General features: G+C 47.6%; 50 protein-coding genes and 2 pseudogenes (1 of these 52 running past the window's edge). 19 read left to right on the top strand and 33 right to left on the bottom strand.

The window, feature by feature from the left end:
- A protein-coding gene (locus Q0R17_RS06215; RefSeq protein WP_293933055.1) for a B12-binding domain-containing radical SAM protein crosses the window boundary here: on the top strand, positions 1–865 show its 3' portion. Its footprint begins 614 nt before the window's first position; 865 of the gene's 1,479 nt are visible here — the last part of the coding sequence; its start codon lies off the left edge, out of view; its stop codon occupies positions 863–865.
- 155 nt (positions 866–1,020) lie between these two features.
- Here Q0R17_RS06215 and pepN read toward each other — a convergent pair whose 3' ends face one another.
- Positions 1,021–3,639: an aminopeptidase N gene (gene pepN, locus Q0R17_RS06210; RefSeq protein WP_293933053.1), complete on the bottom strand. Its 2,619-nt coding sequence runs from the start codon at positions 3,637–3,639 to the stop codon at positions 1,021–1,023.
- A gap of 487 nt (positions 3,640–4,126) precedes the next feature.
- Here pepN and Q0R17_RS06205 point away from each other — a divergent pair, with 487 nt between their 5' ends.
- From Q0R17_RS06205 to rnk, 3 genes are all read left to right on the top strand, one after another.
- Positions 4,127–5,788 carry a nitrite/sulfite reductase gene (locus Q0R17_RS06205; RefSeq protein ID WP_293933051.1) on the top strand — a complete coding sequence of 554 codons (1,662 nt, stop codon included), beginning with the start codon at positions 4,127–4,129 and terminating at the stop codon, positions 5,786–5,788.
- A complete protein-coding gene (locus tag Q0R17_RS06200; protein ID WP_293933049.1) occupies positions 5,788–6,288 on the top strand; it encodes a DUF934 domain-containing protein in 501 nt (166 codons plus the stop codon). The genes Q0R17_RS06205 and Q0R17_RS06200 overlap by 1 nt, the downstream gene beginning before the upstream one ends.
- Positions 6,289–6,425: 137 nt before the next feature.
- Complete coding sequence (gene rnk / locus Q0R17_RS06195) at positions 6,426–6,812, top strand: nucleoside diphosphate kinase regulator (RefSeq protein WP_293933047.1); 387 nt, start codon at positions 6,426–6,428, stop codon at positions 6,810–6,812.
- A 63-nt stretch (positions 6,813–6,875) separates the two neighbouring features.
- Here rnk and Q0R17_RS06190 read toward each other — a convergent pair whose 3' ends face one another.
- From Q0R17_RS06190 to Q0R17_RS06125, 14 genes are all read right to left on the bottom strand, one after another.
- A complete protein-coding gene (locus Q0R17_RS06190; RefSeq protein ID WP_293933045.1) occupies positions 6,876–8,078 on the bottom strand; it encodes an EAL and HDOD domain-containing protein in 1,203 nt (400 codons plus the stop codon).
- 97 nt (positions 8,079–8,175) lie between these two features.
- On the bottom strand, positions 8,176–9,021 hold the full coding sequence (locus Q0R17_RS06185; protein ID WP_293933043.1) for a uracil-DNA glycosylase family protein: 846 nt from the start codon (positions 9,019–9,021) through the stop codon (positions 8,176–8,178).
- Positions 9,021–9,473 (bottom strand): ribosomal protein S18-alanine N-acetyltransferase, encoded by a 453-nt coding sequence (rimI, locus tag Q0R17_RS06180; protein ID WP_293933042.1) that lies wholly within the window; start codon positions 9,471–9,473, stop codon positions 9,021–9,023. Before rimI ends, Q0R17_RS06185 begins: the two co-directional genes overlap by 1 nt.
- A complete protein-coding gene (gene tsaB, locus Q0R17_RS06175) occupies positions 9,470–10,150 on the bottom strand; it encodes a tRNA (adenosine(37)-N6)-threonylcarbamoyltransferase complex dimerization subunit type 1 TsaB (RefSeq protein ID WP_293933041.1) in 681 nt (226 codons plus the stop codon). The genes rimI and tsaB overlap by 4 nt, the downstream gene beginning before the upstream one ends.
- 246 nt (positions 10,151–10,396) lie before the next feature.
- The gene (locus Q0R17_RS06170; protein ID WP_293933039.1) at positions 10,397–10,609 is read right to left on the bottom strand and encodes a hypothetical protein; all 213 of its coding nucleotides are present in this window, start codon (positions 10,607–10,609) and stop codon (positions 10,397–10,399) included.
- Between the two features lie 360 nt (positions 10,610–10,969).
- Positions 10,970–11,797, bottom strand: coding sequence for an ABC transporter ATP-binding protein (locus Q0R17_RS06165; protein ID WP_293933037.1), 828 nt, complete (start codon positions 11,795–11,797; stop codon positions 10,970–10,972).
- A 15-nt stretch (positions 11,798–11,812) separates the two neighbouring features.
- Entirely contained in the window at positions 11,813–12,847 is a 1,035-nt protein-coding gene (locus Q0R17_RS06160; RefSeq protein WP_293933035.1) for an iron chelate uptake ABC transporter family permease subunit, read from the bottom strand.
- Positions 12,844–13,857: an iron ABC transporter permease gene (locus Q0R17_RS06155; RefSeq protein ID WP_293933034.1), complete on the bottom strand. Its 1,014-nt coding sequence runs from the start codon at positions 13,855–13,857 to the stop codon at positions 12,844–12,846. The genes Q0R17_RS06160 and Q0R17_RS06155 overlap by 4 nt, the downstream gene beginning before the upstream one ends.
- Before the next feature lie 324 nt (positions 13,858–14,181).
- Positions 14,182–15,159: an ABC transporter substrate-binding protein gene (locus tag Q0R17_RS06150; protein WP_293933032.1), complete on the bottom strand. Its 978-nt coding sequence runs from the start codon at positions 15,157–15,159 to the stop codon at positions 14,182–14,184.
- Positions 15,160–15,218: 59 nt separating this feature from the next.
- The gene (locus tag Q0R17_RS06145; RefSeq protein WP_293933030.1) at positions 15,219–16,037 is read right to left on the bottom strand and encodes a siderophore-interacting protein; all 819 of its coding nucleotides are present in this window, start codon (positions 16,035–16,037) and stop codon (positions 15,219–15,221) included.
- Positions 16,038–16,222: 185 nt separating this feature from the next.
- Entirely contained in the window at positions 16,223–17,344 is a 1,122-nt protein-coding gene (locus tag Q0R17_RS06140) for an ABC transporter ATP-binding protein (protein WP_293933029.1), read from the bottom strand.
- Positions 17,341–17,991 (bottom strand): ABC transporter permease, encoded by a 651-nt coding sequence (locus Q0R17_RS06135; protein ID WP_293933026.1) that lies wholly within the window; start codon positions 17,989–17,991, stop codon positions 17,341–17,343. Before Q0R17_RS06135 ends, Q0R17_RS06140 begins: the two co-directional genes overlap by 4 nt.
- 1 nt (position 17,992) lies before the next feature.
- Positions 17,993–18,871 carry a glycine betaine ABC transporter substrate-binding protein gene (locus Q0R17_RS06130; protein WP_293933024.1) on the bottom strand — a complete coding sequence of 293 codons (879 nt, stop codon included), beginning with the start codon at positions 18,869–18,871 and terminating at the stop codon, positions 17,993–17,995.
- 12 nt (positions 18,872–18,883) lie between these two features.
- Positions 18,884–19,585: an ABC transporter permease gene (locus Q0R17_RS06125; protein ID WP_293933021.1), complete on the bottom strand. Its 702-nt coding sequence runs from the start codon at positions 19,583–19,585 to the stop codon at positions 18,884–18,886.
- A gap of 806 nt (positions 19,586–20,391) precedes the next feature.
- On the opposite strand from Q0R17_RS06125, the gene Q0R17_RS06120 reads away from it, so the two are divergent.
- Both Q0R17_RS06120 and Q0R17_RS06115 read left to right on the top strand, forming a co-directional pair.
- On the top strand, positions 20,392–21,357 hold the full coding sequence (locus Q0R17_RS06120; protein ID WP_293933020.1) for an NAD(P)H-quinone oxidoreductase: 966 nt from the start codon (positions 20,392–20,394) through the stop codon (positions 21,355–21,357).
- Positions 21,358–21,573: 216 nt separating this feature from the next.
- On the top strand, positions 21,574–22,071 hold the full coding sequence (locus Q0R17_RS06115; protein ID WP_293933019.1) for an FxDxF family PEP-CTERM protein: 498 nt from the start codon (positions 21,574–21,576) through the stop codon (positions 22,069–22,071).
- 95 nt (positions 22,072–22,166) lie between these two features.
- On the opposite strand, the gene Q0R17_RS06110 is transcribed toward Q0R17_RS06115, so the two are convergent.
- Positions 22,167–22,769 (bottom strand): glutathione S-transferase family protein, encoded by a 603-nt coding sequence (locus tag Q0R17_RS06110; protein ID WP_293933017.1) that lies wholly within the window; start codon positions 22,767–22,769, stop codon positions 22,167–22,169.
- Between the two features lie 237 nt (positions 22,770–23,006).
- Between Q0R17_RS06110 and Q0R17_RS06105 the strand changes: the two genes are divergently transcribed.
- From Q0R17_RS06105 to Q0R17_RS06095, 3 genes are all read left to right on the top strand, one after another.
- Positions 23,007–23,234, top strand: a complete 228-nt coding sequence (locus tag Q0R17_RS06105) for a hypothetical protein (RefSeq protein ID WP_293933015.1) — start codon at positions 23,007–23,009, stop codon at positions 23,232–23,234.
- A gap of 159 nt (positions 23,235–23,393) precedes the next feature.
- Positions 23,394–23,813, top strand: coding sequence for a DUF411 domain-containing protein (locus Q0R17_RS06100; protein WP_293933013.1), 420 nt, complete (start codon positions 23,394–23,396; stop codon positions 23,811–23,813).
- Positions 23,814–23,824: 11 nt separating this feature from the next.
- Entirely contained in the window at positions 23,825–25,312 is a 1,488-nt protein-coding gene (locus Q0R17_RS06095; protein WP_293933012.1) for a multicopper oxidase family protein, read from the top strand.
- Between the two features lie 74 nt (positions 25,313–25,386).
- Here Q0R17_RS06095 and Q0R17_RS06090 read toward each other — a convergent pair whose 3' ends face one another.
- The 7 genes from Q0R17_RS06090 to Q0R17_RS06060 form a co-directional block, all read right to left on the bottom strand.
- On the bottom strand, positions 25,387–28,104 hold the full coding sequence (locus Q0R17_RS06090) for a response regulator (protein WP_293933010.1): 2,718 nt from the start codon (positions 28,102–28,104) through the stop codon (positions 25,387–25,389).
- A complete protein-coding gene (cheB, locus tag Q0R17_RS06085) occupies positions 28,101–29,153 on the bottom strand; it encodes a chemotaxis-specific protein-glutamate methyltransferase CheB (protein WP_293933008.1) in 1,053 nt (350 codons plus the stop codon). Before cheB ends, Q0R17_RS06090 begins: the two co-directional genes overlap by 4 nt.
- Before the next feature lies 1 nt (position 29,154).
- Positions 29,155–31,455, bottom strand: coding sequence for a hybrid sensor histidine kinase/response regulator (locus tag Q0R17_RS06080; protein WP_293933006.1), 2,301 nt, complete (start codon positions 31,453–31,455; stop codon positions 29,155–29,157).
- A gap of 174 nt (positions 31,456–31,629) precedes the next feature.
- A complete protein-coding gene (locus Q0R17_RS06075; RefSeq protein WP_293933004.1) occupies positions 31,630–33,081 on the bottom strand; it encodes a methyl-accepting chemotaxis protein in 1,452 nt (483 codons plus the stop codon).
- 9 nt (positions 33,082–33,090) lie between these two features.
- Entirely contained in the window at positions 33,091–34,080 is a 990-nt protein-coding gene (locus Q0R17_RS06070) for a chemotaxis protein CheW (protein WP_293933003.1), read from the bottom strand.
- A gap of 12 nt (positions 34,081–34,092) precedes the next feature.
- Entirely contained in the window at positions 34,093–35,427 is a 1,335-nt protein-coding gene (locus tag Q0R17_RS06065) for a CheR family methyltransferase (RefSeq protein WP_293933001.1), read from the bottom strand.
- Between the two features lie 491 nt (positions 35,428–35,918).
- Positions 35,919–36,875, bottom strand: coding sequence for a DUF4349 domain-containing protein (locus Q0R17_RS06060; RefSeq protein ID WP_293932999.1), 957 nt, complete (start codon positions 36,873–36,875; stop codon positions 35,919–35,921).
- Positions 36,876–37,140: 265 nt separating this feature from the next.
- On the opposite strand from Q0R17_RS06060, the gene Q0R17_RS06055 reads away from it, so the two are divergent.
- From Q0R17_RS06055 to Q0R17_RS06030, 6 genes are all read left to right on the top strand, one after another.
- Entirely contained in the window at positions 37,141–38,916 is a 1,776-nt protein-coding gene (locus tag Q0R17_RS06055; RefSeq protein WP_293932997.1) for a VWA domain-containing protein, read from the top strand.
- A gap of 376 nt (positions 38,917–39,292) precedes the next feature.
- A complete protein-coding gene (locus Q0R17_RS06050) occupies positions 39,293–39,853 on the top strand; it encodes a sigma-70 family RNA polymerase sigma factor (protein WP_293932995.1) in 561 nt (186 codons plus the stop codon).
- A complete protein-coding gene (locus Q0R17_RS06045; protein WP_293932994.1) occupies positions 39,846–40,733 on the top strand; it encodes a hypothetical protein in 888 nt (295 codons plus the stop codon). Before Q0R17_RS06050 ends, Q0R17_RS06045 begins: the two co-directional genes overlap by 8 nt.
- A gap of 153 nt (positions 40,734–40,886) precedes the next feature.
- Entirely contained in the window at positions 40,887–41,531 is a 645-nt protein-coding gene (locus Q0R17_RS06040) for a hypothetical protein (protein WP_293932993.1), read from the top strand.
- A 159-nt stretch (positions 41,532–41,690) separates the two neighbouring features.
- The gene (locus Q0R17_RS06035) at positions 41,691–42,824 is read left to right on the top strand and encodes a winged helix-turn-helix domain-containing protein (protein ID WP_293932992.1); all 1,134 of its coding nucleotides are present in this window, start codon (positions 41,691–41,693) and stop codon (positions 42,822–42,824) included.
- A gap of 313 nt (positions 42,825–43,137) precedes the next feature.
- Positions 43,138–43,935: a sugar phosphate isomerase/epimerase gene (locus tag Q0R17_RS06030; protein WP_293932991.1), complete on the top strand. Its 798-nt coding sequence runs from the start codon at positions 43,138–43,140 to the stop codon at positions 43,933–43,935.
- Between the two features lie 756 nt (positions 43,936–44,691).
- Here the strand turns inward: Q0R17_RS06030 and Q0R17_RS06025 are convergent.
- The 9 genes and pseudogenes from Q0R17_RS06025 to glmS form a co-directional block, all read right to left on the bottom strand.
- Positions 44,692–45,114 (bottom strand): annotated as a pseudogene (locus Q0R17_RS06025) (GyrI-like domain-containing protein).
- Complete coding sequence (locus tag Q0R17_RS06020) at positions 45,045–45,515, bottom strand: helix-turn-helix domain-containing protein (RefSeq protein ID WP_293932989.1); 471 nt, start codon at positions 45,513–45,515, stop codon at positions 45,045–45,047. The pseudogene Q0R17_RS06025 and the gene Q0R17_RS06020 overlap by 70 nt, the downstream one beginning before the upstream one ends.
- 199 nt (positions 45,516–45,714) lie before the next feature.
- Positions 45,715–46,155 carry a hypothetical protein gene (locus Q0R17_RS06015; protein ID WP_293932987.1) on the bottom strand — a complete coding sequence of 147 codons (441 nt, stop codon included), beginning with the start codon at positions 46,153–46,155 and terminating at the stop codon, positions 45,715–45,717.
- A gap of 517 nt (positions 46,156–46,672) precedes the next feature.
- Positions 46,673–47,350, bottom strand: coding sequence for a type 1 glutamine amidotransferase domain-containing protein (locus tag Q0R17_RS06010; RefSeq protein ID WP_293932986.1), 678 nt, complete (start codon positions 47,348–47,350; stop codon positions 46,673–46,675).
- Between the two features lie 438 nt (positions 47,351–47,788).
- The gene (locus tag Q0R17_RS06005; protein WP_293932984.1) at positions 47,789–48,253 is read right to left on the bottom strand and encodes a GyrI-like domain-containing protein; all 465 of its coding nucleotides are present in this window, start codon (positions 48,251–48,253) and stop codon (positions 47,789–47,791) included.
- A gap of 129 nt (positions 48,254–48,382) precedes the next feature.
- A complete protein-coding gene (locus Q0R17_RS06000) occupies positions 48,383–48,823 on the bottom strand; it encodes a nuclear transport factor 2 family protein (protein ID WP_293932982.1) in 441 nt (146 codons plus the stop codon).
- On the bottom strand, positions 48,816–49,322 hold the full coding sequence (locus Q0R17_RS05995; protein WP_293932981.1) for a GNAT family N-acetyltransferase: 507 nt from the start codon (positions 49,320–49,322) through the stop codon (positions 48,816–48,818). The genes Q0R17_RS06000 and Q0R17_RS05995 overlap by 8 nt, the downstream gene beginning before the upstream one ends.
- Before the next feature lie 72 nt (positions 49,323–49,394).
- Positions 49,395–49,616: pseudogene (locus tag Q0R17_RS05990) on the bottom strand (transposase); the annotation flags it as partial.
- A 237-nt stretch (positions 49,617–49,853) separates the two neighbouring features.
- Positions 49,854–51,671 carry a glutamine--fructose-6-phosphate transaminase (isomerizing) gene (gene glmS, locus Q0R17_RS05985; protein WP_293932979.1) on the bottom strand — a complete coding sequence of 606 codons (1,818 nt, stop codon included), beginning with the start codon at positions 51,669–51,671 and terminating at the stop codon, positions 49,854–49,856.
- A 240-nt stretch (positions 51,672–51,911) separates the two neighbouring features.
- Here glmS and Q0R17_RS05980 point away from each other — a divergent pair, with 240 nt between their 5' ends.
- Positions 51,912–52,382, top strand: a complete 471-nt coding sequence (locus Q0R17_RS05980; protein ID WP_293932977.1) for an Lrp/AsnC family transcriptional regulator — start codon at positions 51,912–51,914, stop codon at positions 52,380–52,382.
- A gap of 89 nt (positions 52,383–52,471) precedes the next feature.
- Here the strand turns inward: Q0R17_RS05980 and Q0R17_RS05975 are convergent, their stop codons facing one another.
- Positions 52,472–53,230, bottom strand: a complete 759-nt coding sequence (locus Q0R17_RS05975) for a M48 family metallopeptidase (RefSeq protein WP_293932976.1) — start codon at positions 53,228–53,230, stop codon at positions 52,472–52,474.
- A gap of 1,436 nt (positions 53,231–54,666) precedes the next feature.
- On the opposite strand from Q0R17_RS05975, the gene fliW reads away from it, so the two are divergent.
- From fliW to tilS, 3 genes are all read left to right on the top strand, one after another.
- Positions 54,667–55,083 (top strand): flagellar assembly protein FliW, encoded by a 417-nt coding sequence (fliW, locus tag Q0R17_RS05970; protein WP_293932974.1) that lies wholly within the window; start codon positions 54,667–54,669, stop codon positions 55,081–55,083.
- Between the two features lie 139 nt (positions 55,084–55,222).
- A complete protein-coding gene (locus Q0R17_RS05965; RefSeq protein ID WP_293932972.1) occupies positions 55,223–56,191 on the top strand; it encodes an acetyl-CoA carboxylase carboxyltransferase subunit alpha in 969 nt (322 codons plus the stop codon).
- Entirely contained in the window at positions 56,160–57,500 is a 1,341-nt protein-coding gene (gene tilS / locus Q0R17_RS05960) for a tRNA lysidine(34) synthetase TilS (RefSeq protein WP_293932970.1), read from the top strand. Before Q0R17_RS05965 ends, tilS begins: the two co-directional genes overlap by 32 nt.
- Positions 57,501–57,671 lie beyond the last annotated feature (171 nt).

Raw genomic sequence — 57,671 nt, 5'->3', positions numbered from 1 at the left:
CGGTGCACGTTTGTTTAAATTTGTGGATCGCACGTTTAATCTGAATATCAAATCCAGTTTAAAGATTATGCAGTTCTTTCTGGATAAAATTGCGGCTCACCCCAATGACCCTGTATTTGCTCACTTTGAAGTAGTGCCCGATCATCTGCCAGAAGCCTTAAAAGCGGGCATTAGCCAGTTTCCGGCTGGCGCTTTGCAGTTTGAAATTGGTATTCAAAGCTTTAATCCAGAAGTGCAGAGCTTGGTCAGCCGTAAGCAAAACAACCAGAAAGCCGCTGAGAATATTTCTTGGCTGACGGCACATTCGCATGCCCATTTACACGTTGATTTAATTGCCGGTTTGCCTGGTGAAGATATGGCGAGCTTTGGCCGTGGTTTTGATCAGCTCTATGCTTTGCGTCCGCATGAAATTCAGTTTGGTATTTTAAAGCGCCTGCGCGGCACGCCGATTATTCGCCATACCCGTGATTTTGGCATGGTGTACGATCCTTACCCGCCTTACACCATTTTGGCCAATGATCTGATTGATTTTGCCAATATGCAGCGTTTGGTGCGCTTTTCACGCTACTGGGATTTAGTTGCTAATTCTGGCCGCTTTGCCAACACCCTGCCTGTGCTGCTGGGCGATGCACCATTTGAGCGTTTTATGGCGTTTAGCGATTGGCTATACGCTCATACCGACGCCACCCACCGTATTGCTCTAGATAGATTAGCTAAAATGGTTGGGGAGTGGCTAGTGGAGCAGGGCTTGTCCGAGCTTGCTGCTGCTGAGTTGATTGCTTCTGATTATGCAGGTAAGCAGAAAAAATCCAAGTCAGTGGGCACGGTAGCGCCACAACGGCAGGCTGTGCATTTGCATGCTTAGGATTTGGCTAGGAATAATTTTCTTAGCCTAGGGAGAGCAAAGCGCTGTACCTTAGGCCCCTAAAATGCTTAATTAAATGCTGGGCATTACAATAAACAGATAAAAAAACCTCCGTCCATTGCTGGGCCGGAGGTTTTTTTATGCAGTACGCTCGCTTAGCTGAGCGATTTATTCACAATCTCTGCCAGATCGCTGGATAAATCATCTTGCTGGGCAATGCGTTGCAACTCGGCCTGCATCATTTGCTGGCGTTGTGGCTCCATTTTTTTCCAGCGGTTAAAGCTGGATGCCAAGCGAGCTGCAACTTGCGGGTTGATTTTGTCTAGCTCGATAATCCGGTCTGCGGCAAAAGCATAACCATAGCCATCGGCAGCGTGGAAGTGCTGAGCGTTTTGCAGGCAGAAACCCATAATCAGTGCGCGTACTTTATTTGGGTTTTTGATTGAAAACGCGGGGTGATCCATCAGCGCTTGCACGCGGCTTAGCGCGCCTGGGCGGCGGCTGGTGGATTGCAGGGCAAACCATTTATCCATCACCAGCGCGTCGTCATGCCATTGCACGGCAAAGTCGGCCAGCTGCGCTTCACCACCATCGCGGTTAACCAACGCTTTGAGTGCGGCTAGGCGATCAGTCATATTGTCTGACAAACGATATTGCTTGCTGAGCATTTCGCTGACTAAAGGCTCATCCAGCTCGGCTAAGTAATCGAGACAGACGTTTTTCAGGCTGCGTTTGCTGGCGTTCTCATAATGGTAAATTGCGCCATCATTTAGCTTTTGGTAAATAGCCAGCAGCTCTGGGCGCAATTCGCGGGCGATTTGTGCTTTAACACTGCGATGCACAAAGTGTAGATGGCAGGGGTCTACTTGATCGATCAGCTCAATCAAGTAATTTTCGCGCGGTAGCTCTAGCATCAGCGCGATAAGGGCAGCGTCAATTTTTTCGCTAGTTAGTTTACGCAGGGCATTGATAAAGCTGGCTGGTGCCAAAGGCTTTTCATCGCCAGCGGCGTAAAGCGCTATCAAGAGCCGCGTGGCAAAGGTGTTGGCCGCTTCCCAGCGATTAAAGGCATCGCTGTCGTTGGCCATCAGAAACACCAGCTCTTCATCGGTGTAGGCGTAGCTGATCTTCACAGGCGCAGAGAAATCACGCAGCAAGGATGGCGTAGGCGCCGCCGTAACATTAATAAAGCTGAAGCTCTGCTCAGCTTGTGTTAGCTCTAAGACGCGGGTTGTGCCTTGTGCAGCGGCTTCGCCAGCGAGTTGCAGCGGCAGATCTTTGCCTTGCTTATTCAGCAAGCCAACCGCCAGTGGAATATGGAAAGGGCGTTTTTCAGCTTGGCCTGGTGTCGCTGGGCAGCTTTGTTTTACATTTAAAGTATAGGTTTGCGCGGCTGCATCGTAATGGCTGCTGATAGCCAGAGCTGGTGTGCCCGCTTGCTTATACCATTCTTCAAATTGTGTGAAATCTACGCCATTGGCATCTGCCATCGCGGCGCGGAAATCATCGCAGGTGACGGCTTGGCCATCGTGGCGCTTAAAGTACAAATCCATGCCCTTACGGAAACCTTCGCGCCCGAGCAGGGTGGCATACATGCGCACCACTTCCGAGCCTTTCTCGTAAATGGTCATGGTGTAGAAGTTGTTAATTTCTGAGTAAGCTTCAGGGCGAACCGAGTGTGCCTGTGGGCCTGCATCTTCGGCAAACTGCATTTCGCGCAGTGCTTTTACATTGTTGATACGCTCAACCGAGCGGCTACCAATATCGCTAGAGAATTCTTGATCGCGATAAACCGTTAGCCCTTCTTTTAAGCTGAGCTGGAACCAATCGCGGCAGGTCACACGGTTACCCGTCCAGTTATGGAAGTATTCGTGCGCAACCACGGCATCAATGCCGTCAAAATCAACGTCTGTGGCGGTTTCTGGCTTGGCCAACACGTATTTAGTGTTGAAAATATTCAAGCCCTTGTTTTCCATCGCGCCCATATTAAAGTCGCTGGTAGCTACGATCATATAAGTGTCTAAATCGTATTCCAGACCAAAGCGCTCTTCATCCCAACGCATGGCTTTTTTAATCGCCGCCATGGCGTGATGGCATTTATCTAGATTGCCCGGCTCTACAAAAATTTCTAAAGCCACACGGCGGCCGCTAGGCGTGGTGTGCTGATCAGCCAGCATGACAAATTTACCGGCGACTAGCGCAAATAAATAGGCGGGCTTTTTAAATGGATCAACCCATTTTACCCAATGGCGATTCTTCTCTAACTGGCCGCTGTCTACGCGATTACCGTTAGAGAGCAAAATAGGGTAGCGCGTCTTATCGGCAATGATGGTGGTGGTAAATTTAGCCATCACATCTGGGCGATCTAAGTAATAGGTAATCTTACGGAAGCCTTCGGCCTCGCATTGGCTTACAAAATTACCACTGGATACATACAAGCCATTGAGGCTGGTATTACTCAGCGGATTAATAATGGTGACGATTTCTAAAATAGCTTCGTCTGGCATGGTAGCGATCACAAGGCCGGTGGCCGATACGCTATAGGCATCGGTTTTGAGCAGTGCGCCGTCTAGCTTGATCGATTCAAGCGATAGCTCTTCACCGACTAGAGACAGTGGTAGGCCTGCAGCAGCTTCGGGGTTACGCTTCAGTACCAGTCTAGATTGGACCCGTGTTTGGCTTTCTTCAAGCTCAAAAGTGAGATCAACGCGGTCGATTAAAAAGGCCGGTGCGGTGTAGTCGAGGCGATTAATTTGGGTGCTTTGGAGTGTCATGCTGAGGATTCAAAGTTCGGTTGAAATGCGAGGATACCCCTCGTGCAAGAGCCGTGTAAATAAATCACGATGGGCAGGGTGAGGTGGGCCAAAAATAAACAGCAGGATAGGGGAATAAGCCTAGGGTATCGGCCGTTAAATAGCTTGTTTATTAAGGCATAATTTTTATTTGCCTGCGGGGCAAGATTCACTAAATTTAATGCACTGAAGGTGTTGCTTTTGCGTATAGCGATAGCGTTAATCTAAAAGCAAGATTAAAAGCAGCAAGGCCGCGCTTTATATACACATTGCGGCCTAACCTTATTCATAAATAGTCATTTAGTTTACAAAGTGCCACTGGTATAGTCGGAACAATAAATTGGCTTACTCGTCAGGCTGAGCAAGTACAGGGGTAGAAATCTCTGCAAGTGGCGAGATTATCTACCCTTTTTGTTGCCTGTTTATTGGCAGCGACGGATAGCACTATCCCTTTTTCTGGATGATTCAGATGTATATCTACGACGACTACGATCAACGCATCGTAGACCAGCGTGTGGTTCAGTACCGTGATCAAACTCGTCGCTATTTAGCGGGAGAGTTGAGTGAGGAAGAATTCCGCCCGCTGCGTCTGCAAAATGGCCTGTATATCCAACGTCATGCCCCTATGCTGCGTGTGGCGATTCCCTACGGGCATCTGACTAGTACCCAATTACGGAAGCTAGCAGAAATTGCGCGTAAATACGATAAAGATTACGCACACTTTACTACCCGCCAAAATTTGCAATATAACTGGCCTAAATTAGAAGACATCCCCGATATTTTGGCTGAATTGGCTACGGTGCAAATGCACGCCATTCAAACATCGGGCAACTGTATTCGTAATACCACCACCGATCAGTTTGCTGGTGTGGCGCATGATGAGCTGCTTGACCCCCGCCCGTGGTGCGAGATTATTCGCCAGTGGTCTACTTTCCATCCTGAATTTGCCCATTTGCCACGTAAATTTAAAATTGCCGTCAATGGGGCTGTAGAAGATCGCGCTGCGATTTGGGTGCACGATATTGGCCTGAATGTGGTGCAAAATGCTGCGGGTGAATTAGGCTTTAAAGTGATTGTGGGTGGTGGCCTGGGCAGAACGCCCATTATTGGCAGCGTAATTTGTGAGTTTTTACCCTGTATTCATTTGCTGACTTATTTAGAAGCGATATTGCGCGTTTATAATCGCTATGGCCGCCGCGATAATAAATATAAGGCGCGGATTAAGATTTTGGTTAAGGCGCTTACGCCAGAAGTATTTGCCAGCAAAGTAGCCACAGAATGGGCCTTTTTAAAAGACGGGCCACAGACTTTAACTCCAGCCGAAATGACGCGGATGCAGGGCTTTTTTACCACGCCTGATTATGTTTCTTTTGCTGGTGACGATCTTGACTTTATTCAGCAGCAATTAGATAACAAAGCCTTTAGCCGTTGGGTAGAGCGCAATGTATTTAAGCATAAGCAAGCGGGTTATGCTGCCGTTACTTTAAGCCTTAAAAAGCACGGCGCAGCCCCTGGAGACGCATCGAGTGAGCAATTAGCTGCCGTAGCCGATTTAGCCGATCGCTATGCTTTGGGTGAATTGCGCGTTTCTCATGAGCAAAATTTAATTTTATCGGATGTCAAACAATCTGATTTATTTGCACTATGGGAAAAAGCCAAGGAAATTGGTTTTGCTACGCCAAATATCGGCTTGATGACGGATGTGATTTGCTGCCCAGGTGGTGATTTCTGCTCTTTAGCCAATGCTAAATCTATTCCTATTGCAATTGCCATTCAAGAGCGCTTTGATAATCTTGATTACCTTTATGACTTAGGTGAAATTGATTTAAATATGTCTGGCTGTATGAATGCCTGCGGCCATCACCATATTGGCAATATCGGTATTTTAGGGGTGGATAAAAATGGCTCTGAGTGGTATCAGGTTTCCTTAGGTGGTCGACAAGGTAATGGTGCTACTTTAGCCAAAGTGGTGGGGCCTTCATTTGCTCAAGAACAAATGCCTGACGTGATTGAAAAGATCATGGATGTATTTGTAGAAAACCGCTTGGGTGAAGAGCGTTTTATTGATGTATTTGATCGCATTGGTATGCTGCCCTTTAAGACTCGTGTTTATGCGAAGGAGGCGGCATAATGGCGCGTATTATTAAAGATCACGCGATTATTGATTGCGAAGCAGAGCTGCTTAGAAATGCAGAAGACGGTAGCTTTGCGGTATTGCCAAGCAGTGGTTTAATTATTGTTCCTTTGGCTCAGTATCTTGCGCAAAAATTAGAGTTACAAACGCGTGGTGAGTTTGGCGTGTGGTTTGCTCCAGATGATGAGCCAGAAAGCCTAGGCAATGAAGCGGCTAGCCTTGCTTTGATTGCGGTTGAATTCCCTGCATTTACAGATGGCCGTGGTTTTTCTATTGGGCGCTTATTACGCGAGCGTTATGGCTTTACGGGCGAATTACGTGCTTTTGGCGATGTATTTAAAGACACGATTGTTTATTTAAAGCGCTGTGGATTTAACGCTTTTGTGGTAAATAGCGATAAAAACATTGAGGACGCTTTATTAGGCCTAGATGCTTTAGCTGAGTCTTATCAAACCGGCACGGATCAGCCCGTGCCTTTATTTAGACGTCGCAACTAAGAGCTTAAATAAATTGCTTACTTATAAATCCCCGCCGAAAAGTGGGGATTTATGCATTAAGGGGAACTAGTTTTTATTTTCCAAGTCTTATTCTTTATTGAATTAATTTCTGCATGGCAGATAGGTTTGGAGATCTAATGATGAGTGCATTGCCCCCGATTACCGTGTCGACTTTAGATTGCGATCGTCTTTATGCTTTGTTGGATAAACTACCAGCGGATGCTTTTCCTGATGCAGCGGCATTAGAGGCGGAATTAGGCCGTGCCACCGTGCTAGAGCAAGCCGATATGCCAGATAATGTGGTGACGATGCATTCTACGGCGCGTTTTTTAATGACGCCGAGCAATAAAGAGTTTGAGCTGACTTTATGTTTTCCTCACGAAATTGATGGCTCAACAGGCAAGGTTTCCGTTACCGCGCCAGTGGGCAGTGCCCTCTTGGGTTTATCCGTAGGGCAGAGTATTGATTGGCCTGCACCAGGTGGTCATGAGGTTAAAGTAAAAATATTAAGCGTCAGCCAATAATTGATGGCGTAAAAAAACACCGGCATAGTGGATATGGGCGGTGTTTTTTTTATTTAAATTTAATCAGCCTAGTTCATTCGCCCAGCTCATTGCGGCTAAGAGCGCTTCAAAATCACAGGGTGGATTCGCATTGCTAATTGGGTTGCTGTCCTCTGCCAATAAAGCTTGGCTAAGAAGAAGACCCAGTGCGTTTTTTTTGCCCATTAGCGCATCTTTTACATCATCGGCTAAATTGAGCGGCTCTAATAATTCTTGCAATGGCGCATTAAAAAAAACATCGATTAAAGAAAACATCCCTACCATAAATGCTTGATCGGCCAAACTGTGGTCATGGGGCTTTTGCTTTAAAGACAGTAGCTCCATAAATTTGCCACGAATTGCGGCTGTTTGCACTAGTGGATTACTGCCTATGGCTTTGCCCGATTGTTGTACATAGGCGAGTAAATGAATCCATCTCCCCATTTGGCGGCGCCCTAATACCGTAATGGCGGCAGCAATACTGTCTATTTTTTTGGGGGAGCTAGATCCTACTGAATTAACTAGCTTAAGTAAATTAATGGTTAAGTCGGGAGAGTGCTTGAAAGCCATCTCAATATCGCTATTGCCGGCGTTGCTATTAATTAACCCTAGTAAACGTAATAAGGCCATTTGAGAAGGCTGTGGTTTGCTGCCAGATAAAATGGTTGGCTTGGCAAAGTAATAGCCTTGGAAAAGATCAAAGCCTAATTTCATACATAAAAGATGTTGATCTGGATTGTCGACTTTTTCTGCCAAAATTTGTAAAGGATAGGCACGTAGCTCGTTAATCAGCACATTCATTTGTGCTTTTGCCATCCCTAGCACTTCTAGCTTTACAAAACTGATCTGCGGCAATAGGGCGCGCTGAGCATCATTTAAATGAATTACATCGTCGAGAGCCAGTTTAAAGCCCTTCTTTTTAAGGGCAATGCAGCGCTCAACAATTAAGGGGGTAATCTCGACTGTTTCTAATATTTCTAATACAACTTGCTGCGGGGGGAGTAACTCTAGAACATCTGATAATAGTAAATCAGCACTCACATTAATAAAGCCGAGTTTATCGCCCAGTACGCTGCTGGTGCCTAGGGTACTAAATGCATGCTGAATTACATCAAGGGTGGCTAAAAAATCGTCAGGAACAATGGCTTCATTGCGCTGACTATTGTTTCTAAAGAGTAATTCGTAAGCAACCAACTCTTGTTGGCGGTTTAAAATGGGTTGTCGCCCCAAGTGATATGAATTTTGCATGGCGGTCTAAATAGTGATGGTTGATTCAGTCTAGACCTTAATTTTTAAGGCTGGCGAATTCCATTTTATTTTGTTGTGGTGCGACAAGATAATCGGTTTAGTGACGGCTATTTTTTAGTGCGGCCTTTAATCGTAATATGTCATGCCAGGCACGTGATTTGTCGGGTAAGTTACGTAGAAGGTAGCTTGGGTTGTAGCTGACTACTAGCGGAATCTGCTTGTATTGCTGTAGCTTTTCACGTAATACGCTGACTGGCTCATCTGATTCAAGTAGCGTTTTCATGGCAAAGCGCCCAGTCAGTAGCAGCGTTTTGGGTTGAATAAGCTCGATTTGGCGCTTTAAAAAGGGTGCGCATTGTAATACTTCGGCAGCTTGTGGGTTGCGTTTGTTGGGGGGGCGGCATTTTAGAATATTGGTTTTATATACCTGCTCATCTTCACCAATCGTGGCCAGCATATTGTTGAGCAGCTTGCCTGCATCGCCCAAAAATGGCGTTTGTTGGGTTTCTTCATCTGCGTCAGGTGCTTCACCAATCACCATAATATTAGCTTGCATTGGGCCGCTGCCAAATACCGTTTGCCCGCCGGTTTTTTGCCTTGCCTCGCAAAGCGGGCAAGCGGTACAAGTGCTAACGGCGGCATTGAGTTCTTGCCAATTCATGCGGGCAATGCGTAGTGAACGCTCGTCCTCAATGGGGTCATTGGCAGGCAAGGTTTGGGCTGGTGGCGGGGTGAATTTAGCGGGGCTAACCAGCGGGGCAAGGGCTTGATGGGCCGCTACCGCCACGGGTGAAAAGCCTTGTGGCCGAGGCGCAGGTGAATTTGATGCTACGGCAACATGCGCAGGCTCAACAGGCTTGGCTTGTAGTTCGGCCAAGATCTCCTTACGTACCCATACAGGGCTTAAGCCTAATTCATCTAGTATCAGCGCCCGACGATTCATCAATGCGTATCCATCATCATGGCAAAAATCAAAGCATCTTCACGGCCAGAGCCGCTGGCCGCGGGGTAATAAGCGGGGCGAATACCGGTTTCTGCAAAACCGGCATTTTCATAAAAATCCCGCGCGCGGTGGTTGGATTGTCGCACTTCTAGAAATAAACTGTGTGCACCCGCGCCATGTAGTTTTTTGACAAGGGCGTTAAAGATATTTTGTCCGAGCCCTTGGCCTTGCAAAGCGGGCCTAACGGCAATCAAAAGTAGCTCGGCCTCATCGGCCATTTTCATGGCAACGGTAAAGGCGGCGAGCCCGTTTTCATCCTCTATACCTAGGCAAATATCGGCTTTTAGCGAGTGTTGCCAATGGCTATCTACCCAAGGATGCGAATTGGTAGCTGCGTCTAGCTGCATCAGCGCTTGGATGTCACGCTCATCTAATTGGCGTACTTGTTTCATTTGTTTATCCGCTCATGGGTTTTGAGCGCGACTTTGTTGCGTAAATACACCAGTTCCGCTTCATGCGCGGCCAAGCCTTTGCCCGCTATAAAATCAGGCAGGGCTAAGGCTAGGATGTCTTTGGCAAGGGGAAAACGCGTGGCATCGATGCTGCTGATGCGTGTTCCTAGGCTGTTTTTAAGTGCATCGCCATACATCGCAAAGCCGCTACCTGCTGCCAGCCAGTTATCCCCACTCGGTACGGGGATGGCGTCTGGATCGCTTAAACAAGGGGCGATTACCTCTGACCACACGCCATCTTGTTTGCGATAGGCCGCGCAGTAGACTTGATTCATCCGCGCATCAAGGCAGGCATAGACTTGATTTGCATCGCAGCCAGCCGCAAGGGCGGCTAGGGTTGAAACGCCTAACACCGGAATGCCACGTGCAAAGGCTAAGCCTTGGGTGATACCCGCGGCAATGCGTAAGCCAGTGAATGAGCCAGGGCCATTGCCAAAGGCGATGCCTTGAATATCTTCCATTGTAAGTTGGCACTCTTCAAGCAGCGCAGCTAAGCAAGGAAGAATCATCTCGGCATGTTTTTGCCCCGCAGGCCAGTTACGGGTAACGATGCCTTGCTGGGTGCTAATGGCTAGGGAGAGATGTTCGGTAGAGGTGTCGAGCGCTAGATAGGGCATGGGTAGGCAGAAAAACAATTAAGGTGAGATTCTACCATGCGCATGTGATTAGATATTGCAGATAAACAAAAGCCCACGCAGCGGTGGGCTTTTTTACGATTAGGAAGTCTATAAAAATCTATTTTTCGCCATAATATTGCGTTGTGTATTAAAAAATATGTAGCGTCGATTTTTTAACACGCGCCTTGTCTTATTGTGGAAAGATAGACTTTTTGGTATTCCCATTAGATGGTGCTATTCAAATAATTAATGAAATTGCACTTGGATCTGTTGTTTGGCTAAAGCTGCGGCGCTATTTAAAACGCTGTGCAATTTATTGTCGTTAGCTTGTGGGGCAGCTTGCCAGTCTGTAACTGGTTTTTTTTGCTTGCCGTGACAAACGACGATTTGATACCAACCTTCCATACCGGTGTGACGGGTGGACGGACGAGCTTCTACGATAAAATCAAATTGTGCCATGATGGCTCCTAGTAATTGGCCATTCAAAGTTGAATGGCTAAGCACCAAAAGAAGAGCACCTGGTTCGGGGAGAACTTGCAGAAAAGCTGAGTAGGCTTGCTGGATAGTACTGCTACAAACACATTGCGAATCAAAAATATTCGCTTTACAAGGTTATGCTCAATCAAATTAGTGAATGGATTGTTGCTGTATTTTCTAATCCTGTCAACACTTTGTTTGGTTTTTTGTTAAAAACGTGCAAATTTGTCATTTTTTAGGCTGGTTTATGCTCTAGTTTGCTGTTTTTAAAGAATTTGTTACATTTTAGTTACTTTGGATTGATTGCTAAAGCGGCTGAATCACCCGCCTTAGCTTGTTTTTTTAGTGCGTACTCTGTTCTGAAACTTTCTTTTTGCTTGCATTGGCTGGTGGGCTGGCACGTGCCGTTGGCACAATGACGGGACTGCCATCGCTGGGCGCTTGCAAAATATCAGCGTGTACACCGTAAAGTGTGTGCACCAGCTCGGTGCTGACGATCTCGCGCGGTGGGCCATTGGCAATAATTTTGCCGTTTTTCATCGCAACTAACACATCAGCGTAGCGGGCTGCGGCGATTAAATCATGCAGCACCATGACCACCGTTACCCCTGTTTGGGTGAGCGCTTTTACCAGTGATAGCACTTCTACTTGGTGGCCCAAATCCAACATGCTAATCGGCTCATCCAGCAGTACCAGCGGTGCTTCTTGCGCTAAAATCATGGCTAGCCAGCAGCGCTGACGTTGTCCACCAGATAAATACTCTAGGCGGCGCTGGGCTAGATCATGGATGTCGGTACTTAGTAGGGCGGCGTTAACTACTTCTTCATCACGAGCTGACCACTGGCGTAATAAGCCTTGATGAGGGTGACGGCCATAGCGTACTAAATCAGTCACGCTGATGCCCTCAGGGGCAATGGGGCTTTGTGGTAGCAGGGCAATGGCGTGTGCCGCTTTGCGTGGGGAGAGTTGCCAAACATTTTGCCCATCCACCAAAATTTGGCCGCTTTGTGGTTTTTGTAAGCGGGCAATACTGCGTAGTAATGTGGATTTTCCGCAGCCATTAGGTCCAACAATCACCGCCAGCTGGCCTGCGGCTACGCTTAAACTTACACCATCTACGGCTACGTGCTGCTCATAGCTCACCTGAATATTTTCAACCATCAGACGCATTTTAAATTCTCTTTTTTATTGTTTTGACAACAAAACCCATAGTAAAAACGGCCCACCCAAGATGCTGGTAATCACCCCTACTGGCACTTCAGCGTGGCTACTGGTGATGCGTCCTAGTGTATCGGCACAGATAATCACGATTGCGCCGATCAGGGCGGATCTAAAAATAGGAATATGGGCGGGATCGGCAAAGCGGCTGGCGATGATGGGCGAGGCCAAGGCAATAAAGCCAATAGGGCCGCCAATGGTGACACCCAAACCCGCTAGGCCAATGGTGAGCAGCATAATAAAGAGCTGTGTTTTGCTCACATTCAAGCCAAGGCTGGCGGCTAAGCCTTCTTCAAAGCGTAATAGGGCAAGGCGGCGGCTGAGCAAGAGTGCGGTAGGCAAAAGCAGCGTTAGGCCCAAAGCTGCTGGCAGCGATGCGCTATAACCTCTGCCAACTAGGCTACCAAGGCTCCATGTATATAGCGTGCTGGCGTGCTGTAAGCTAACGGTAGACATAAGCAGCTCAATCACTGAGCGCAGCATCACGGCAATGGCAAGGCCAATTACCAATACGCGGTAACCTTGGCGGCCCCATCGGCCAGCTAGCATAAAAATCAGCAGCGCACAGCCTGCCGCTCCGATTAGGGCAAGCCACCAGCTGCCTAAGATATTGCCAACAATCAGCCCTAGAATAATCGCCAGCGTTGCACCATTGTTAATGCCTAATAAATCAGGGGAAGCTAAGCGATTACGCGCCATGGTTTGGATTAAGCAGCCTGCTGTGCCAAGGGCGGTTCCGGTAATCAAGCCAGCAAAAATACGCGGTAAGCGGATTTCTTGTACCAGCAAGAGTGTGCTATGACTGCCTTGGCCCAAAATAGCGGGCAGGGCCGCATTCAGCGGAATAAAAGTAGAGCCAAGTGCCAAAGAGGCGATCACGGCGAGTAGCAAAATTAAGCTGATGACGATGGTGCTAAAAATGGCGCTGTGCGATAGCAGCAAGGAAAAACCTTGGTAGCGAACCACCGTGCTGTCGTGATGGGTTTGAGGCGTATTGATCATATTGTGCTGACTTTGCTAGAGCGCACTAGCAAGATTAAAAATGGTGCGCCGATAAAAGCTAAGATCACCCCAACAGGGGAGTCAAAGGGGCGAATTACTAAGCGTGCCAAGATGTCGGCGCTGAGTAAGACCAAAGCACCAATCAGCGCTGCAAGTAAGATTTGGCTAGCAATACGTGGCCCTACAATATTGCGTGCCGCATAGGGGGCAACAATGCCTAAAAACACCAGCGGTCCCGCTAAGGCAACGGCTACGCCGCTCATCAGTGTTACCGTAAGGGCGATAATGCTGCGGGTTAAGGTGGGATTGTGGCCTAGCGCACGGGCGCTATCATCGCCAAGTAAGAGTGCGGATAAGGGCCTTGCCATAATTAAAGCCAGCAGCAGCGCAAAGACACTGATCGGCAGTAATTGCAGAGTCATGCTAAGGCTCACTCCAGAGAGTGAGCCTAATATCCAGAAGCGGTATTGATCGAAAGACGAAATATTGCTCAGCAATAAATACGAGCTTAAGCCTTGAAAGGTAGCGCTGATGGCCACGCCCGCCAGTACCAGCTTTAGTGCACTGGCACGGCTGGCCACCAACAGCACTAAGCCATTGCCGAAGAGCGCCCCGCCAAAAGCCCAGAGCAAATAGGCGTAGCCGTCTTGCGCATTGGCAAAGCTAATCCCAATGACCACGCCCAGTGCGGCCCCAGCATTCACGCCAAGTAAGCCACTTTCTGCCAGTGGATTGCGGGTTGCGGTTTGCAATAGTACCCCTGCACTGCCTAAACAGGCCCCCACCATAATGGCGGCTAAGGTGCGTGGTGCGCGCAAGCTTTGAATCACCATGCTTAATTGTTCATTAGCACGGGCTTGGCTATCGCCAGCTAAATAGGCCAAGCTTTCTTTCATGCCTAAATGGCCTGAACCAATCAGTAAAGATAAAAAAGCAAGGCAAAGTAGTAAAGCCGTTAATAAGAGCATCCAGCGCAGTAGCTGCGCAAGAGTGGGGGCAGAAACCAACACAAAAAACTTCCTTCTGATGTTACGTACACTAAAACCCAAGTCTTGAATCACAGAGAACACAGAGGGCACGAAGTTTCACAGAGAAAAGTGAGTATTAAATTCAGCCGTTTTCTTGGTGTTTTTATTCTCTTTAAACCCAAATGTTGGGTTAGGACTCACGGCTGAGCAGGCCTCTGATTAAATTGTCATCCCCGAATGTTTTGATCGGTAGTCCAGCGTAAATACTGGATTCCCGTCTGCGCGGGAGTGGCGAAATTGAATAAATCAGCGTTTCCTTAGCGAATGCCTATGGCCTTTGATGGCTTGAGGGGATTGCTCAAGTGGCTAAAGCTTGGCAAGAGATGCTTTGGGGCTAAGCAAAGATTTTTCTACGTCGTTCAAAATAGCCAGCGCAGCAAGCGGGCCACCCGCGCTGGTCCATAAGGAGCCGTCAATTACCACAACATGGTTTTGTTTAACCGCATTGAGCTGAGCAAATGCAGGGGAATTTTTAACCGTTTTGAGCATATTAGCGGCTTCGCCTTCAGGAGAAAGCGTGCCTAAAAATAACCAATCGGCATCAATCTGATCCAAGGCTTCAAGGCTTAATGGGTGAGAGTGCGCTACACCAGCTTGCATTTGGCTTTTGGGCCGGGCGAGTTGTAAATCGCGGATCACTAAGCTCGCAAAAGCATCCTTGAACATATAGCCAGGGCCTTTAGGATTCCAGCGCACAATGCTAACCGTTTCATTTTGATGGGCGGCTAGCTTGCCTTGAAGTTGATCCGCTCGCTCTTGGTATTGCTTTAAAAAGGCCTTGGCTTCCGCATCGCGGTTTAAATAGCTGGCAAATTGGCTAAAGGCAGCTTTCCATTCGGTGCCATTTTTAATTGAAACCACGGTTGGGGCGATTTTTTGCAGCTGGTTTAGAATTTGTTCATCATTAATGGTGCTGGTGATGATGAGATCTGGCTGGGCCGCAATCACTTTATCCATGGTGGGCTGGGCAAATGCACCTACGCTGGGTACCTTGGCAGCAAGGGTTTGCAAATAATTGGGTGCTGTTTGTTGGCCTCGACCATTGCTAGTGCCTACGGGCTCAATGCCAAGGGCGAGCAGCGCGTCTAAATCAAACTCTCCTAAAGCAATAATTCTTTGTGGCTTAAGCGGCAGGCTTACTTTGCGCCCCATTGCATCGGTAACGGTGTGCATAGCTACTGGGGCCACGGCTTGGCTCTCTACCGCTTGTTTTGGGCTGAAGCTGAATGCAGCCAAGATAGCCAGTACTAATCCAGTGCCAGCCAAAAGATATTTTTTATTCATAGTGAGGTCATCGCTTGTTAATAGTGGGCCAATGCTGCGCTTGCAAATAAGGGAGGGGCTTAAGCGGGGGTAAGCACTTCATCCATGGTGCGATGGCGCTCTTCGTGATAGGCCTCTTCGCTGTGTAGGTTTTTCCAGTAGGGCACGGCATAGCAATGACTGACGGCTAGTTTTTTTTCTAGACGTAGGTAATTACGGATGGATACCACGGCATTTGCTTCGCCTGCCACGGTGGCGGACACAATTTGCTCTGGCCAAGGCAAAGCTAAAACGGCTTGGGGAAGTCGCAAGCTAGGTGTGGGGCTGATTAACCAAGTCAACTTGATGCCTGCCGGATGCTGCAGCATTTGCTGGTCTTGTTCAGATGGAATTTCGATAAAGGCATGGCCAATAGCGCTGTTTGGCAGCATTTCTAGCACTGCAGCAATTAGCGGCAGGGCGGATAAATCACCTGCCAGTAAAAAATACTCGGCATCTGGATTAAAGAGTGCAGGGCCACCAGGGCCACCAAGGCCTACTTCATCGCCAATCTGTGCGTGCTTGGCCCAAAAAGAGGCGGGGCCATATTCATCATGAATCACAAAATCAACGGTGAGCTCTTTACGTTCTTCATTAAATTGCCGAATACTATAGGTGCGTACTAAAGGCCTATCTTGCGCCGCTGGCCAGATCAAACCTTTAGGCCCTGCCGTAGGTAGCGTGAGTGCTTGCCCTTGCTGTGGTAACAGCAGCTTGATATGTGCCCCATTGCTGCCACTAGGAAAGTGTTCTAATTCTGGGCCGCCCAAGGTGAGGCGTTGCAGATGAGGGGTCAGTTGCACACTGTTTAGGACTTGCAATCTACGTGGGGTTTTTTTAGGTGTGGCTTCTTGGCTCATGAGGGCAAACTTCTTTAGGCATTCACAATGCCTCTACCTTATCATGAATGATAATGCTTACCAATTGTATTTATTTCAAAAAACCCCCCAGTGCCGTAAGGATTAAGCGACGGCTTGGGGGTTTTGTGGTTAGCAGCCTATCGGGCTTTGGCCGTTGTAACGTAAGCCTAGCAGGCCGCTATAGGCTAGGCGATTGCTGGGCTGCTGAGGTGGCGGGCGATATCGTCTTGCGAGATTTCACCTTGATAGCTATTTTCGTCGTCCACAATCGGCATCCAAACTAGATTGTGTTCATAGAGCTTAGATAAGATCACACGTAAATTATCGCTGGCTTGTGCCGTTGCTTCAAAAGCATGCACCTTATCCGCACATACTCCTTCTGCATTACGCGCCTCTTTACGCGTCACATAACCTAATGGCTTACCAGCCTCGTCCACAATGGTCAGAAAACGCTGATCATTATCATCCATCAAATTAAATGCTTCTTTCAGCTCGGTGCTTGGTTTGGCTGTAATGGTGGTTTGCCCATCACACACTTGGCCAGCGTTAATCAGCAGCAGGCGTTTTAAAGTGCGATCCTGCCCTACAAAGGAGCCAACAAATTCATCCTTAGGGGCTGCCAGCAGCTGATCTGGGCTGGTGTGTTGCACAATTTTACCCTGCCTAAAGATGGCGATGCTGTCACCCAATTTGATGGCTTCATCGATATCGTGGCTAACCATCAGCACGGTTTTATTGAGTTTACGCTGCATCAGCAGAAATTCGTTTTGGATGGATTCACGGTTAATTGGATCGACCGCGCCAAAAGGCTCGTCCATTAATAAGACCGGTGCATCGGCGGCTAAGGCACGAATCACCCCAATACGCTGCTGCTGTCCGCCAGACATTTCGCGCGGATAGCGGCTTAAAAAGCGCTTAGGATCGAGTGCCACCATATCCATGAGTTCACGCGCACGCTCACGGCTTTTCTTTTTATCCCAGCCTAAAAGACGCGGCACGATGCAGATGTTTTCTTCGATGGTCATATTTGGAAACAGACCAATCTGCTGAATAACATAACCAATTTGGCGGCGCAGCGCGACCACGTCCATCTCTTGGGTATCTTGCCCATTAATGAGGATACGTCCAGAAGTAGGCGTAATCAGGCGGTTAACCATTTTTAGCGTGGTGGTTTTGCCGCAGCCTGACGGCCCGAGCAGCACGCAAATTTTGCCTTCTTCTACATGCAGGTTCACATCATTGACCGCTTGCATGCTCTGGCCATTTTTTTGGGTGAAAGTCTTGCTGAGGTTTTCGAGCTTAATCATGAGCGGATACCTTTAGGTGTGAGGTAGTGCTGGATGCAGTTAAGGATGAGATCCATCACAATGGCGAGTAGGCTGATCATCACTGCGCCGACGATAAGTTGGCGGATGTCACTCTGACTAATTCCATGCAAAATCAACAGGCCAAGGCCGCCTGCGCCGATGGTGCTGGCAATTGCCATCACCCCAATATTCATCACCACGGCGGTGCGAATTCCGCCAAAAATCAGTGGCACGGCCAGCGGTAGCTCTACCCAGCACAGGCGCTGAAAAAAGCTCATGCCTAGGCCTTTGCATGATTCGCGAATACCTGGATCGATCTGCTGCAAGGCGGTATGGGTATTGCGGATAATGGGCAGTAGTGAATATAAAAACACCGCCGAAATAGCCGGAACATAGCCAATCCCCTGATTAATCAGTGAGAAAAGCGGGATCATCAGACCAAATAGTGCAATGGATGGGGTGGTTAAAATCACGGTAGCAAGGCCCAGCACCCAAGGGGCGAGCGCGGGCAGCCGCACAATCAACACACCAATGGGCACACCCATCACGATGGCAAGGCCAACGGCGATCGAGACCAGCATCATGTGTTCGCGAGTAAGCCCTAGAATAAAGCTGCTGTTTTCCCAAGCGTAATGAAAGATTTCCATATTATTTTCCTTTGATCAGGCCCTGATCCATCAGGAACTGGCTTGCTACGTCGTCAACACGCTGGTGTTCAATATCAACTTTTGCGTTCAAGGTGATGATGGTTTCGTTATTGAGCAGGGCAGAAAGCGTATTCATTGCTTCTTCAAGGCCGGGGTGGGCGTCTAGCACGCTTTTTTCAACGACAGGTGTGGCGGCGTAGCTGGGGAAAAAATGCAGATCGTCTGCCACAACCAGCAGATCAAACCCTTTTACTCGGCCATCTGTTGAGTAAACCAGCCCTACTTCTGTAAAGCCATCACGAATGGCGTTGTAAACAAGACCGGAATTCATTTGCTTCATTTGCGGGCGGTCTAATTTAAGTTGGTATTTTTCCTGCATTGGCTTTAAGCCATCAGGGCGGCCAGCAAACTCAATATCTAGCCCCAGTTTCCATTCTTTATGCTGATTAAACGCTTGAACCATCTCCGACATATTGGTGATGCCTAGCTCTTCTGCACGTTTACGCTGCATCGCAAAAGCGTAGGTATTGTTTAAAGCGGCTGGTTTTAGCCAGATCAAGCCATTTTTAACGTCCAGCTCTTTTACCTTGGCATAGCTTTGCTCTGGGTTCACTTCGCTAAGCTTGTGATACACAATCAGCGCGGTACCGGTGTAATCCCAAACCATATCCAGCTGCTTATTCACCAGTGCGCCACGCATAATGATGCTGGGCAGATCGGTGGTGGTGGTGACTTCAAAGCCCTTTTCAGCAAGGTAGAGGCGAGTCATTGCAGAGAGTAAATGCTGCTCGGTAAAGTCTTTGCTACCTAAGCGAATCGGTGCTGCGCTGGCAAAATTAGCCGCCAGAATAAGGCCGATGCTGATGATAAGTTGTTTCATGGCAGTTTCCTTTTAGTTTGCAGCTCGTTTGGCAAAGACGCGTCCAAGGCCCGCAATGGCTTGATCAAGCGCCAAGGCCACAATGGCGGTTGCCCCTGCGCCAACCAGAAGCTGGGTCTGATTATTTAAGAAGATGCCGGGGAAAATCAGCTCGCCATAACTACTGGCTCCAATCAAGAAGGTGAGTGGCACAGTACCCACATTGATCACCATTGCCATACGTACTCCAACCAAAATAACGGGGGCGGCATTAGGTAGCTCAACAAAATACAGGCTTTGTCTTGGCGTCATACCTAGGCCACGGGCGGCTTCCAGTAAGGCAGGTGATACGCTACATAGGCCGGTATAAGTGTTACGAACAATGGGCAGCAGCGAGGCTAAGAAAAGGGCGATAACGGCGGGCTGATCGCCAATGCCAACCAGCACCATGGCCAGTGCCAGTACGGCAAGTGGGGGCAGGGTATTGCCAACGTTAAAGATTTGCAGAAGTGGCTCGGCAAAGCGCTTGGCCCAGCTGCGGCTGAGGATGACCCCCGCAGGTAGCCCAACAATCAGAGCAAGAAACATCGAATAAGCAACTAAGCGCAGATGCTGCTGCCCTAGGTAAATTAGATCGCTCTGGTAAGTTTTTAGCCAAGCTGGATGCGATTGAATGATAGCGAAGATTGCCGCCAAAAAGACGACGAATCCACCACGTTTTAGGTACACAGACATGTGCATACTCCTTCTTGTAGAGCGGTCAAAACCGCTCGCAATGATGAGAGTGACAACTTAAGAATTGAGGGTTGCCTTACTTAGGCTGGTTTTGCTGCATGTATGCAGTAAAACTTAACGCGCCCTAACGATTAAAAAATCGCATATGGAGATTGCACTGGCTGAGGACGTAATGATGTTTTACGACCCATTTCGATAAAAATCAGTGGCTAAGCGCCGCGATATCGTCAGTGCAAATCGAAAGGCTTTAGGCCTTGATCACCGCTGTATGCAGAGTGATTTTTTTAGAAGAGGACAGTTTTTAGCATGTGCTTACACTGGGCAGCAATGTAAATGAAGCAACTTGTAACTATTGGCGAAGCTTTTTTTGTGCCGTTTGGGGATGAAAAATCAATCTAGCTGATAATGTTTCTGCTCTGTAATTTGCTTTTTACAGCGGTGTCTACAAACAAAATGTAGGGGCAAGCACTGGCTTGCTGCGCCCTAGCTGAACAGGGCGCAGCATATTGGTCTACATGCAATAAGTAGATAGGCAAAAATTTTCTTGCATCGTTGTCTTGCCTTGTCGTACTAACTGTACTGCCTGCGGCTTCGACGCCTTGCCATAAAACTTTTGCACAAGTACTTAGATGGCTTGGTTTGAGTAAGAGACATAATCAGGAAAACTGTTGCCAGCAAAGCGCTTTAAACCTGATGGAGTAAGTTTTTTGACAGCAAATATAGGGCTTTTTTCTTTGGCTTGTGTAATGCATTGTGACAGTATGAGCTGATTCAATATTTTGTTTACATCATTTAGGTGGCTATCTATGCGTGCAGTGATCCAGACCAAATCATTACTTTCTTTAGGCCAAGCTGAGCAGCCCCAAGTGCAGGCTGGGCAGTTATTGATTCAAGTTTATGCTGCGGGGATTAATCGGGCAGATTTAGCCCAAGCTGCAGGGCGTTATCCGCCCCCAGCAGGTGATTCACCTATCTTGGGCTTAGAAGTAGCGGGTGTGGTGAGTGCTGTGGGTGAGGGCGTTGATGGTTTTGCCCTAGGCGACCAGGTATTTGGCTTAGTGGGCGGGGGCGCTTATGCAGAATATTGCCTTTTAGAAACCAGTCTTGCCATGAAAATACCTGCAGGGCTGTCTTTTACTGATGTAGCCAGCCTGCCTGAAGCATGGATGACCGCATGGTTTAATTTGGTCAAAATTGGTGGCCTAAAAGCAGGCCAGCGGGTGCTGATTCATGCAGGGGCCAGCGGCGTAGGGGCGGCAGGCATTCAGTTGGCTAAGCATTTGGGCGCTTGGGTTGCCACCACGGCAGGTGGTGCTTTGAAAGGCGAATTCTGCCGCCAGCTTGGGGCTGATCTAGTGGTGGATTACCAACGGGATGATTTTGCTGTCATTGTTAAAGAAGCCGGTGGTGTGGATTTGATTTTGGATGGGGTAGGCGGTGATTATCTCGCTAAAAACCAAGCTTGCTTAAATATGGATGGGCAGATTGTGTTGATTGGCTTGCTACGTGGCATGAGCGCTGAAGCAAATCTTGGCTTGCTGCTGATGAAGCGCCAGCGTATTACCGGCTCCACTCTTAGGGCACAGCCTTTGACCATAAAGGCGGAGTTAGCAGCGGCGCTGCGTGAAAAATTACTGCCTTTAATCGCCATTGGCGATTTAAAAATAACGATTGATTGTATTTTTGATTGGGAAAAGGTAGCCGAAGCCCATCAATATATTACAGAAAGTCGTAATTTAGGAAAGGTAGTATTGGGTATTATTAATTATTAATTAAAGAGTTAATTAGTTATCTAATTATCTAGTATTTAAACAATAATTATTTACTTAAATACGATAAAATTTACTAAATAAGGGATGCCTGTTTGTTTTGTAGAGTTTGATTAACTAATATATTGATTGTTCGCTTGTGCTTTGTTGTAAATGGTTGTGTGAGCAGAAGTGAAATATTGTTTGTCACTTTATAAACACTTCTAGGGGTATTGATAAATGAATATATTAAAAACACTTATGGCAGGGGCCATGTTTATGGCGTGCACAGCAGCTTTTTCTGCACCTGCTACTGATGTCACTTTTGAAGAAGGTGTTGCAACGGGTGGTTTTAAAGTAACAAAAGCAAGTAACTTTGATTTTTCTATTAATTTTGGGCCTGTATTAAATCAAGGTTATTTGACTTGGTCTGTTGTGCAAAATGCATACAGTGTAGCCCATAAACCAACAGCGCTTGCGTCTGTGAGTATATGGTTAGACGGTGTAAAGCTTGATTCATTCACCAATCAAAAAAACTATGAAAATAGCCTGACTTTGGCGAATCTAACTGGCACGCATTTTCTACAGTTTAAGACCAGTACAAAAAATGGTTATATTGGTGCTGGCTCTTTTAGTATTGTGCCAGCCGTGCCTGTTCCAGAGCCAGAAACGTATGCCTTAATGGGCTTAGGTTTATTGGGATTGCTTGCTACTCGCCGCCACAAGTTAGTTAAATAATTTGCGGTTTGGCGTATTGCCACAAAGCAGTATTAAAAAGGCCATCATTTAATTAAATGATGGCCTTTATGCATTATCCACACCGCTGTTTATTATTAAATGCCTTGCATTGCAATATTAGGGCTCTGCCAGTGTGGGAGTTGGCGTATTGCGCTAAGCCAGCGCTTAATATTGGGCCAGTCTGTTTCTACAATACTGATTTGATCAAGCCAAAATAAATAGGCCGAGCAGCTAATATCTGCAATGCTTGGCCCTGATGCCAGTAAAAAATCTCTGCCAGCTAGTTTGTCTTCTAGCGTTGCCAGATCGGCCAGTAGCCGTGCATGTAAATAGGTCATAACCTCGGGGGCTTGGGGTGACCAGTGTAGGGCAAAGCGGTAGTTGGGCACGCTAAAGCCGATGCGGTTGGCCTCCCAAGCTAGCCATTCCAGCGCCGCTTGTTGCTCTTTGCCCCCCGTGAACTGGCCACTTTGCTGGGCAAAGTAACTTAGAATCGCATTGGATTGGCAGAGCACCTTACCTTGATGCACTAAAACAGGCACTTCGCCAAAGGGGCTGGCCGCAATAAACGCGGCGGGCCGTTGCTGCCGAGCTAGGCTGAGATCAATCCATTGATAGCGATGCGGGGTAGCCGTAAGCAAAAGGAATGAGCGGATTTTAAAAGAATGGCCAGATTCGGTACTGCCATAGAGAAGCATACAAGCATTGCCTAAATGATTGAGGGAGCGATATTGGCTATCTTACATTCAAAATATCAGTGATTAAGTAATTGTAAAACCACTTTTAAGTTGTGTGTAATTTTTCAAATGCCCCGTTTTTGCTTGCAGTGCTACAATCAAGAGATGAAAAAAGTGTGGCTTTTCTTATTGCTAGTGTCAGTACTGTCGTTGAATGCGGCAGGCTGGCTTGCGTCTGCCGCTAGCACGCCTTGCCACATGGCTGAGTCTCATGAAACGTGTCAGATGGACTCTGCCATGCTGGATATGGCAGACTGCTTGCAAACATGTATTAGCCATTATCCAGCCTTGTCGAATGCGGTTTCTACGGCTGCTTTTACGCTTACCCAGCCAGCTTTCAGCGCTGCGCCCGTCTATTTTTTGCCTGACCCTCCTCTTGAATCTCCTTATAAGCCACCTACTTTCGGCGCGGTTGCTTCGTCCTAGTTTCTTCTTTATGCACGAGATGTTTTGTAGGGCGGGTCACTCTCGCCTGAACGGTTACGCTCTAAATGGCTGTTTGCTCTGTTAGGGAATAGCATCTTGTGCTTATTCAAAACGGGCTGCTGCATGTCTGTAGCTTGCTGTTTTATAAGAGATTTAATCATGAAAAAATTATTTTTAGTGTTGCTGGTTTTGCTTTCCCAACCGGCCTTCGCGGCGATCAATGCCACCCTTTATAAAGATCCTCATTGTGGCTGCTGCGAGGAGTACGTGAAGTATCTTGAAAAAAATGGTTTTAAAATAAAAGCCGTTAATAGCACGGATATGTCTAGCCTTAAAAAGCAATATGGCTCGGCACAGTTGGCCAGCTGCCATACCACACGCATCGGCCAATACACGGTAGAAGGCCATGTGCCGGTGGCGGCGATTCATAAATTACTCAAAGAAAAACCGCAAATTGCCGGTATTAGCGCGCCTGGCATGCCGCAAAATTCGCCTGGAATGGGGCCAGAAATCAAAGGTAGCTTAAAGATTTATGCGCTGGGCCAGTCGGCAGAACCTAAACTTTTTTCGATTGAATAGAGGCTGTTGATATGGATCGCAGACATTTTTTACACGCCAGCCTTGTATCAGCAGGCTTTGCGCTGATATCAAAGCCGCTTTGGGCTGCCATGCAGCATGGCGCGCATAGCCAAATGCCGAGTGTGCCTTTGAAAATAGCGGCAGATAATCTACCGCAGCTGGCCGCCGATGCGCTGCCAGCTGGCCAGCCCCATGCTGCTTTATATCGCTTGCCTAATCTTAGCTCCAAAAAAGGTGTGGTGGCCGCAACACTCACGGCAGAGCCTTATGAAGTAGAGCTGCTGCCAGGTAAAAAGACCACGGTATGGGCGTATAACCAGCATATCCCTGGTCCGCTGATTGAGGCTTTTGAGGGCGATAGCGTAGAGATTCGCTTTATTAATAAGTTAGCTCAGCCCACCACGGTGCACTGGCACGGCTTGCCGGTGCCATCTGATCAAGATGGCAACCCGCAAGATGCGGTGCCGGTAGGGGGCGAGCGGCTGTATCGATTTACGCTGCCTAAGGGCTGCGCAGGCACGTATTGGTATCACCCGCACCCGCATGGGGATACGGCGGAGCAAGTTTATCGCGGCTTAGCTGGGCTATTTATTGTGCGGGCTAAAAACGATGTGCTGGCGTATCTGCCCGAGCAGCATTTGGTGATCTCTGATCTAAAACTCGCTGCCGATGGCAGCATTCCAGACAACAGCATGAATGACTGGATGAATGGCCGAGAAGGGCAGTTTGTATTAGTTAATGGCCAGCGCCAGCCGCTAATTAAAGTGGGGGAAGCGCAGCGCTGGCGCATTTGGAATGCCTGCAGCGCTCGTTATCTGCGCCTAGCTATGCCTGGCAGAAAAATCATTCTGCTGGGTTCAGATGGCGGTTTGTTGGAAAAAGCCCAGCAGCTAGATGAGCTATTGCTAGCACCAGGGTCGCGTGCAGAATGGCTTGTGGCAGGGGTGGAAGGTGAAATCAGTTTAATGGCCATGGCTTACGAGCGGCATAAAATGGGGGCCGTTGCGCCTGAGCAAGACATTACGCTGGCCAGCATTCAATTCACCCAAGGCAGCAGCGTCAAACTGCCAGAGCGCTTACGCAGCTTGCCACCCAAGCGCATTCCCGTGGCTGAAAAGCGGGTGGTTTTTAGCGAAACCATGAGCATGGAAGGCGGCCAGCATGCCATGCAGTTTTTGGTAAATGGCAAAAGCTACGATATGCAGCGGGTCGATCTTGTCAGCCGAGTAGGGGATACCGAGTTATGGGAGATCTTTAACGATTCGCATATGGATCACCCATTTCATCTGCATGGTATGCAGTTTGAAATGATAGATAGCACGCTCAAAGGCAAAACCAGCCCCGCTCCATGGCGTGCTTTGATAGATACTTTTAATCTGCTACCCCAGCAAAGCGCCCGTATTTTAGTGACGCAGCAGCACAAAGGTTTGCGCATGTTTCACTGCCATATTTTGGAGCACGAAGGGCAAGGCATGATGGGGCAGGTGCTGGTGAAGTAAGGTAATGGCGGCCCGCGGAATCTGGCCGCCAAATAATGATGATGGATATCCAGCCAAGCAAGGTAGCCTGCGGTTTAAATCTCGAGTTGGACTTCCAGCTCTTGAATTAACATCGCCAAAATAACGCCCAGCGTGTTGATTAGATTATCTATATCTTGTCTATTGGTATGGTTTTTGAGGGCGTTTTCTAGCATGGCGGCAAGCTCCTGCACAAAATCAGCACCTGCGTAGCTTGATGTGCTTTTTAAGGTATGAGCTAAGCGCTCGGCAGTGGCCCAGTCATCTTGTTTAAGTGCCTCGCTTATTTCTTCGGCGGTTGATTTTTGTGCAATGGTGTATTTGCGCAGAATAGACAAATAAAGATCTTGTTTTCCCATGCACAGGCGCAAACCTTCTTCAACATTCAGGCCTTCAATATGGGATGGCAGCTTGGTTGGAATAGGTTTGGGCAAGACAGCAGCGGGGGGCGGAGCTGCAGCTGGACCTGCGGTGGCAGGGGTGCACCATTTTTGTAATACCTGCCAAAGTGTGTCAGGGTCTATGGGCTTGGTGATGAAATCATTCATCCCCGCTGCGGTGCAATTATCTCGGTCGCTTTGCATGGCATTTGCGGTCATGGCCAGAATGGGAATACGGCTTAGCCGCTCAATTTTTCTGATTTCGCGGGTTGCAGTGATGCCATCCATAACGGGCATTTGCATATCCATCAGAATGACATCGTAAATGGCTGCCTGCGCCATAGTTAAAGCCATTTCGCCGTGATCGGCAATCGCCACCACGATGCCGGCAGCAGATAATATTTCACTGGCAACCTGCTGATTTAACTCATTATCTTCTACTAGTAAAATACGTTTCCCTTTAAACAGATCCTGCGGGTGTTTTTCTGCGGCAGGCTGATAGCGATCCATTTTTTCTGCGCTATCGCTTAATACCCGAATCACCATGTCAAATAATTGCGAAGCCTGCACCGGCTTAACTAAAATATTTTTAATACCAATGGCCTGAGCTTGGGGTTGCAGATCGCCACCGTCATAAGCCGTCACCATCACGACTTTGGGCGGTGGGGATAAATTCATGGCAAAAATGTGCTGCGCCGTTGTAAGACCGTCCATTTCTGGCATTTTCCAGTCGACAAGCACCACATCAAAGGGCGTGTGTTGCGCATTCTGCTGGCGGATGGCGGCTAATGCGGCTTGGCCTGAATCGACCGCGGTGGCTTTAAATGACATGCTGGCTAATAAATCGTGCATGACTTCGCGGGCGCTTTCTACATCATCAACAACTAAGATATTGCGGCCACGCAAATCAGGCTTTGGGGTTAAAAAGGCAGTGGTGTTTTTTGCAATCCCTAAGCGGGCAGTAAACCAGAATGTACTGCCTTTGCCTGGCTCGCTTTCTACACCTACATCACCTTGCATTAATTCGGCTAATTTTTTGGCAATAACTAGCCCTAATCCAGTGCCGCCATATTTGCGCGTGGTGCTGGAATCAGCCTGTTGAAAAGACTGAAATAATTTACCGATTTGCTCCTTGCTTAGCCCAATGCCAGTGTCTTTTACCGCAAAGTAAGCAAAGACATCATGCTCTGTTTTTTCTTTTACTTTAATAATAACTTTGATAACACCTTGTTCGGTAAATTTAACTGCATTATTAGCATAATTGATAAGTGCCTGGCCAAGGCGGGTGGGGTCGCCAATTAAGTTTTTTGGCAAATCACGGTCAATATCAAAAACTAATTCTAAACCTCGGACAACGGCTTTTTCACTGATCAGATTTGCAACATTATCCATGACCTTTTCTAATGAGAAATCAACGTTTTCTATGTCTAATTTTCCAGCTTCTATTTTAGAAAAATCTAAAATATCATTGATAATGCCTAGTAAATGCTTGCCAGCACCTTGCACTTTGTTTATATAGTCTCTTTGTTTTTCAGTTAAATCTGTTTTTTGCGCCAAATGCGAAAGGCCGATAATTGCATTCATTGGGGTGCGGATTTCATGGCTCATTGAGGCAAGAAATTCACTTTTAGCCTTGGTGGCCTGTTCTGCCGCATCACGGGCTTTTTCTAAATCGTCATAGCTTAGTTTTAACTGTGCAGTGCGCTCTTCTACTCGGCTCTCTAATTCCATATTAAGCCTGAGTATTTTTTTTTCTGCTTCTTGCTGTTCTGCTACTTTTTTAGATAATTCAATGGTTCTTGTCGCGACTTTTTGCTCCAGTTTCTCATTTGCTGCGCGGATATGCTCCTGCATTTCTAAAAGTTTATTATTGTTCTGTACTGCTGTTTCATAAATAGACAGCAATAAGCTTAGAATATGTTGCTTATCTGATTTTATTGAGTATTTTTCGCCAGAGAAAAATACCGGCACACCTTCAGCTTCTTCATAGTTTTTATACATATCCCGACTAAGCAACATGTATTTAATTCGTAGCAGTAAATCGCCAGTGTCATAAGGCTTGGTCATGAAATTATCAGCTTGGCAATCTAGCCCTTTAATCACGTCTTTTACATCAGTTAATGAAGTAAGCAAAATAACTGGAATATCTTGTAGGATGGGGTTTTGTTTTATTTGATGGCATAGCTCAAAGCCATTCATATTGGGCATATTGATATCGCTGATTACAATATCTGGCTGTTGATTGCGTGTTATTTCTAATCCTTCACTGCCATTTTTTGCCAGCAAGACTTGGTAGCCTTCCGCCAACAAAATACGTTTCAGCATGGTGGCTTGAATGGCGCTGTCTTCAACAATTAACACTGAAGTGACTGGGCCGTTATCCAATGCGCTCATTTTGCGGTGCTCCTAGCTTCACGGCAGCACAGGCCGGTTAAGTGCGGGGCAATATCATCTAAGGCCAGTATCCGTTTGGCCGCTCCTAGCGCGATTGCTTGTTTAGGCATGCCAAAAACCACGCAGCTGCTTTCACTCTGGGCAATGGTGGTTCCTCCAGCCTTACTAATTGCTAACATACCATCCGCACCATCATCTCCCATTCCTGTCAGTAAAACTGCGATCTGTTTGTCACCAAACTGCTCAGCTGCTGATTGCATTGTAGTGCTGACTGAGGGGCAATGCCCCTTATTAGGGGTGTTGTTGCGGATTAAAAAATGACCATAAGCATCAAACTCTAGCTGCATTCTTTCCTGTGGAAAATAAACATTGCCCGCCACCGGGGCGGTTCCTGCCTGCGCAATCTGGCAGTTTAAGGCGCATTTTTCCCCCAGCCACGAGATCAGGTTATGCAAAAAGCCATCGCTGATATGCTGAATGCAAACGATGGGCAGGGGAAAATCTGCAGGCAGTTGCGACAAAATGGTGAGCAAGGCCTGCGGGCCGCCGGTGGATGAGCCAATAATTAATAGGCGATTATCGTTTTGCGCCGAGATGCTAGCGGTGGGCAGGAGCTGGCCTGGCGCTTTGCGCCGAAAAACATGAACGCCAGCCAGAATGCGGATTTTACTGATGAGTTCGCGGGCTATTTCACCATAGATGCCTTCCTGCTCTAGCTTAGGCTTGGTGACAATATCTAAAGCTCCGGCTTCGAGTAGTTTAAACACATTAGCTGAGCCTGGCTGCGCCGATACGCTGATGACTAGGATAGGGCGAGGATGATGCGTCATGATGTTTTGTATCAGCTCTAAGCCATCCATTCCTGGCATATGAAAATCGGTGCAGACTACGGCGGGGTTAAGGCTGGCTATCATTTTTAAAGCTTGCTTGCCATCGCTGGCGCTGCCGATGACTTCAATATCTGCGGCCTGCGCCAGTATTTTTATCAGAATACGGATGGCGATGGGGGAGTCATCGACTAACAATACGCGCGTTTTGGCTGCCTGCATTTCACACCAGTCTTTTGAGGGTATCAAGCAATAGTTTTTGCTCGAAAGCGGCTTTGGATATATAGGCATTGGCACCGGCTTCCATGCCGCGTTTTTTATCTTCTTCGGTGGAGAGCATGGTCACTAGCACAATAGGCAGCTCGGTATGCTTTTTATGGCTTCTTACTTTTTGCACCAGCGTTAAGCCATCCATATTGGGCATATTGATATCACTCACAATGGCATCAAAGGGACGCGTATCCAGCTTGCTGTAAGCGTCTACACCATCAACGGCCATAACTACCTCATAATTGCCTGATTCCAAAATCCGCTTCATTTGGGCACGGGTGGTTAGGCTGTCTTCAACCAGTAATATCAGTTGTTTTTTATGTTCGGTTTCTTGCTTGCTGGTAGCGACGGTTTGGTTGGCTTGATGTTTTAATTTAGTCACAAAATCAGGCGGGTTGAGCACCATGCATACTTCACCCGTGCCTAAAATGGTGACGCCGGATAAATCGCTGATATGTTTTAGCAGGGCGCTTTGTGATTTCAAAACGATTTCTTGTTCATCAAGTAATTCATCGACGATCAGGCCAAAGCGCTCACCCCCCGCTTCCATGATAATGCAGGGCGATGATTCTTCGGCTTTTTGCCCTTCAGGCGCTAGCGGCACAAAATCATTGCGTTTAAAACGGAGTAAATCCAGCAATCTGGCCACTGCCACCGCCTTACCTTCAAACATGGTGGCCAGATGTCCTTCAACGCTAAATAACTCTTTTTTGGCCAAGGGATAGGATTTCAAAACATATTCAACCGGCACGGCATATTTTATGGAATTGGCCAGCACGATCAGCACGCGTGAAGTGGATAGTGTTAATGGCAGCCTGATATTAATCGTGCACGAGCGGCCTGGCACAGAGGAGACGCTAACCAAGCCTTTGAGTTTTTCTACATTGGCACGCACCACATCCATGCCAACGCCCCGCCCAGACACATCGGAAACAAAGCTGCTGGTAGAGAAACCCGGCATAAAAATCAGCCCCATAACCTGCTCATCATTCATGGCGGCCAGCTCTTCGCTGCGCCATAAATGCGTTTTGGCGGCCGAGTTTCTGATGGCTTGCAAATCTAAGCCGCGGCCATCGTCTTCGATCTCGATCACAATATTGGCAGATGATTGATAAGCTTTCAGCCGAATGTGGCCTGCAGCGGGTTTGCCTTTGGCGATGCGCTCAGCAGGTAGCTCTAAGCCATGATCAATTGCGTTTCTGAGAATGTGCATCAGTGGGTCTTTCATTTCCTCCAAAATACGTTTATCTGCGGTGATATCGCCGCCTTCAATATGCAGCTCTACTTCTTTGGCCCGCTCACGGGAGAGCTTTCTGACCATGAGCCCGAATAAATTAAAAATGGTGGAAAGCGGCAGCAGTCGTATGGTGCGTATGCCTTCTTCTAGCTCGCCGCTTACAAAATTTAGCCTTGCGCTGTCTTCGCAAGCGGCGCTGACTAAGTTTTCTAAATGGCCCGAGTACTGATCCAGCATCGTGAGTAAATGCGGTTTTTTTTGTTCGGAGCTCTTCATGCTTAAGTAGATTTGCTCCCATTTTTCTTGCAGCTCTTCTAGCTCGGTATGCCGCCTAGCGATGCGAATTTTGGCCACGGTTAGCTCACCGGCATGGGTCATCAGCATATCTAGCTTACGGGTTTCCACGCGGATGGTTTCAATCACAAACTGCTCGGTATTGGCTTTACTGCTGAGAATGGCTTTGCTGACATCAAATAGCTCATCTACTTGCTGTATGGGGAGTACTTCGGCTGGTGATGCTGTCTCGTCTGCTGGAGCAGCAGCAAGCTGATTGTCCACAGCGGTGATGAGCTCCGGTGGAGCAGGTTCGCAGGCTTTGATGGGGGTGGGTGTAGTGGGCTGCGAAGCAGGAGGCGCTGCGTCGTCGGGTATTTGCAGTGAGGCCAGTACTTCGGTGACATCCACATCGGCAATGCCGCCATTAACCGCTTCATCGACTAATTTACGGATGGCATCCAGTGATTTGCACATGCCGTCTATGGTTTCAACCGCTATGCGCAATGTGCCGGTTCGAGCCTTACCTAAGATATCTTCAAAACGATGGAAAATCCGCTCGATATCGTACAGCTCCAGCATGCGCGAAGCGCCTTTCAGGCTATGCGCCTCGCGAAATAGCTCTTCTAATAAGGCTAGGTTGTCAGGGTTTTTCTCAATTTTTAGTAAGCCATCTTCAATCGCCTGCAGGTGTTCACTGCTCTCAATGCGGAATAAATCACGCATCTCGCTATCTTCAATCATAGGGCCTCCGATCTTTACCACGTACAAGGCTTAGCGTGCCCTTGTTAAAACCCAAATCTTGAACCACAGAGAACACGGAGGATCACGGAGAAAATCCAGATTTGCATTTCTCCGTGTAACTCCGTGTTCTCCTCAACTCCGTGGTTCAAGATTTGGGTTTGGAATGGCACTCCATCAAACAATCGCTTTTAGCTTGTTATTGGCCTCGTTCAGGTTTTGTATTCCGATCTTGGTCTGGGTGATGCCGGCGGCGGTTTCTTTTGCTCCGGCGTTCATGGTGTTGGCCGCTCCAACCACTTCGGCAATTGCGGCGGTTTGTTGTTTTGCGTTCAGCGCCCCTTGCTGACTGCTTTGGTAAACTTGGTTGGATAAGCTGGAAATTGATTCAAACAGATCATTCACCTTGGCAACGATGCTCATCACGCTTTCAATATTTCGTGTGCCTTCCTCGGTGCGCATAATGGTGGTGTCAGATGCTTTTTGGATGCCTGACACAATGCCTTTGGCCTGCTCTGCAGATTTTTTACTTTCTACCGATAGCTTGCGCACTTCAGCGGCAACGACAGAAAACCCCTTGCCATGCTCGCCCGCCCTTGCTGCCTCTACCGCGGCATTTAAAGCCAGCATATTGATCTGGTTAGAAAGATCCTTGACCAGCTCAGTAATGGTGCCAATTTGCCCCGTTTGCTCAGAAAGGGACAGTATTTGCTCGGCAATTGCGCCAATTTTTACTTTCAGGCCATTCATGGCTTCAACGACTTGGCGTATCGCCTCGCTGCCGTCTTCGGTCATATTGCTGGCATTTTTTGCCATATCGGCGGCATTGGTCGATTGATCTGAAGACTGACGCGATGACACGGATAGCTCTTCTAGTGTGGAGGTCATTTCATTGGTCATCGCTGCTTGTTGGTTGGCCGTGCGCTCGTGTTGGGCGATGGTGGCGGCAATTTCACTAGAGGTGCTGGCGGCGGCGCTGACTGCCATATTGATGGTGCGAGTGATGCGTGAAGCCACAAAGAGGCCAAGCAACACGGCACTGATAATGGCGAGGATAATGCCGTAAATCAGGGCAGAAATCAGCGAGGAGAAAGCATCCGCCGCTAATTTTTGTCGCTCGTCTTTTATTTCAAATTCCTTTTTTTGAAATTCATCCAGTGTCGCTTGTAAGTCATGTCCCACTCCTGCGGCCTTGCCTGAGCGAAATATTGCCATCGCAGCTTCTGGTGCACCTTCCTGTATCTGGCTGACTTCACTGCCGGTGATATCTTTAAGTGCTCGGCCAAATTCTTTTATTTTGGCTAAGAGTTCGCGCTGCTTAGGGTCGTGTACTGCAGTTTCTAAGTAATCGAGGGTTTTGGTGTAATCAGCGGCGTGCTCTTGATACTTAGCATGGTCTTTCTCGTTTTTAAGCAGCAGCATGCCACGTGCTGCTGCCTGCATGCCTAAAACATGAAACTCTAGGGTATTGGCTTTGGCGACAATCTCGGTGGCCGTTTCCGCCAAAGTGGATTGCTCCTCCGCCACCTTGATATTTTTGTAAACCACAATGCCCACTACAATCAGCAGTAGCAGCGGCATAATATAGCCCAGCAAAATGCTGTACTTCAGCTTAATCCCTTCAAACATGATGTTCTCCTAGCGTTCGTTTACCACTAAATCTTTGTTTTTTAGAATTTCGGGCAAGTTTAAAATTGTCATGGCTTTTTGGTTGTAATGAACGGTTCCCATGACATAACGTAAGACATCGGGATGGGCGGATGCGGGCAGAGGCACTACTTCGGATTGGCTAATTTGAACAATATCGTCGATATCATCCACGGCAATCCCCGCCAGAATGTCGTCTGCAGAACTCACCACTATTTTTGCCTGATGAGTAAAGTTTTCAGAATGCATTCCTAGTGTATTGCGGATATCAATAATAGTAAGAATACTGCCCCGTAAATTCATATTGCCCAATACATGCTGCGGGCAATTGGGTAGTGGGATAATATTTTTAATTTTAGTGAATTCATTTACATTCCGAATATCCATACCAAAGTATTCTTGCCCTAATATAACTACGGCCAGCTGTAGGCTATCTGCTTCGCTACCGGCCTCTATTTTGCGGATCAGCTCAGCTGCGCGTTTGTGTAAAACAACTCTATCGCTAGCGCTTGTGGTATCCGGTGTAGGGTCGCTGCATTCTTGAAGGTTGAGCTCACGGGCAATCAGGCGGCGATGGTCCAAAATACTGATAATTTGCTCATCCACCCGCGCCATTCCCAACACAAAAGAGGCCGATTGTTGCTCCTCGTGCTGCGGTGGAAGATCAATCTGCTCGTTGGAAATACTGATGACATCCAGTACTTCATTCACAATCATACCAAGCAGGGTTTGCTCGTTTTGCATTACCAGCACGGCATCAGATAAGTTTCTTGCTTGGGGTGTTTTGCCTAGCAATATATTTAAATCGATGACCGGAATAATACTGCCACGTAAATTAATAACCCCAGCAATATAGGCGGGTGCGTTTTCCATATGGCGAATGGCGGGCAAACTGAAAGTCATATTCACCGCCAGCGCGTCAATGGCGTACAGCGAATTTTTGAGGCTGAATACAAAATATAAATTCGCTGATTCTTTCATTGCCGCCGCCATTTATAAACTGGTTTGAAACTGTTCCAGCATTAGCAGTAGTTCGCTGGCGCTGGTTTCGTCATACAGGGTCACCGGTGTATGGCCTGGTAATAAACGCACAATATCTAATGCACTGGCGAGCATTTTTTCTGCCATTTTTTTATTATCTTCATGCATATAAATATTAAATAATTCAACATAAGCAGGGAGAAACGTGTGGTCTAGATATAAAGCTTTTTTGAGTATGGTTTTACTTTCTGCCCGATTGCCGAGCACTTCGGCAATTTGCGCCAGTACAAAATGCGGCTGCGGGGAGTCGGGATTCAGCTTGATGGCTTCATGGCTATTTTTTGTTGCCAGCTCATATTGGCCGTTGTTTGCATATTTTTTAGCTTGCTGTAATAAATCATTAAAAACGGGCACGGGTGCTTTAGGTTTTAGCTGCGCTTGTTTTTTTTGCGGTAGCGCGGGGGGTAGAGCCTGAGGTTTTAGATTGATTTGCTGCAGCACAGGAGTGGGTGGCATTAATATATTTTTTTTATAAACCAGCAAATTATCAATACTTATTATATCTAGCCCTTTAGCACCCTGTAGGCCTAGCTCACCATGGCCTGTTATTAAGTAGCCAGGGGCCTTTAAGCAGGCAACAAATTTACTGCTGATTTGGCTAACGGTTTCAGCTTGAAAATAAATAAATACATTGCGGCAAATAATTAAATCAAAATCATGAAATGGGGTGCTTGGTGCCGGAAGTAAGTCTTCTTGTAAGTTGCCATAATAAAACTTCACCATCTGCTGTATGTTTTGATTAATCTTCCAGCCATCTATCTGTTTTGTAAAATACATGCTCCTTATGGCTGGATCCACTCTACGGAAAGACCATTCGCTATAAATTCCCTGCTTGGCTTTCTCTAGCACCAACTGGTTTACATCGCTGGCGATTATCTGAATATCCGGCCGCTGGCCTATGGCCAAGGTAGGCAGTAATTGGCTGATGAGAATAGCGATGGAATAAGCCTCTTCGCCAGAGGAGCAGGCCGCACTCCAGATTCGTAGCCTATTGCCATTTTGTGCCAGTAGCTCGGGCAGAATGTGCTCACTCAGTAGCTTAAACTGCCCCTCATCGCGGAAAAAATACGATTCACCCACTGTAAGGAAGGCCAGTAGTTCACGCCAAGCACGGCTGGATGCTGTTTTGCTGTGTTGCAGTTCAGCCAGCAACTCCACGGGGCTAAGTCCTAGCTGCTTGCGGCTGATGGATTCAATCTCTTTGCATAGGTTGTCCTGCTCACGCACAACAATGCCGGTGCGGCTTAGGACTAAGCGAGTGAGATCATCAAACCAGGCCGTTTGCATTGGCTTCTCTTTATTCATTGTTACTTAAGTAAGTGAAAAAGCATAACTCAAGCTAGTTTGGCTTTGCTCGTGTGTCAAACTATTAACTAATATAGAGTGGTGAATTAGTAAGTATTTTTTGGAATAACCATATTTTTTTTGAGTATTGTCGTAAGCAAATGAATGGGCTATTAAGGTAGAGAATTGCAGATAATTCTATCAACTTAAGCAATCTGCGATTCGTAGGGCGGGTGTAGCCCGCAGCCATGCTAAAAAACGCGAGTTGCACCCGCCCTACGATGTTTCAACGCTTGCAATAGATCAACTCTAATTTGATCGCTTAAGATTTAACGATCAACAAATTTACCTTAAGTTGATAGGATTGGAATTGCAGAGAGTAAACAGGGGGATATGGCGATAAAATACGTTTAATGTTTATTCAATTATTATTAAAGCTATTTTTGCAGGGAAATTCTTATTTAATTGATTTCCCTGCTGTTTATTTAAATGGCTTAAGAAGAAATAGGCTCTTTGGCTGCGCGGGCCCGGCGAATGGCGCGATAGCGTTTAAGCCCGATAAGTAATGCCAGTAGCAGCAGCCACAACGGCCAAGCTTGGCTCAGGAAAACAATACTATTTAGCCCCCCTTGCCAGCCCGTCTGAATGCTTGCCCACAGCCGAGTAAAAAAGCTAGGACGGCTTTGCGCGAAAGCTGATTCGATATTCGGAAGCTCGGTTTTACTAAGCTGTGGCAACTGATAAAGGTGCAAGCTGATACTGCTGAAAGCCACCTGATCGTTGAATTCTTTTTCACGCACAATGGCCTCATCACGGGCCATTGTGCTGTCGTTTTGCGCCACAATGATTTCTGCTTTTGTACGCTGGTTTTTGCTTTGCTCTGCCGCTTCGCCAAGCTGTTGCTGGGTTTGCTGATTTAAATGTATCCCCATTTTTTGCCTGAGCAAATCGAACTGTGCATCTTTTGCGGTAAAGGTACGCTCGTCCAGAAAAGCAATCTGTGCTGCAATTAGGCGCAGAAATTCCTGCGTTTTAGCGCTGGGAACTCGCAAAACCAGCTCACCATCAAGTACGTATTGCGTAAGCTGCAGCAGCTTGTCATCGCCAATTTTCTCATGTTCTATCCGCTCCTTTCGCGACTGAATGCTGTTGCGCTCAACAAAACCACCCATCTGAGCGGTAATATCTTCAATGGCTAGTGCTGATTGATATACATCTTTTACTTGGAATTTAGCATCTGCATGGCGAATAAATTTGCGTTCGCTATCGGTCTGGCTATTTGCCAATGAGCCGAGTTGCGCTGCGCTTTTTTCCGTTTTTTGTTTAGTGTTTGCTACGGAGCTAACTTGGGCACTGTCTGCAGATTCTGCCGCATTCACACTTTCCTCTTTTTTGCCGCAGGCGGCGAGGGCGATCAGTGTGAAGCAGATCAGGAGAGATTTGATTTGCAAGGGGAAGCCTTTGTAATGAGCTAGGGTGAATGTCAACGCATCTTACGTTGATTGAAATAATTTTCACATAGCAAGGTATGAGCTAATTACCTGAACTAAGTGGTTTTGTGTATGTTTTTTAGTAAGAAGTAGGCGTTTTTTACTTGCATGTTCTTGCCGCCAATATTTGTGGCCGCTTAAAAATATTTTTAAAATATTTAACCCGTTTCAGATAGTCCCTGCGTTTCATATTGTGTTCATCCACTTGTTAACAGGATTACTCATCATGAAAAACCTCGGCTATCTATCTTGCTTGCTACTGGCTACGGCTTGCAGCAGCCATCCAGAAACCGCTGTTGCACCGATCCCCGCCCAAACGGAAAAAGATCGCACGCTTGAGCAAGAGCCTAAGCAAACGCATTCGGTGGCTGAGGTGCTGGCCCCATCGCCAGAGATGGCGCAGGGAGTGGTTTCGTCGCCAGCCCTTGTTGTGCATTCAAGGGCTGAGTCTTCCAGATTAGCTAAAGAGCACACGGTAAAATTTGCTGCAGGGCGGCACGATTTGCGTACTAATGCGCCGCGTGTACAAGTTGGCCCTGCGATAATGGTCGATCAGATTGCCCCTCCCGAGCCTAATCGTGAAAACTACAGCAAGCAGGATGAATTGCCGGTTAAGGTGGTGGCGCAGGAGCCGGTTTCTACTTTTTCTATTGATGTGGATACCGCCAGCTACGCCAATGTGCGCCGTATCTTACAAGCGGGCCAGCTACCACCTAAAGATGCGGTGCGGGTAGAGGAGATGATTAATTATTTTCCTTACAATTATCCCAATCAGGCCAGTAGCCGCCCGTTTGCGGTGCATACCGAAATAGCCCCCGCGCCTTGGGGTGTGGATAAGCATCTGATCCGCATTGGTATTAAGGCGCAAGACATAACAGCAGCAGCGCTGCCTGTGGCTAATTTGGTGTTTTTGGTGGATGTATCCGGCTCGATGAATGAGCCAAATAAACTACCACTGCTGCAAGCTTCGCTTAAATTACTGGTGGATCAGCTTAAAGCGGGGGATCACGTTTCCTTAGTCACTTACGCCTCTGGCACCCGCGTGGTGCTGCAGCCAAGCGCGGATAAAAACCAAATTAAACGCGCAATTGATCAGCTGCGTGCCAGCGGCAGCACGGCAGGCGCAGCAGGGATTCAGCTTGCCTATCAAATGGCGCGCCAAGGTTTTATTAAAGGCGGAATTAACCGAATCTTACTGGCCACTGATGGCGATTTTAATGTGGGTGTGACTAGCATTGATGCGCTGAAAGAAATGGTTGAAAAGCAGCGCGAAGCGGGGGTGTCGCTGAGCACGCTAGGCTTTGGCACTGGCAATTACAATGACGCGCTGATGGAGCAGGTGGCCGACATTGGCAACGGCAATTACCACTATATTGATACGCTGAATGAGGGGCAGAAAGTACTGGTGGATGAAATAAGCTCTACGCTGGCCATCGTGGCTAAAGATGTAAAAATCCAAGTCGAATTTAACCCAGAACAGGTCAAAGAGTATCGTTTAATTGGTTATGAAAACCGCCAGCTTAAACGTGAAGATTTTAATAACGATAAGGTAGATGCTGGTGATATTGGCGCAGGCCACACCGTTACCGCGCTGTATGAAGTGACTTTTGCGGGTAAAGGCGGCTATCTAGAGCCGCTGCGTTATGAGGCAAAAGCCGCCCCTAAAATCATAAGTAGCGATGAGCTTGGCTTTTTACGTCTGCGCTATAAAGCGCCCGATGGACATAAAAGCCAGCTGATAGAAATCCCGCTACAGCGCCGTGATGTATTAAATAGCTTTAATCAGGCCAGTAATGAGTTTCGCTTTGCCACGGCAGTGGCAGGTTTTGGGCAAATACTGAGGAATGGCCGCTATATAAATGGCTTTGGCTATACACAAGTCGCAGCGATTGCGGCGAATGCCCGTGGCAACGATGCGTTTGGCTATCGGGGTGAGTTTTTGCAATTAGTTAAATTAGCAAGAAGCCTGACTCCAGCGGCAGAGGGGAGTGGGCGGGATTAGCTATATACATGCTTAGCAAACCTAGGAAGATAGTTTATAAGGTTGGGGCTAAGCCCAGTTATTGCTTGGGCTGGCATAAAAACCTAGCTGATTAGCTCTCTTACTTAATCTCATTATAAATATCGTAGGGAGGGTAAAAGCCGCGTATTTATTCAATATTGCTCGCGGGTTTCACCCGCCCTACACATTCAAAAACCAAGCCCAGCACTCAAGAAATCCATCTACAAAGAGTTCATTGAGCAAGAGACATAATCAGGAAGGCCCTAAGCCTCAGGTGGTGGTCATTACGATGTGTGTGCAAGCAGTGTAGTCTGACGCAGGGCTTGCGTCAGATAAAGTCAGCTGGTTTTTGGGCATATCAACATATACTGGGGCGATGACGTTTACCACTCTGCCTGACGATACCTTACTGATGCTGGCTTGGCGCGATGGCGACGAGGCCGCTTTTGCTGCGCTGTATCGGCAACATAAGCAGCGCCTGCTGCGATTTTTGGTGCACAGCACTGGCAGTGCAGCCAGCGGAGAAGAGGTGTTTCAGGAAGTTTGGCTTACTTTAATTCGTCAGCGAGAGCGCTACCGGACAGAGGCTAAATTTAGCACTTGGCTGCTAGAAATCGCTCATAGCCGTTTGGTAGATTGGTATCGACGCAATCAGCGTCACCAGTGGGATCATGATTTATCTGCCGCAGCAAATATCCCCGATCATTGCCCCTTGCCAGAAGCACAGGCAGCCAACCGGCAGCTGCAACAACAGCTCAGCGATTGCCTACGCCAGCTGCCGCCAGAGCAGCGCGAAGCCTTTTTATTTAAAGAAGAATACGACTTAGGCTTAAGCGAGATAGCCGCGCTTACGGGCCGTAGCGCAGAGGCCGTTAAAAGCCGCGTGCGTTATGCCATCAATAAATTACGTCAATGTTTGGGAGGCGATCATGAATAAAACAGAGATGGATGACGGCCTGCCGCATGATGCAATGCTAAGCGCCATCTATCGTAGCCTGCCAGATCCAGCCGTAAATCCCCAGCTGGATGCGGCTATTTTGCTGGCGGCAAAGCAGGCGGTGCAGCCCCCAGTAAGCAGATTTGCGCGGCTACGGGCTTGGTTTGCACCCTGCTGGCAGCCCCGATATGTGAGCACTTTTGCCAGCATTGCGGTGGTGTGTTTGGCGGCTTTATTGATGCTTAATCGCCCAACGGCAGAGTTAGCCGCTCCTCAGCCAGAAGTCATCAGCGCTGGCCTTGATCAGGGGGCAGGCTTGGCTGCTCCTGCAGCAAAGCCATTGCCCCAGCCCGCACCCCCAGAAATTAAGCCGCACTCGCCCCTTGATTCATTAGCCGCAGCAAAAAAGGTGGCTCGAGATGTACAACAGAACGCTAAGGCAAAGCATAGCGAGCGGCTTGCCTCGGCGGATAGCACTAAGGATGCAAAAGAGGCTTTGGCCCCAGCAGAGCGTGCAAAACCACAAACTGAATCACTACGCCTTGCGTCTGTTATGCCCGCCGCCCCAGCCCTTGCAGGCAATAAAATGGGAGCTGAAACCGCTGCCCCAGTAGTCTCCGCCCCAGCGCCCGCCGTAATTCAGGCAGCGCCTAAGCCAGCACTTGCGCGCTCTAAAGTTATCTCAGAGGCCGATCTACAAACACCTGCTGTGCCTACAGCAGATGAGGTCAAGAAATTTACTGAAGCGATTAATGAATTATTAAAAAATGATAAGCAGGCAGCGGCGCAGCAAGCTTGGCAGCGCTGGCATGAGCAGTACCCTGATTACATCTTGCCGGATGAGTTAAAACAGAAAATCCAGCGGCCCATAAGCCGTTAACCATTAGATGAATAAGCAGAGGGGAACGCCGAAGTGAGTTGGGCGCTGCGTAGGCGATTCATCTGTAGTGGTAATGTCATAAATATTTATTCAAAACAGAAACTTACGTTCCAAGCGCTACTCTTACTCTGATTAATTCCGTGGATGATCGAAGTGATGCCCGTTCAAATCAAGCAAAAAATAATCACACCACTCCTTGCCAGTCTGCTGCTTGCACTGAGCGGCTGTGATCAAGCCAGCCAAATCGCTCAACAGGCCGCTTCTTCGGCTGCGGGCATGGTGAGTGCAGAAATCAAAAAACAAAGCGATGGGGCGATTGAGCAGATTGCAGGCCAAGCAAATGACGTGCTGCAGCCTTTGGGCATAGATGCTAATCAGATCGCCAGCTCCGTTAAAGCAAAAGGGGTGTTGTTGGCGCAAAAAGCACTGAATAGCGATAGTAGTTGGCAGCAGCTAGAGCAGTATCAAGGCCAACTTCCTCAGGATATTGGGCTGTTTACTGCGGTAAGCCCCATTAGTGCAGAGCTTAAAAACATACTTAATAGTGAGCATCCCGTGTTTTTATCCCTGATGAGCTCGGCGAGCGTTCTACAATCTGATGGCGTTTTATACGTGCTGGGCAAAGCCCCCGCAGATACAAAAAGTGGCACGGCATGGCTGATGATAGATAGCAAAAATCGCACGCTGGAAGCGGGGCTTATTCGTAACAAAGTAGCGCAAATATTTAGCAGTAAGGGAGACGCCCTTTTGCGGCCAGCCCCCGTGCAGAAATTTATTCAACAATACACCGCTGGCTAATAGCCCATTGATAATCGTAAACCGCTCAGTTATGGTGTTAACTGAGCGGTACGAGTGGTGTTGTGATGGCTAAACGCATCTTCTCATCAACGTTTGAAGTTCTTTTACTCTCCCTTGCTCTGCGCTATTATTGAACGATCGTTCTATTTTAGGCTAGCCATGCATACTCCCACAAATCTCCAATTACAACGCCTAGCTTTAGCACAGCAAGGCTTACTTGGCGCAGCCTGTTTTGGGGAGGGTATTCAAGGCACGCTGGCAGCAATTGAGCATCTTGGCTATGTGCAGATTGATACTATTTCTAGAATTGAGCGCGCGCACCATCATGTGCTGTGGTCCAGAGTGCCCAGTTATCAACCGCCGTATTTAAACCAGCTGCTTGCCGAGCGGCAAATTTTTGAATACTGGTTTCATGCCGCATCCTATCTGCCTATGCGTGATTATCGCTTTGCACAGCGCCGCATGGCAGAGGCCAGAGATAGTACGCGATTTTGGCATAGCGAAATTAGCCCAGCGCTGATGCAGGATATTTTGCTAAAAGTGCGAGATGAAGGCCCGCTGCGGGTACGCGATTTAGAAGGCAACAAAACCAAGGGCGGCACGTGGTGGAACTGGGGACCAGGCAAACGCGCACTAGAAAAGCTATTTTTTCAGGGCGATCTAATGGTCAGCCAGCGTATCGGCATGGAAAAAATTTACGACCTGAAAGAGCGCATCCTGCCGCCAGATTTAAACACTCAAGCGCCAGATTTAGCCGATTACGCCGCCTATTTGCTGCGCAGCAATCTGCGCGCGCACGGCCTAGTTACCTTAGAGCAAGTTAGCCATTTGCAGGGTGATAAAGCCCTTAAAAGCACCCTACGCGAGTTACTGGCCGCGCAAATTGTTAGCGGCGAAATTAGCCCGCTGGCTGGCTGTGGCATCCCTAATGCTTACGCAGCAACGGCCGCACTGGTTCAAGCGTCAAGCACTAGCCCCGCCGTGCATCTGCTATCGCCGTTTGATAACGCAGTGATCCACCGTAAACGTCTGCAACAATTATTTGGCTTTGATTACAAACTGGAATGCTATGTACCCGCCGCCAAGCGCCAATACGGCTATTTTTGCCTACCGGTTTTGTTTGGCGAGCGCTTTATTGGCCGCATCGATTGCAAAGCCCACAGACCAGAAAAACGCTTAGAAGTGATCAGCTTTCATCTAGAGGGCGAGCTGCCGGACGCCTTTGCCACGCCATTTAGGACCAAGTTGCAGCAATTTGCGATGTTTAATGGTTGTGAAACGGTGGCGTTTTAGGGGGAGTAGCTTGCACCCCAATCCTATCAACTTAAGCAATCTGCCATTCGTAGGGCGGGTGCAACCCGCGAGTAATGCTGAAAAAAACGCGGGTTTCAGCCGCCCTACAATGTTTCAATACTCGCAATAGATCGATCAAAGTTGATTGCTTAAGATTTAACGATCAACATATTTCCCTTAAGTTGATAGGATTGGCTTGTACCCGCCCTAAGTCGTTTGTTTTTTATTGCCTTAGATTAATTAAAACCTAAGCGTCTATATATCGTGTGTAATTGTTTGGTGAGTCATCTACTTGTTTTTTAAAGGTGTATCAATGGCCCATAAATTAGAGCGGATTGGTGTGCAGCTCTACACCTTGCGTGCAGAAATGCAAAAAGACTTGTGGTATACGCTGGAGAAGGTGGCGGCGATTGGTTTTAAAGAGCTGGAATTCGCGGGTTATTTTGGGCATAAGCCCAGCGAAATTCGCTCTATTTCAGAAGGGCTGGGTTTAACTGCCCCAGCCGCGCATATTGCTTATCAAGATTTGGGGCCATCACTTTCTGGGGTGATTGAAGACGCGCAGCTGCTGGGGCACCAGTATCTTGTTAATCCTTGGGTTGATGCCGCAGTACGTGGGCAGCCTGATGGCTGGAGGCGAATTGCTGATGTGTTTAATCGGGCGGGGGAGGTGTGCCAGCGGGCTGGAATTCAGTTTTGTTACCACAATCACCATTTTGAGTTTATCGCGCAAAATGGGGTGCTTCCTTACGATATCTTACTGCAAGAGTGCGATGCAGATTTAGTTAAGATGGAGCTGGATTTATGCTGGATCACACTTGCTGGGCAGAGCCCTCAAGATTATTTTCAGCGTCATGAAGGGCGCTTTCCCCTGGTGCACCTAAAGCAGTTAAAAAGATGTCCGCCACAGAGTTTTGCCGCGCCAGTGCCTTTTGAGCAGGTGTTTCCACTGCTGAGCGAAGTAGGGCCAGGGCTGATTGATTGGAAGCAGCAGCTCGCTTTATCCTCCCAAGCGGGGGTGCAGCATTATTTTGTTGAGCACGACGCCGCCATATCGCCATTTGATAGCATTCAGCAAAGTTATGATTATTTAAACCAACTCAATTATTAATAATATAAAAATTAATAATTTTATTATTATTTTTTTAAAATAAGCGGAACTTTATAAAAGGCCGCAAGCATCAAAAATGGATTTAATAGTTGGTGAGCAGGCACAACATAATTGTGCGGCAAAGCAACGACTTTATTCTGTTGGCTGTAATCTAGAACATACAAATAATGTGAATTAGCGCTGCAGATTGCCAGTTCGCAGAATGTACGGTTATCAATTTTTGAAGGGAATTAAATTAATAGATAATAAGCCCCACCAAAAATCCCAAGGTAAAACTTCTATTTTGCCAAAGAAAGAATGTATCGGATAATATTGGCGGCAATAAAGCCTGAGACACTAAAATAAAAAATGCCAAATTGGCTGGGATTGGCTTCTCCTGGTTGGCAGAGCTGCCATGTAGCTCCGGCATAAATAAATTAGCGTTGCGGAAGGTCTAGTGGATTTCATGTTTTATTGTTTTTTTTAAAAATAGCGGCAATAAAAAATAAGATTATTTTCAGTGTTTAAGCGCAACTTAATTTGAGTTGCTGTAGGTTGGCACTGAGTGAAACGAAGCCCAACAATACGATTAAGAATGTTGGGCTTTGTATGCTTAGTACCCGCCTACGAATGGCGTTAATATTTAAATTAAGTTATGCCGCATAATTTAGTTAAAAATCAGCCACGCAATCATCACTTATTGGCGATAAGATTACGGTTAATGCATTCGCTTTGTATTGAATTGAGAGTAAATCCAATATGGAAGGCAATGAAAAACTATAAGGGCTTAATAGGTAGGCAAATTCGGCAAGCGAAATGGCCCGTTGTGGCATCCCAATAGTCTGTTGGCAGATAATGTTCAAAGCAGGGGTGGTCAGCTAATTGATAGCCGCTATCTGGTAACCAATCGCGTATTAATTGTTACCATGCCACTCCACATTCAGTGGGTGTACCGATAAAATCCAGCTTGGCATATAAGCCACCATCTAGGATTCGAAGTGCTATTTCACCTTGGGCAATAAAATGGGCATCCACTTCGCATGCGGCATTATAACGGCACAATTCTGGAGTTGTAATTGACGGGTCGTCCATTGGAATGCCGTAGCGTGCCGTTAATGGCACATTGTTGTCTACCGCCCAAGTGTAAAATCGCCCCCACAATGGAGGGATGGCTGGGCCATAGGGGCCAGTTTGGCGCATATAGGCAATGGGTTAAATGTCCATTCATGATCTCTCCACGTATCAAAGCGTGCCTGACTTGGCTTGCGCTTTTGCCAAATGCTAGGTGTGCAATCAAAATGCTGTCTAAATGCTCGGCTAAAGCTTTCTCCTGAGCCAAAGCCGCAGCCTAGGGCTATATCCAGCACCGTTGCATTTTGACGATGTAATAATCGGCAGGCTGCGATCTCCAGCCTGCGGCGGCGTATATATTCAGCGAGGGTGGCACCGTGCCATGCACTAAATATGCGGTGAAAGTGAAATGGAGAAAAATAGGCTAACGACGCCAACAGATCGAGGTTTAATTCTTCATCCAAGTGCTGGTCGATATAGCCGAGTACACGATTAAAACGGGCGATATATTCAAGCCGAGATGGGGTCATTGGGAATGATTTGAGCCAAGAAATGCATGATAGGTTTGAAAAAAATGTGTCGGTCAGTATAAATCACGCAATGGGCCCAAGCCTGATCAGGCTTGCGCTTTTATGGCTAGCTTTAGCTTGGGGAGTAATAGGGCAATCATAGCAACTTTGGTCATTAGTTCTAAGATGTTTCAATCTGCTAGGTTATTGAAAAACTACCTCAATATTTTTCAATAATCTGTTTGAGTACGTCTTCTTGATAAGGATGTACTTCGCTGGCGTCTTCCATATCTGCTAATAATTGAGGATTGTTAAATTTTGTGCGTGCTTCTTCGTAATAAGGGATTTGTACACGGCGATATAAATCGACAAATTCGTCGAAATTAAGTACATGGCAATAATTGCGATATTGGCCACGCGCTTTGATTTTGCCTAGGCTAATAAACGAAAGTAAGTAGGTGCTGCCTTTGGTGCCTAAAAAATCTTTCAGTGGCACGGAGGAGGGATAAGAGGGCGGTTCGCAAACAAATTTATGGATGATTCTGAAATCAAAATCATGCTGATTACTGTCGTGCTGCCAAATCACATAGCCCTCATCAGGGGATGTAATGGTTTTGCCACAGCTATCGCAAATCCATTCTTGCAGTGGTTTAAGCATCATCGGCTCCAGAGGCGCATTTTTATTTACTTTAGCTTGTTTTATTAGAAAGGCTAGTTGCGCATTGGCGATGTGGATTTTTGTGCGAGCGGTTTAAGTTGCTGCAAATTTGCGTCAAGATCGCGGCATGAAATGAATTGAAGTGAATCAGGCGGTCGACTTTTGCAGCGGGTTCTGCAGCCTGTGGCCACCTCACTGGCAAAATATGGCCCTCTTTGGGTGGAGCCTCCAGCTTCATCATTTGCGTTGCAGATATCTTTGCCCATTTCATGGCAGATAAGCGTGGTCAGTTGATCTTGTAGTGGCTCTAGCCGAGCAAAGGTCCGTGTAAGTATGGCTGACGCTCAGCCAAGGGCAGCGCTGCCCACGCGGGAATAGGTATCGTAGGACGCTAATCTGGGCATCTTTGGTTTTATAAAAAGAGGCGCAGCCCCGTGTTATGGCATAAAGCCATGCCAAAGAGGCTGCGCAGGGAGAGATTTAAGCGGATGAATGCAAGTTTAAAATTGTGCCGAATAGATCAGGCCAGTAAAGCCATCAGTGCACGTGCAGCAGGCTCGGATGACGCAGGGTTTTGGCCGGTAATGAGCAAGCCATCGCTGACAACATAAGGCATCCAATCGGCCTGCTTAGAATAGCTGCCACCATTTTGCTTTAGCATATCTTCCACTAAGAATGGCACCACCTTACTTAGGCCAACCGCTTCTTCTTCGGTATTGGTAAAGCCCGTTACCTTTTTGCCAGCAACAACTGATTGGCCATTGGCGGATTTAGGGTGGCGGAATACGCCAGGAGCATGGCATACCGCTGCCACGGGTTTGCCGCTGGCCAACATGGTTTCGATCAGCGCAATAGAATGCGTATCTTCAGCCAGATCCCACAATGGGCCATGGCCGCCTGGATAAAATACCGCATCAAAATCAGTAGCCACAACATCGCTTAATTTAGAAGTATTCGCCAGAATGCTTAGCGCTGCAGGATCGGCCTTAAAGCGTAAAGTGGCCTCAGTTTGAGCGGAAGGATCATCACTTTTAGGATCAAGTGGTGGCTGGCCACCCAGCGGAGAGATCAGTGTCATTGCTACGCCAGCATCTTTAAATACATAGTAAGGTGCTGCTAATTCTTCTAGCCAAAAGCCTGTCTTTTCGCCGGTGTTGCCCAGTTGGTCGTGGGAGGTAAGCACAATTAATAGTTTCATATTAGATCCTGATCGGTAGTGGGGTAAGTATCAGGCTGCTACTTAGCTGGCCTGCTGCATAAAAATGGTCTGTGTAGTGAACAGATGATTTCTTGTTAAATTAGTAGACCAGTCGTCCATTTTATAAATAATGATCTGCTTTCTGTAATCAATTACTTGTGTGCTAGGTTTTGCTAGCTAGAACTTCACTGTAAATTATCTGGTGCTTTCTTGATGTCGTGAACTATATTATAAAGTAGACCGGTCGTCTATTAATTTTTTAAAAAAATAGAGAACTCACCGGTAAACCCAATCCTATCAACTTAAGGAGAATGTTTTAATTGTTGCACAGGCTTCAACTTGGATTGCACTATTGCATGCATTTAAAACATCGTAGGGTGGGTGCGTTTTTGCCCACGCCGCGTATCCGCGTGGGCAAGATAAACCGCCTTGCCCACCCTACTTCAATGGTAAGTAGACATCGGTTATCATTTCCTCTTCTCGCACATTTGGGCCAACGTTGACGTAGTGGAAAAAGATGGGGAAATCACTGGGTGATTCGCCGCTTTGGGGCAACCAAGTTTCATGGAGATAGATGGCGGCTTTATTGTTTGATCGGGAGCCAATGTCCCGTGCAAAAGCGCAACGCAGGCTTGGGATGACCATATTTCGAATCTCGTAAGGATTGGGGCCAACGTCTTCATCAAAAGAAAGGCAGAAATCTACGCGGTGATCGGAAGGCGGCGTGATGAGTGGGTTTGTGTAGTGGATGCCGTAGCTTCGATACTTCAATTGATCCAGTAGTCGGTTTTCTAGCTTCCAAGCGACTAGCTTTCGCACCGTATCGTATTCAAGTGCAGGCGGCCCGAGATGCTCAACGGCAACAACCTTTGTTTCAGGGAATGTAACAATTTGGACGTCCATGAGTGTTCCTATTGTGTGAGTTGAGAGGGGGCCGTAGCGCAGCGCAAGGAACCCAAATACGCACATTTTGGCTGCCTCGCTCAAAGCGATGGGCTAGGTAATGTGTGTGGTGAACTCGCTTTTGAGCTTCTAATCAACGGGCCTTATCTCTGTTGCTTGCGACCACACGATTTGCCATGTGTCTTCAGAGCTCTCGTAAATATCGGTGTGCCAGTACTCGGTGCGTGGAATGTAATGCGGTCCAAAGGTGACCTCCATGCTGGACTGGTACCGAATGACGGCCACTGGGCCGTTCAGGCGCACATCGATGTGCTTCGGATCCCATGCGTGGTACTTGAGAACACCAGCGGAAATTGCGCCAAGGTATTGATCCTTGGAGAGAGTCATTCCGATGGGCGTAATCAGCTGAAATTCAGAGGCGTGAATTGGCCTTGCATCTTTAATATTCCCTTCTACTAAAGCTGTAAGCCGCGTTCGCTCGATTGAACGAATCGCCTCGCATTCGGATTCATGTGATGTAGCTTGAAGCGTTCTGCCGGTGAGGGGCTGCTCAATGGAAGGGTTAGACATTACTGCCTCCAAGCAATGGCTGGAGCAACTTGGCAAGAAAGAGCTCATCTATGTAATGAGCTTGGTTAGATCGTTTATAAGCGGATCGCATGATTCCCTCCTGAATAAAGCCGAGTTTCTTGTAGAAAGCCAATGCCCGCGGATTGTCGGCCTCAAGCATGAGCTCGACTCGCAGAATGCCTTTTGCACTTAGGTTTTTGATCGCTTCAGTCATCATGCTGAAAGCGAAACCCGAGCCCTTCTCATCTGGTGAAACTGCAAGTGTTCCTAAATAGGCCGAGTGATTTGCCCGACCTTCATGTTTTGTGACACGGTAGAAGCCTTTCACTACGCCTCCGAGCTCAACTACGAAGAAGCCGTTTGAGCGCACCAGCGATGCGAAAATTGGCTCAAATTCTTCCTTGGACAGTGGATCGAAGCCAAGGAATGGCACTACTTCCTCGTGCATGTAGATCGAGTAGACCGATGCGAAATCACTTGCGCTGGCGAGTCTGTGCATTTTTGCGATCCCTAACGTAAAAGTAAGGTGCTGGGTAATCCCCCCATTTTTAAGTTCACTTAAAAGTAGAGGCTAGGCATGTAATGCCAGTTTTTGTTTCGGGGTGATGCCGCCCAATCCCATACGCGGACGTTCGTTATTGTAAGTCCCAAGCCATTGCGTTGCGGTTTCTTGTACTTCAGCGAGGCTTTCAAAGTCATCGCAGGCCAGCCATTCATAACGTACCGTTCGATTATAACGCTCGATATATGCATTCTGTTGTGGATTACCTGGCTGAATATAAGCTAATTGAAGTTGGCGCAATAGTTGCACTACCAAGGATTTGGCGATATTGAAACTGCAAAAAAATAGTGGGATTGAGGGTGGTAATGATGAGAGCGCTATATTGTAAAAGTCCTTGGAAATAAAAGAGTACTATTTCTAGTCTGGATGCGGGTTACAGCCAGAAACTACCCCTTAGTTTTAAAAAAAACGAAGTATAAAAGCACTTCTATTTCTCAAGGACAATACATAAAAATCACTTAATCCCCCTCACTCCACCGTAACACTCTTCGCCAAATTCCTAGGCTTATCTACATCCGTCCCGCGTGCTAGTGCCGTGTGGTAGGCCAGTAGTTGTAAGGGCACGGTGTGTAGGATGGGGGAGAGTAGGCCGTAGTGTTCGGGTAGGCGGATGACGTGGACGCCTTCGCTGGCGGTGATGCGGGAATCGGCGTCGGCAAATACATATAGCTCGCCGCCTCGGGCGCGTACTTCTTGCATATTGGATTTTAGTTTTTCGATCAGGGTGTCGTTAGGGGCTACGGTAACCACAGGCATTTCTTTGGTGACCAGCGCCAGCGGGCCGTGTTTTAGCTCGCCAGCGGGGTAGGCTTCGGCGTGGATGTAGGAGATTTCTTTGAGCTTAAGCGCGCCTTCTAGGGCAATAGGGTAGTGCAGGCCACGGCCTAGGAAAAGGGCGTTTTCTTTGCTGGCAAATTGCTCGGCCCATGCAATGATTTGTGGCTCTAGCGCCAGCACGGCGCTGATGGCGACTGGCAGGTGGCGCATGGCTTTGATGTGCTCGGCTTCTTGCTCGTCACTGAGTAAGCCTTTTACTTGGGCTAAAGAAAGCGCCAGTAAGAATAATGCGGCCAGCTGGGTGGTAAATGCTTTGGTTGATGCCACACCGATTTCTACCCCTGCATGGGTGATATAGGCTAGCTCGCATTCGCGCACCATAGCGCTGGTGGACACATTACACACGGTAAGGGTGTGCGGCATACCTAAGCTTCTGGCGTGCTTTAGCGCGGCGAGGGTGTCGGCGGTTTCGCCGCTCTGGCTGATGGTGACGACTAGGCTTTTAGGATTGGGCACGCTATCGCGATAGCGGTATTCGCTGGCGATTTCTACATTCACCGGAATTTTGGCGATGGATTCAATCCAGTATTTGGCGGTTAGCCCTGCGTAATAGCTGGTGCCGCAGGCCAAGATGAGTACCGAATCAATTTCTTTGAAGATGCCGTAAGCTTTATCGCCAAATAGCTCAGGCATGATATTGGCTACGCCCTCTAGCGTGTCGGCAATGGCGCGTGGCTGCTCAAAGATTTCTTTTTGCATATAGTGGCGGTAAGGGCCTAGCTCTGCGCCGCCGCTGTGGGCTTGCACGGTGCGTACTTCCCGCGTCACGGGTTTGCCTTCGCTATCTACAATCCAGCATTTCTGTAATTGCAGATCAACCACATCGCCTTCTTCCAGATAAATAATTTGATCCGTGGTGCCTGCGATAGCCATGGCGTCCGATGCTAAGAAGTTTTCTCCTTGGCCAACGCCCACAATCAGTGGCGATCCTAAACGCGCACCTACCACACGGTGCGGCTCGTCGCGGCAAAATACGGCAATGGCAAAAGCGCCGCTCAGGCGTTTGACGGCTTGCTGTACGGAAGCAAATAAATCGCCTTGATAAAGATGATCGATCAGATGCGCGATCACTTCGGTATCGGTTTGGCTTTCAAATACATAGCCGGCTGCGGTTAGCTCGGCGCGTAGCTCTTCATGGTTTTCGATAATGCCGTTGTGCACCAGCGCAATCCGCTCACGCGAGAAATGCGGGTGAGCGTTGGCGGAAGAAGGCACGCCGTGGGTGGCCCAGCGGGTGTGGGCAATGCCGGTAAAGCCTGCCAAGCCGCTCTGATCGATTTGCGCTTGCAGCTCGGTCACGCGGGAGGTGCTGCGCGAGCGTTGTAGCTTGCCATCCACATGCAAGGCCACGCCGCAGGAATCGTAGCCACGGTATTCAAGCCGTTTAAGCCCTTCTAACAAAATAGGGGTGATATTACGCTGGGCAACTGCACCGACAATACCGCACATAGAAACCTCGGAGGATAAGATAAATGAAAAGGTTGTAAATCATGTAGGGCGGGCGTACCTCGCGAGCAATGCTGAAAAGACGCGGGTTGCACCCACCCTACATCATGTATGGAGCAATCTTTTCATCCTAAATGGTTTGATGTGAATATATCTTTCAAAATTTAATGTATTATGAAATAAATAGATTGCCATCTGTTTTTGTAAATTTTTATTTCATATTTATGATAATTGTGAATTTTTATGACATCGATCACGGTATTAGATGAGCTGGATAAGCGTATCTTGCAACAATTACAGCAAGATTCTTCTCTCAGTAATCAAGATTTGGCCGCTAAAGTTCACGCCTCGCCGCCTACCTGTTTGCGGCGGGTTAAGCGTTTATGGGAAGAGGGCGTGATTGCCAAGCAGGTTGCCATCCTTGCCCCAGATAAAGTGGGCGCAGGCTTAACCGCGATTGTAGAAATCACGCTGGATATTCAGACCACGGAAAAGATGCTGGAATTCGAAAAACTAGCTGCAGGGGAGTTTGCGGTGCAGCAGTGCTATCGCGTTTCGCCGGGGCCAGATTTTGTGCTGATTATTCAGGTGGCAGATATGAATGCTTATCACCAGCTAGCCCATCGCCTGTTTGCTACGCAATCGAATATTCGCAATGTAAGAAGCTTTTTTTCAATCTTTAGAAGTAAGTTTGAGACGTATCTGGCGGTTTGATGTGGTGTTTGCTTAGGTAGGATACTGCTGTGTTCGTTTTTGTAGGGCAATAAAAAAGAGGATGGCCAAGGCCATCCCCTGATTAATGCTTACTTCTTGCTGCTTTCAATTTTTGCTTGAATGTTTTTAGCGCGATCTGCAGATGCAGGGTGCGAGCTGAGCATGCTGTGCTCGCCGCCACCCAGCTTTTCTAGCTTCTGGAAGGCTGAAGCCAAGGCTTCACGGTTTAATTTTTTCTGAGTTAATACATCAAAAGAGAAATTATCTGCGTCAGATTCTTGCGATTGCGAGAACTGAGCATTTACAAGGCTTTCAGTAAACTCGCCTAGATTAGAGCCGCTTAATTGAGCTACGGTGGCATTGCCCGCCGAGCCTGCTGCGGTGCGTGCTGCTGTAACAGCGTAGGCAGTTTGCATGGCTTTTTTGCTGTGGCCCAGTGCGACGTGGCCCATTTCGTGGCCCAGTACGCCAATCACTTCATCGTCTGTCATTAAATCCATCAGGCCGCTGTAAACACGGATGCAGCCATTGGCCATGGCCCATGCATTCACATCTTTAGTTAGGTAAACCTTGTAATTAACGGGCTGGCCATTGATATCGCTGCCTAGTTTTTTAGCAATAATATCCAAGCGTTTGCTGTATTTGTTTTTGGCTGGAGCAATGGATGATTCAGAATCGCTTTGTACACAGGCTTGATTTGCCAGCGATTTTACATCGGCATCAGATAAGGTAGCTGCTTGCAGGGCTTGTTCGCCTGCTTTCATTAAGCCGCCTAAATCAAAGGCCGATGCAGCTGGGGCAAGTAAGCAGGTAAACAGGCCGCTAAGGGCAAGGGCACGTAGTTTCATATTATTTCCTTTGGGGTATTTAAGGTGATGATTTATTTAACAATAAATTGAATGGTAGAGATAAACGCCAGAATTATTATTTTTATACAGCCAAAGTATTATGGCTATTTAAAGAACTGCGGTTTATTTTCCATAAAATAGATGGAATTTATCTGCGGCGGTGCGCAGAGTCATTTGTTTAGGGCGTGATTTATAATACAACGGCATTGTGCTGTATATAGGTAATCCGCTTTATACCTTGAATCCCTAGGAGAAATATTTAGGATTTTTTTGGCTTATTTGCTGTGATTTTGTAAAGTGACAGATATTTAAAGCAGAATTACTATGGTGATGATATTTTAGATTAATTGCATTTTTGCTGGTAGTTAGCATCATGCGCTTGCTGGCTCAGTGCCAATTGATAAATAGTCTGACATATTAATTCCTGATTATGCTTCTTGCTCACATTCATCATAAATAGCGCATATTGGGTGAAATACTTGTGTTTATTGAGGATTATTCGCGGGTTTTATCCCAACCCTATCAACTTAATGGCGCTGTTGATCGTTAAACCTTAGGCGATCAACTTAGATCTATCTATTGCAAGCGTTGAAACATCGTAGGGCGAGCGAAACCCAATCCTATCAACTTAAGGGGAATGTTTTAATTGTTACACAGGCTTCAACTTGGATTGCACTATTGCAAGCATTTAAAACATTGTAGGGTGGGCGCGTTTTTTGCCCACGCCGCGTATCCGCGTGGGCAAGATAAACCGCCTTGCCCACCCTACATGTTGGTTAAATCTTAAGTTGATAGGATTGGAGCGAAACCCGCGTCTTTTTCAACGTCGATCAAAGGTTGCACCCACCCTACGAATGGCATATTGCTTAAGTTGATAGAGTTAGGTTTTATCCAGCTTACAAAAACAAAGTGCGGTTCTAAAAAAATTATTGACATTGGTGTTACTGAGCAAGAGGCATAATCAGGTATTAATTTATAAGGGGCTAGATAATTCCCCCTCTTGGTTTGGCACTAGGTTTTTCCAATCGCTAGCTATGACTAATTACTTTAGCGTATCTGGGTTTATGGGCTTACTCTAATAATGACGGCAGACCATGTGGCCGATATCAACAAATTAGTTAATTTATTGATTTGATCAGCATTTCCTTTAGTGCCTTCTAAAAAAATGAGTCGATATCTGGCCTATAATAAGCATTTACTTGCGGGGCAAGAGTGGTGATGTTTCTGGGCATGAAGAGCGTATTCAATTTTTTTGATTTAGTCTGCAAGTTTGGTTTTTAAGTACGGCCTGAATAAGCCACCTCCCAGTGCATAAGCAGGTAGCTCAACATAAACGCTGCTGGAAGTCATATCCCAGAATAAACTAGAGTAATGTCTTACGCTGGTTGTTGCTTTAGTTGTATATATTGTTTTTTAACTTTCTACAGGCTCAGATCATGCAAACATTAAATACCCGTTTTGGCGAGATAGATATTGATCCGGAAACGGTGCTGACTTTCCCTTTGGGGATGCCAGGCTTTGAAAAGTGCACGCGCTATAAGCTGCTGCATGAAGAGCAGCTTAATCCGCGTGTGCGCTGGTTGCAGTCTCTGGATGATGCAGATTTAAGCTTTAGCCTAGTGCAGGTGGAGCATCTGGGCCTGAGCTATGAAGTGGAGCTAAGCGATGAAGAGTGTGCTTTGCTTGAGTTGGAAGATGCCGCCGATGCAATTTTGTTACTTTTGCTCTCGCGCCCTTTAGAAGAAGGTCGTGAAATTTCTGCAAATACCCAAGCGCCTGTAGTGCTCAACATCAAGAGCCGTAAGGCTTTGCAGAAAGTAGGTATCCGCGCCGATATTGTGTTTCGTAGTTAATTTTTCAAATTTATAGCTATTTAGTGGTGCTTAGCGGTATGAGTATCTTGGGTGCTTGCTCTGCTTGCTGTATGATCCACGAATTTTTCGGGCAGCCTACTTTAAGGCTGTCATTAGTCGCGCGCAGCAGGAGAGCAGCATGAAAACGACCTTCCTCGATTTCGAGCAGCCGATCGCGGAGCTTGAAAACAAAATCGAAGAATTGCGCTTCGTTCAAGACGATTCCGCCGTTGATATTTCTGTAGAGATTGGCCATCTCGAAAAAAAGAGCCGAGAATTAACCAAGACAATTTACTCAAAATTGGCAACTTGGCAGATTTCGCAGGTGGCCCGCCATCCGCAGCGGCCTTATACCTTGGATTATATTAAGGCACTGTGCACTGATTTTGAAGAGCTGCATGGTGATCGAAGCTACGCTGATGATGCAGCGATTGTGGGTGGCTTGGCCCGTTTTAATGGCCAATCAGTCATGGTGATTGGGCATCAAAAGGGTAGAGATACTAAAGATCGGCAGTACCGTAACTTTGGTATGCCGCGTCCAGAAGGCTATCGCAAGGCTTTACGCCTGATGAAGCTGGCGGAAAAATTTAATATCCCGCTGATTACCTTTATCGATACCCCAGGGGCTTATCCGGGGGTTGGCGCTGAAGAGCGCGGGCAATCAGAGGCGATTGGTCGTAATCTGTTTGAAATGGCCAAGTTACGTATTCCGGTGATTTGTACTGTTATTGGTGAAGGCGGCTCAGGCGGTGCTTTAGCGATTGCGGTGGGAGACGTGGTGCAGATGTTGCAGTACGCCACTTACTCTGTGATTACGCCTGAAGGTTGCGCGTCTATTCTGTGGAAAACCGCAGAAAAAGCCCCCGAGGCGGCTGAAGCTTTAGGGATTACCGCTAATCGCTTAAAAACGCTGGATATCATCGATAAGGTGATTGTTGAGCCTTTAGGCGGCGCTCACCGTGATTATCAGCAAATGATGGTAACGATGAGAAAAAACTTAGCCGATGCTTTGAAAAACTTGCAAGCTAAGTCGATAGATGAGCTGTTAGATGCAAGATTTGAGCGAGCGATGAGTTATGGCAAGTTTAAGGAAGAGTCTGTTTCCTGATGCATTGTCGCTGCGGGTAGAGCAAATACTCGAACGCCGCTTGTTTTCCATGAGCCCTCCTGATAAGCCCACTCTCTGTGTGGGTTTATCAGGAGGGCTCGATTCAGTTGTACTCCTGCATTTGTTGGCTGGTTTATGCCAGCAGCGATTTGTGCTGCGTGCCATTCATGTTCACCACGGTTTATCGGCTAATGCCGATGCTTGGGCGCAGTTTGCACAAGCGCTATGTAGTCGGCTGGATGTGGAGTGCGCGGTGGAGCGGGTTTCGCTCTTGCCCTATGCAGGAATGGGTGTCGAAGGCGCGGCACGGGCAGCAAGGTATGGTGCTTTTGAGCGGCAAGTTTGCGATGTGCTGCTTTTGGCTCAGCATAAAAATGATCAGGCAGAAACGGTGCTTCTCAATTTGCTACGCGGAAGCGGCTTGCGTGGTTTGGCGGCCATGCCTGAGTGGCGTATGCAAAATACGCAGATGGGTATTTTGCGCCCCTTATTGGATTTTACTCGGCAGGATCTAGCCGATTACGCCAAGCAATATGGTTTGGAGTGGATCGAGGACGAAAGCAATCAGGATTCGCGCTACGATCGAAATTTTTTACGTAATCAAATTATTCCCCAGTTAGAAACGGTGTGGCCTAGTGCAAGTGCTACCTTGGCTCGGGTGGCGCAGCACGCGGCAGAGGCAGATGATTTGTTGCAGGAGCTTGCTGCTGGGGATTTAGAGCATGCAGTGCAGGGTGATGCTTTCGATTTGCGCGTGGCTTTATCGCCGCTGCGCTTACGTAATGTTTTGCGTTATTGGTTGACTCGCCACGGTTTGCAGCTGGATACGCGGGCTTTTGAGGAATTGCTGCGGGTGGCGTTTGCTGCGGGCGAGGATGCTCAGCCCGCTTTGCATTGGCGTGATCGTGCGATTCGGCGCTATCAGCACCGGCTTTTTATCACTTCATCGCAAATCCTAATTGGTCAGGCGCTTGCATTGCCTTGGGTGATGCAATCTAAGGTGGATGCGTGGCATGGGGTGCTCAGCTGGCAAGCCAGTGAGCAGGGTATCGCGGCAAAACGGCTTAACCAAGCGGTGTTGGAATTGCGTCCTCGCTTGGGGGGCGAATCATTACGGCTAGTTAAAGACGGCCCAAGCCGCGCTTTAAAACAGCTTTACCAAGAAGCGAAAATGCCACCATGGCAAAGGCAATCTAACCCGCTTATTTATCTAGATGGGGTATTGGCTGCGGTGCCAGGCTTGGGTGTGGCAAGCGTGTTTAGGGCCGAGGGCGAAGCTGGGTTTATGCCTCTGTGGCGCTTGCTGTGAGTGCTGAGCGGGCATAAAAAAGCCCCAAAGTGAACTGCACCCCAAAAGTTGGACACCCGTCCATTTTTGGGGTGTTTTTATGTCCAAGTACACAATGCAATTCAAACTTACTGCCGTTCAGCAATATTTAACGGGCGAAGCAGGTATTAAAACGATCGCCAAGCAACATGG

The sequence above is a fragment of the Iodobacter sp. genome, assembly GCF_025352645.1.
Classification (GTDB): domain Bacteria; phylum Pseudomonadota; class Gammaproteobacteria; order Burkholderiales; family Chitinibacteraceae; genus Iodobacter.
This window is presented reverse-complemented; position numbering and strand designations above follow the sequence as displayed.

What these genes read in the sequence shown, in the direction of transcription:
- pepN (WP_293933053.1), bottom strand. Translation starts at nt 3,639, where the DNA reads ATGACACTCCAAAGCACCCAAATTAATCGCCTCGACTACACCGCACCG.
- Q0R17_RS06205 (WP_293933051.1), top strand. Translation starts at nt 4,127, where the DNA reads ATGTATATCTACGACGACTACGATCAACGCATCGTAGACCAGCGTGTG.
- Q0R17_RS06200 (WP_293933049.1), top strand. Translation starts at nt 5,788, where the DNA reads ATGGCGCGTATTATTAAAGATCACGCGATTATTGATTGCGAAGCAGAG.
- rnk (WP_293933047.1), top strand. Translation starts at nt 6,426, where the DNA reads ATGATGAGTGCATTGCCCCCGATTACCGTGTCGACTTTAGATTGCGAT.
- Q0R17_RS06190 (WP_293933045.1), bottom strand. Translation starts at nt 8,078, where the DNA reads ATGCAAAATTCATATCACTTGGGGCGACAACCCATTTTAAACCGCCAA.
- Q0R17_RS06185 (WP_293933043.1), bottom strand. Translation starts at nt 9,021, where the DNA reads ATGAATCGTCGGGCGCTGATACTAGATGAATTAGGCTTAAGCCCTGTA.
- rimI (WP_293933042.1), bottom strand. Translation starts at nt 9,473, where the DNA reads ATGAAACAAGTACGCCAATTAGATGAGCGTGACATCCAAGCGCTGATG.
- tsaB (WP_293933041.1), bottom strand. Translation starts at nt 10,150, where the DNA reads ATGCCCTATCTAGCGCTCGACACCTCTACCGAACATCTCTCCCTAGCC.
- Q0R17_RS06170 (WP_293933039.1), bottom strand. Translation starts at nt 10,609, where the DNA reads ATGGCACAATTTGATTTTATCGTAGAAGCTCGTCCGTCCACCCGTCAC.
- Q0R17_RS06165 (WP_293933037.1), bottom strand. Translation starts at nt 11,797, where the DNA reads ATGCGTCTGATGGTTGAAAATATTCAGGTGAGCTATGAGCAGCACGTA.
- Q0R17_RS06160 (WP_293933035.1), bottom strand. Translation starts at nt 12,847, where the DNA reads ATGATCAATACGCCTCAAACCCATCACGACAGCACGGTGGTTCGCTAC.
- Q0R17_RS06150 (WP_293933032.1), bottom strand. Translation starts at nt 15,159, where the DNA reads ATGAATAAAAAATATCTTTTGGCTGGCACTGGATTAGTACTGGCTATC.
- Q0R17_RS06145 (WP_293933030.1), bottom strand. Translation starts at nt 16,037, where the DNA reads ATGAGCCAAGAAGCCACACCTAAAAAAACCCCACGTAGATTGCAAGTC.
- Q0R17_RS06140 (WP_293933029.1), bottom strand. Translation starts at nt 17,344, where the DNA reads ATGATTAAGCTCGAAAACCTCAGCAAGACTTTCACCCAAAAAAATGGC.
- Q0R17_RS06135 (WP_293933026.1), bottom strand. Translation starts at nt 17,991, where the DNA reads ATGGAAATCTTTCATTACGCTTGGGAAAACAGCAGCTTTATTCTAGGG.
- Q0R17_RS06130 (WP_293933024.1), bottom strand. Translation starts at nt 18,871, where the DNA reads ATGAAACAACTTATCATCAGCATCGGCCTTATTCTGGCGGCTAATTTT.
- Q0R17_RS06125 (WP_293933021.1), bottom strand. Translation starts at nt 19,585, where the DNA reads ATGTCTGTGTACCTAAAACGTGGTGGATTCGTCGTCTTTTTGGCGGCA.
- Q0R17_RS06120 (WP_293933020.1), top strand. Translation starts at nt 20,392, where the DNA reads ATGCGTGCAGTGATCCAGACCAAATCATTACTTTCTTTAGGCCAAGCT.
- Q0R17_RS06115 (WP_293933019.1), top strand. Translation starts at nt 21,574, where the DNA reads ATGAATATATTAAAAACACTTATGGCAGGGGCCATGTTTATGGCGTGC.
- Q0R17_RS06110 (WP_293933017.1), bottom strand. Translation starts at nt 22,769, where the DNA reads ATGCTTCTCTATGGCAGTACCGAATCTGGCCATTCTTTTAAAATCCGC.
- Q0R17_RS06105 (WP_293933015.1), top strand. Translation starts at nt 23,007, where the DNA reads ATGGCTGAGTCTCATGAAACGTGTCAGATGGACTCTGCCATGCTGGAT.
- Q0R17_RS06100 (WP_293933013.1), top strand. Translation starts at nt 23,394, where the DNA reads ATGAAAAAATTATTTTTAGTGTTGCTGGTTTTGCTTTCCCAACCGGCC.
- Q0R17_RS06095 (WP_293933012.1), top strand. Translation starts at nt 23,825, where the DNA reads ATGGATCGCAGACATTTTTTACACGCCAGCCTTGTATCAGCAGGCTTT.
- Q0R17_RS06090 (WP_293933010.1), bottom strand. Translation starts at nt 28,104, where the DNA reads ATGAGCGCATTGGATAACGGCCCAGTCACTTCAGTGTTAATTGTTGAA.
- cheB (WP_293933008.1), bottom strand. Translation starts at nt 29,153, where the DNA reads ATGCAGGCAGCCAAAACGCGCGTATTGTTAGTCGATGACTCCCCCATC.
- Q0R17_RS06080 (WP_293933006.1), bottom strand. Translation starts at nt 31,455, where the DNA reads ATGATTGAAGATAGCGAGATGCGTGATTTATTCCGCATTGAGAGCAGT.
- Q0R17_RS06075 (WP_293933004.1), bottom strand. Translation starts at nt 33,081, where the DNA reads ATGTTTGAAGGGATTAAGCTGAAGTACAGCATTTTGCTGGGCTATATT.
- Q0R17_RS06070 (WP_293933003.1), bottom strand. Translation starts at nt 34,080, where the DNA reads ATGAAAGAATCAGCGAATTTATATTTTGTATTCAGCCTCAAAAATTCG.
- Q0R17_RS06065 (WP_293933001.1), bottom strand. Translation starts at nt 35,427, where the DNA reads ATGCAAACGGCCTGGTTTGATGATCTCACTCGCTTAGTCCTAAGCCGC.
- Q0R17_RS06055 (WP_293932997.1), top strand. Translation starts at nt 37,141, where the DNA reads ATGAAAAACCTCGGCTATCTATCTTGCTTGCTACTGGCTACGGCTTGC.
- Q0R17_RS06050 (WP_293932995.1), top strand. Translation starts at nt 39,293, where the DNA reads ATGACGTTTACCACTCTGCCTGACGATACCTTACTGATGCTGGCTTGG.
- Q0R17_RS06045 (WP_293932994.1), top strand. Translation starts at nt 39,846, where the DNA reads ATGAATAAAACAGAGATGGATGACGGCCTGCCGCATGATGCAATGCTA.
- Q0R17_RS06035 (WP_293932992.1), top strand. Translation starts at nt 41,691, where the DNA reads ATGCATACTCCCACAAATCTCCAATTACAACGCCTAGCTTTAGCACAG.
- Q0R17_RS06030 (WP_293932991.1), top strand. Translation starts at nt 43,138, where the DNA reads ATGGCCCATAAATTAGAGCGGATTGGTGTGCAGCTCTACACCTTGCGT.
- Q0R17_RS06020 (WP_293932989.1), bottom strand. Translation starts at nt 45,515, where the DNA reads ATGACCCCATCTCGGCTTGAATATATCGCCCGTTTTAATCGTGTACTC.
- Q0R17_RS06015 (WP_293932987.1), bottom strand. Translation starts at nt 46,155, where the DNA reads ATGATGCTTAAACCACTGCAAGAATGGATTTGCGATAGCTGTGGCAAA.
- Q0R17_RS06010 (WP_293932986.1), bottom strand. Translation starts at nt 47,350, where the DNA reads ATGAAACTATTAATTGTGCTTACCTCCCACGACCAACTGGGCAACACC.
- Q0R17_RS06005 (WP_293932984.1), bottom strand. Translation starts at nt 48,253, where the DNA reads ATGGACGTCCAAATTGTTACATTCCCTGAAACAAAGGTTGTTGCCGTT.
- Q0R17_RS06000 (WP_293932982.1), bottom strand. Translation starts at nt 48,823, where the DNA reads ATGTCTAACCCTTCCATTGAGCAGCCCCTCACCGGCAGAACGCTTCAA.
- Q0R17_RS05995 (WP_293932981.1), bottom strand. Translation starts at nt 49,322, where the DNA reads ATGCACAGACTCGCCAGCGCAAGTGATTTCGCATCGGTCTACTCGATC.
- glmS (WP_293932979.1), bottom strand. Translation starts at nt 51,671, where the DNA reads ATGTGCGGTATTGTCGGTGCAGTTGCCCAGCGTAATATCACCCCTATT.
- Q0R17_RS05980 (WP_293932977.1), top strand. Translation starts at nt 51,912, where the DNA reads ATGACATCGATCACGGTATTAGATGAGCTGGATAAGCGTATCTTGCAA.
- Q0R17_RS05975 (WP_293932976.1), bottom strand. Translation starts at nt 53,230, where the DNA reads ATGAAACTACGTGCCCTTGCCCTTAGCGGCCTGTTTACCTGCTTACTT.
- fliW (WP_293932974.1), top strand. Translation starts at nt 54,667, where the DNA reads ATGCAAACATTAAATACCCGTTTTGGCGAGATAGATATTGATCCGGAA.
- Q0R17_RS05965 (WP_293932972.1), top strand. Translation starts at nt 55,223, where the DNA reads ATGAAAACGACCTTCCTCGATTTCGAGCAGCCGATCGCGGAGCTTGAA.
- tilS (WP_293932970.1), top strand. Translation starts at nt 56,160, where the DNA reads ATGGCAAGTTTAAGGAAGAGTCTGTTTCCTGATGCATTGTCGCTGCGG.